The sequence below is a fragment of the Devosia honganensis genome (genome assembly GCF_042648785.1).
GTDB lineage: Bacteria > Pseudomonadota > Alphaproteobacteria > Rhizobiales > Devosiaceae > Devosia > Devosia honganensis.
Map to the genome: position 1 here is coordinate 1 of NZ_JBHRYD010000009.1, position 50454 is coordinate 50454.

Consider the following 50454-nt stretch of genomic DNA (forward strand, 5'->3'; position numbering starts at 1 on the left):
ACGAAGTAGAATCAATGTCATGCACGTAGTCCAGAAAATTTAACCGGACAGCAGTGGGTCAAGCCCGAGGGCAGCAAAGTGCTTGTGTGGGCAACAAATATCGATCCAGGAAGGTCCAAAGTAAACCCTTCCCCATTGCCGCCTCCGGCCGGCCGGCTCAATAACTTGATATTCTGAGTCATATTTTTGCCACAACGAGGCATTTTCCCGTCATATTTTAAACATGACTCTAATTATCAGGTTAACTCTTCGAGCTCGCTGATCCCAAGAAGGCGCGGCCCCGATCGCCCTTAATGCCTGCAAGGCCATAGTTTTTTGTAAGGATCATCCATGTCTCGTTCACCGTGGAGAAGCGGGTGCATGACCGCGCTCGCACTCGTTCTCGGGGTCACCACCACACAGGCGCAGACTTTCGAAATTCTGTCCGATGCCGAAGAGACCGTGCTTCAGACGCTCATCGTGCAGGCCGCGTCGCGGGAACTGAAACAGGCGCTGGGCGTGTCCACGATCACCTCGGAGGATCTGGAACGCGTCCCGGTGGGCCGGGACCTGGCGGAGATCATCCGGACCATGCCGGGCGTCAATTTGACCGGCAACACCTCCTCGGGACAATACGGCCAGCAGCGCCAGATCGACCTGCGCGGCATGGGGCCGGAAAACACGCTGATCCTAATCGACGGCAAGCCGGTCCTGTCGCGCAATTCGGCTCGCATGGGCCGGCATGGCGAGCGCGACACCCGCGGCGATTCCAACTGGGTCCCGCCCGACCTGATCGAGCGGATCGAGGTCATCCGCGGTCCGGCGGCGGCCCGCTACGGGTCGGGGGCCGCGGGCGGCGTAGTCAACATCATCACCAAGCGGCCGACGCGGCAGATGACGACGGTATCGACCTATATGTCGGTGCCGGAAAGCGACAAGGAAGGGGGCACGCAGCGCGCCAGCATCACCATTGGCGGGCCGATCAACGACATCTTCTCCTATCGCCTGGCGGGCAATGTCAGCATGACCCAGCCCGACGCCATCGACATCAATGAGCAGGCAGCCGCCGATGCCGGCGCGGCGAACATCGTCGCGGGCCGGGAAGGCGTCGTGCAATACGACCTCAGCGGCCAGTGGAGCGCCCAGCTCAACGCCGACCACCGGCTGGACCTCGATCTCGCCTGGAGCCGCCAGGGCAACCGGTTCGTGGGCGGGCAGCCCAGCGGCGTCGTCGATCCCGGCGGCGCCGGCGTCATCGACCAGCTCGCCCAGGCCAATGCCGAAACCAGTTCCCTGCAGCGTTCGACCGTTTCGCTCACCCACCAGGGCATCTACGATTTCGGCGAATCCAGCAGCTATGTGCAGTGGGAGCATACCCAGAACCGCCGTGTCCGCGAGAACACCGCCACGGGCGGTGGCGAGGCGCAGTTCAACCGGCTCGACGAATATCGCACCAGCTATCTGGACAATCTCGCCGCCAAGACGGAATGGGACTTCCCCATATTCGCCCTCTGGAACCAGACGGTGACTTTGGGCGCGGAATATCGCGGCGAATTCCTGCAGGCGCCGATCGCCAATGAATCGATGAACGACGACACGCTCGACAGCGTCAACGCGCATCTGCTGGGCCTGTTCCTCGAGGACAATATCCTCGTCACCGACCAGTTGACCGTGACCCCGGGGCTGCGGGCCGACTTCCACAGCAATTTCGGCGCCAATCTCAGCCCCAGCCTCAACGCCTCCTACGCCCTGACCGACGAGATCACCGTCAAGGCCGGTATCGCGCGGGCGTTCAAGGCGCCAAATCTGTTCCAGCTCAGCCCGGACTATTATTACAACACCATGGGCATGGGCTGCCCGGCCTGGAACCCCGGCGGCCCCTGCCGGGTGGTGGGCAATCCCGATCTCGACCCGGAAATCTCGGTGAACAAGGAAATCGGCATCGCCTACGCCAATGCCGACGGCCTCGCCGCCAGCCTGACCTACTACCATAACGACTACGAGAACAAGATCACCTCGGGCGACGTGCTGGTGCGCATGGAGAACGGAGCCAAGATCTTCGCCTGGGAAAACAGCGGCCCGGCCGTCATCTCCGGCCTCGAGGGGAGTCTCACCATTCCCCTGCACGAAACGGTGAGCTGGACGACCAATTTCACCAAGGTGCTCCATTCCGAACGCGAGGCGATGGCGCGGCTGGCCGACGGCACCGACGCCCTCGTCAAGGTCCCGGTCTCGCTGGTGCCCGACTACACGATCAACACCTCCTTGCGCTGGGAGCCGATGGAAAGCCTCGGGCTCACGCTGTCGGCCACCCATTACGGCGAGATCAAGCCGTCGAACCGCACGGTTCTGGGCGCCGAGATCGCCGAGAACGACCAGATCGCGAAGGACCCTTATACGACGGCCAGCTTCTCGCTCGACTATCAGGTCAACGAGAACGTCAAGCTGGCCGCGGGCGTCAACAACCTGCTGAATACCCGGCAGTTCGCCACCTCCGGCACGACGGGCAACGCCAATACCTATAACGAGCCGGGCCGGTCCTATTATCTGTCGCTGACCGGGTCGTTCTGATCCCGATCGATGACGCCGCCTGTCCCGCACCCGCGGGGCAGGCCTTTTTTCGGGCGGCGCCGCCCCGAAAGGATGACACATGGCCCGGGCTCACGCCGGCTACCTGACCGAAACGCCCTATATCGCCCAGTTCTGGCGCGAGCATGCCCCGCTTTGGCTGGGCGCCACGCTCGCGGCCCTCGGCCGGTCCGCGCCGGCCCGGTCGGGAACGCGCTGGTGCGAGTTGGGATGCGGACCGGGCGTCGGCCTGCTCATCCATGCGGCGAGCAATCCCTCCATCGACTTTCACGGCGTCGACATCAATCCCGACCATATCGACGAGGCCCGCGATCTCGCCAGGGCGGCGGGAATCGGCAATGCCCAGTTCCACCTCGCCGATTTCAGTGCGGCCGGCGCGCTTCCGGACTTCGACTACATCATTTCGCAGGGCGTCTATTCCTGGGTCTCCCCGGAGGTCCGGGCCGCCATCCGCGCCTTCATGGGTCGCAAATTGCGGCCCGGCGGCGTGGCGCTGCTGCATTACCTGTCGACGCCCGGCGCTTCCGACCTCGTCGCCCTGCACGGGCTGTTCCGGGCGCTGCATCGCCAGCCCGGGGCCACGCTGGAAGGGGCCGTGGAACAGGGCCGCGCCATCATCGAGACCCTGCTGGCGAACAAGGCGGGATATTTCACCGCCCATCCGGCCGCCGCCTACAAAGCGCGCCAGCTCGCAACCGACGCCCTCAACTACGCCATCCACGATTATCTCAACGATTTCTACGCGCCGCAGCCGAGCGCCCGGGTGATGCAGGAGATGGGCGAGGTGGGCCTGCATTTCGCCGGCAGCGCCGTGCCGGAAAACAATATCGACGATTTCAGCGTCCCGCAGGGCCTGCGCGCCCTGTTCGCCCGGCAGGCCAGTCCGGAACTGCGCGAAACCGTCCGCGACCTCGCCGGCAACCAGTTTTCCCGCATGGACCTTTATCTGCGCGATGGCGCGCCCCTGTCGGCGGACCGCCATTTCGCCGCCCTGCACCGGCTGCGGTTCCGGGCGCTTCCCGGCCTGCCGCCGGAGGGAAGGGTGACGTTTTCCAGCCTGATCGGGCCGATCGAGGGCCCGGCGGACGTGTTCGGCCCGGTGCTGTCCCGACTGGCGCGGCAGGAAGCCGTTTCCTATGCCCAGATCGAGGCCCTGCCGGCGCTGGCCGGCAGCCCGGCACTGGCCAACCAGATCCTGCACTCCCTGATGGGCGCCGGGGCCATCCATCCCGAGGCCGATCCGATGCCCGCGCCCGATGCGGCGCGGCGGCTCAACGCGGTTCTGCTCGAGCGGCACCGGCAGGGCGGGTTCGTGCCGGCGCTCGCCGCCCCGGCGCTGGGCTCGGGCCTTTCCCTCGACAAGGCGCTGCTGGACGATCTGGCTGCCGGAAAGCCGGTCCCGGCGGCGGTCGCGCGGCTCCTGCCTGACCCGGCATGACCGGGACCGCTGCAGGTCAGTCGGAGGTCAGGGCAAGCGCGCGCCCAAGGGCATTGGCGATGCCGGACAGCGATGCGGAAAGGGTGATCGTCTCGCCGCTATCGGCCAGCTTGCCGATGAAATTGATGGCGTTGCCCCGGCGCAAAAGCTCCATCTCGGCCTGGCTGAACACGAGGTTCACATGGCATCCGTGCTCATAGCAGACCTGGAAAGGCCGGGCTTCGCCGACAAAGGCGGCATCGGCCTGGATTTTTATGCCTTCGGTCAGCAGCAGGCCGAACGGCAGCAGCAGCGTGCCCGTCGCCGCCCCGGCGCCGGACGGCTCGAGCTCGACGGACAGCAGGCGCTGGCCGTTCTGCTCGTCCGCCAGCGTCTGCGTCACCAGGCAGGTCCTCGCCTGCGCGACGAGGCCGCACAGCAGTTCCCAATCGCCATGCGCCTCCGTGATCGAACGTGCGCCGCCGGGAAAGGCGGCCGGCGCCGGGGCAGCGTCCTGGGCGAGCGCCGCCGAGATAAAGAGGAAGGGCAGCGCGGCGAGGGCGGCAAGGCGGGTGGGGGAAAGCGGGGACACGGGGGAATCCAATCATCTCGGTTGGCGAAAACTATAGTTGACTCCGATTATCATGTTTATTACTCGACACAAGGGCCTAAAAATCCTGGGCTTTCTCCAAGGCCCGCTGCCGGCGCCAGGCGCCCTTGCTATCCAGACAGAAAGTTGTTCCGCTATGGTCACAGGCACGCGTAATCCGAACCGCACATTGCAGGCGCTGCTCGGAGGCCTCGCGGTTGCGCAGGCCCTGGCCCTGCCCGCGCTCGCCCAGCAGGCGCCGGACGAGATTTTCGCGCCCGCGGCCACCGAGGCGGCGCCGGGAACGGGTTTGGGGACGGCTCCGGCCGGAAGTGTCGAACTGCCGATGATCGAGACCGGTCTGGGCGGGCATGACCTGTCGCCCTACGGCATGTTCATGGCCGCCGACTACGTGGTCAAGGCGGTGATGCTGGGCCTGCTGGCCGCCGCCGCCATCACCTGGATCGTCTGGATCGCCAAGAGCCTGCAACTGGCCGGCGCGCGCCGGCGGGCGGCACGCGCCCTGCGCGACGTGGTGCGGGCCCAAAGCCTTGCCGATGTCACCACCGCCATGACCCGGCGCCGCGGCATGGGCGTGCTGATGGTCAGGGCCGCCGCCGAGGAACTGGAGGCGTCGGACGATCTGGTGGGCAAGGTGGCGCCCGAGGGCATCAAGGACCGCGTGGCCTCGCGCCTGTCGCGGATCGAGGTGGCGGCGGGGCGCAAGATGTCGCAGGGCCTCGGCGTTCTGGCCTCCGTGGGGTCGGTCGCGCCGTTCGTGGGCCTGTTCGGCACCGTGTGGGGAATCATGAATGCGTTCATCGGCATCGCCGAATCGCAGACGACCAATCTGGCGGTGGTGGCGCCCGGCATCGCCGAGGCCCTGCTGGCGACGGCCTTCGGGCTCGTGGCCGCTATTCCCGCCGTGGTGATCTACAACGGCTTCGCCCGCTCGGTGACCGGCTATCGGCAATTGCTGGCCGACGTGTCGGCGGGTATCGAGCGCCTGGTCAGCCGCGATCTCGACAGGGCTTGCCTGCCGGCGGCTCCCTCCATGGCCCTGGCGGCGGAATAGCGCCATGGCCGGACGCACGAAGGACCTCCCGGGCGACGAGCTCGACGTCAATCACGACATCAACGTGACCCCGTTCATCGACGTCATGCTGGTGCTGCTGATCATCTTCATGGTGGCCGCGCCGCTTGCCACGGTGGACATCAATATCGACCTGCCCGTCTCCAACGCCACCCCCGCCCCGCGGCCCGACGAGCCGCTCTATCTGACGCTCAAGCAGGACCTGACCCTGGCGCTGGGCAATGACGTGGTGGGGCGGGACGATATTGCGGGGGCGCTCGACCGGTTCACCGGCGCCGACCGCGAGGCCCGGGTGTTCCTGCGCGCCGACCAGGCGGTGGCCTATGGCGAATTGATGGAAGTGATGAACCTGCTGCGGTCCTCCGGCTATGTCCGGATTGCCTTGGTGGGACTGGAATCGGCCAATGGAGTGAGCCTGCCGGCGAGCGGGGCCGGCCCGTCAGGGCCATGACGGCGCGCGCCGAAACATTCGTCTCCGAGGACCTGCTGCGGACCCGGTGGGGCGAGGTGGCGCTCTGGGGCGCGGCCAGCGCGATCGTGCTCGGCCTGGCCGGAGCCGGCTGGTGGGCCTATCAGAACCGTCCTCCCGAAGAGGCGACAGGCGGCCTGTCCGTCGCCGTGATGGTGGATTTCGCCGAGTTCGAGATGTCCCCCATCACCGAGGAACTGGAGGTTCCCGAGGGCGAATTGTCGGCCCCCGCCGAGGAAACGCCGGTTCCGGAGGCGGAGCCCGAGGAGGAGGAGCCGGAGCCCGAGCCGGAGGACGTCACTGAACCGCCGCCGGAACCAGAACCCGAACCAGAGCCCGAGCCAGAACCAGAGCCGGAGCCTGAACCCGAGCCAATCGTGGAGGAAGAACCCGTGATGGAGGTTCCCGAGGTGGCGGTGCCGGAGCCCGCCGTGGCCATGCCGATGGCCATGCCGCGCGAGATCGCCGAATTGCGGGAGCGCACGCCGCCCACCGCGACCCGGCAGCGCCGGGCTCCCCCGCCGCGCCAGCAGGCGTCCTCGGCCTCGGCGCCCCGGCCGGCCCAGCAGCAGGCGCCGCAGGCCGCCGCGCCGCAGCAGGCCGCCATCGATCAGCCCAGCGCGGCGACGGTCGAGCGCTGGCAGTCGAGCGTCCTGCGCCATCTGGCGCAGCGGCGCCAATATCCGCCCGGCGCGCAACAGCGCGGCGAGCAGGGCGTGGCGCAAATCCGCTTCACCGTGGATGTCGCCGGCCGCGTGCTCAGCGTCGCCCTGGCGCGCTCGAGCGGCTTTGCCGAACTGGATCAGGCGGCGATCGGCGTCGTCCAGCGCAGCTCGCCCATTCCCCGGCCGCCGGACGGCCTGCCGCCCTCGCGCCTGACGTTGGTGGTGCCGGTGGAATATACCAGGCGCTGAACATCCGCTCCCCGGCACGGCGGCCTAGGCATTGCCGATCAGGATGCCGGCGGCGAAGACCAGCGAGCCGCCCAGCACCACCTGCAGCACTGCCCGCCAGAACGGGGTTTGCATATAGCGCTGCTGGATGACGGCGATGGCCCACAACTCGATCAGCACCACCACCGCCGCTACACTGGTGGCGAAGGTGAAATCGGCAATGAGATAGGGCAGCGCATGGCCCAGCCCGCCCACCGCCGTCATGATGCCGGCGGCGAGGCCGCGCTTGAGCGGGGAGCCGCGGCCCGTCAGCCTGCCGTCGTCGGAGGCGGCCTCGGTGAAGCCCATGGAAATGCCCGCCCCCACGGCGGCGGCGAGGCCGACGAGAAAGGTCTGGTGGGTGTCGCCGGTGGCGAAGGCGGCGGCGAAGACCGGCGCCAGCGTCGAAACCGACCCGTCCATCAGCCCGGCGAGGCCCGGCTGCACATAGGTCAGCACGAACTGGCGGTGGGCGATCGCGCTTTCCGCCGCCCGCCCCTCGGCCCCCAGCACCGTCTCCTCGATCTGGCCGGCGCGCCGGGCGTGGTGCTGCTCGGCGGCCGCCAGATCGCCCAGCAACCGGCGGATACCGGCATCGGTCGCCCTTTCGGCCGCCGCCAGATAGAAGCGCCAGGCGGCCTCCTCCATCTCCCAGACCTGCTGGCGGGCCTGCTCCAGGGTCAGCGTCCTTTGCAGCCAGACCGGCTTGCGGACGAGAAAGCCGCGCACATGTTCGCGCCGGATCGGGGCCAGCCGCGTGCCGAACCGCGCCAGGTAAAGATCGAGCAGGCGCCGCCTGTGCTCGTCCTCCTCGGTCGCCATGGCCTCGAACAGTGCGGCGCTGCCCGGATAGGTCCCGCCCAGGCGCATGGCGAACTCGGAATAGATGCGCCCGTCCTCCTCCTCGGAGGCAATGGCGAGGGAGAGGATTTCCCGCTCGGAAAGGCTGGAGAAATCGCGGCGGCTAGCGGACCATAGGGACATCATGGCGGACCATAGTTTAGAATGATTCCAGATATTGTTTAGAATCATTCCAATCTTTGGGCAAGCGCCGGCATCGGTCTGCGACAATCTGCTTGCGGCGCGGTCCCGCCATGCGCTTGAGCGCGGCGCCGGGCCGGGTTATCGAGAAGGGGAGGAGACGGTGATGCACCAAGGCTGGCGGATCCTGGCGCGCGAGACCGGCATCGCCCTGGCGGTGCTGGCGGCCTATGTGCTCACCCTGCTGCTGCCGCTGCACCAGGCCGCGGGCCTGCAGCGCCATTTCGACGCGCTGGGATTTGCGGCGCTCGATAGCTGGTCGGTCTGCACGACGCTGAACCTTGACGGCGACGGTGACCAGCGCGAGGCGGCGGCCCTCTCCTGCCCGGCCACCGGCGTCGCCAAGCAGCAATTCGCTGCCCTGCCGCCGCCCACGCCATCCATCGTCAAGCCGCCTGCCGCCGCCTCCTTGCCGGTCGCGCGCGCCGTCCAGCCGGCCATCTCGCTGCTGCCCGACCATGTCGGCCAGTCCCGTGCCCCTCCGGCCGCGGTCTGAACCCATAGACCGGCAGCGCGCTGCCACCAGACCCGATTTTCCGACCGGAGACACCATGATGTTCCGTATTGCCACCCGCGCCCTTCTGGCCGCTTTCGCCCTCTCCGCCCTCGCTCTGGCGCCCGCAACGGCGCAGGACGCCGACCATGGCGGGCACGCCGACCATGCCGCCACCGCCGATATCGTTCTGGGCGATATCGTCATTTCCCGCCCATTCACCCGCGCCACCCTGCCCAACGCCCCGGTGGCGGGCGGCTTTCTCACGCTCGCCAATACGGGCGGCGCGGCCGACCGGCTGGTCGCAGTCGAGACCCCGCTCGCCAGGGAATCCCAGATCCATGAAATGGCCATGGAAGGCGAGGTGATGAAGATGCGCCAGCTCCCCGACGGGTTGCCCATCGGCCCGGGCGAAACCGTCGCGCTCGAGCCCGGCGGCTACCATCTCATGTTCATGGGCCTCACCAGCCCGCTGGTGGAGGGCGAGACCCTGGAGGTGACGCTGACCTTCGAAAAGGCGGGCACCGTCACCATCGAGCTGCCCATCGCCGGCACCGCCGCCGGCGCGCCCGACGACCACTCGGCCCACCACGGCCACTAGCCGTCCGGACATGCCCCCGGCGCCTGCCCGGGGCATGTTCCGGCAATGTCAGCCCGCGCCTTCCTCCAGCGCCTCCAGTCTTGCGGCCAGCTCCTGCACCGCCGCGACCAGCGGGGCGATGAACTGGTCGTAGCGCAGCGCCTGCATACTGTCGGCGTCGCCGGGGTCGCACAGCACGTGGCCGCCGAAATCGCGGGCGCCGCAGCGCATCACCGCCTCGGCCACCTGCTGGGCGACGAGCCCGTAATGGGTGCGGCCGTCGTCCTCGTTCCAGCGGAAGCGCACCGGCTCGAGGGCGCGGATGAAGGCGAGGCCGAGATCGGCGGGGGCGATGCCGGTCTTGCTGCGGGCGTCGGATGTCTGGATGGTGCCGGAGGCGGCCCAGATTGCGGCCCAGCGCGCGCCGCTGGCGCCCAATGTCAGGGCGTTATCGGTCCGGGGGCGCAAAACCCCGCCAATGCTGACGGCGCCGGATGCCGCTTCGATGGCGACGGCATCGGTCCAGGCGGTGCCGTCCGGGCTGACCTTGATGCGCCAGTCGGCATCGCCCATCAGCCCCATTTCGGCGCGGCCGGACCAGTTGGACTGGAACAGCAGGCTGGCCGTATCGGCGGCGGCGGCCTTGTTGATCTTGAGCTGATGGCCCTCGCCCTCATGGGTGAAGAGGCTGGCCGGCGCCGCCACCGCCAGCCGGTTGACGGCGTCGGCGCTGGCATTGACGCCCAGTTGCGGCAGGCCGGCTCCGGGCGCGGCGATTGTGACCCAGTCCGTGCCGGAAAACAGTTTCAGCGCCTCCGCCTGCCGGTCGTAGACCTGCCAGCCCGGGGCCGGGTCGAAAAAGCGCCAGGCGCCGTCCTGCCAGGCGGCGATCTCCCGGCCATGGCCGGCCCAGGCGCCGCCGGCGCCGGCAGGCACCAGCCAGGCCTCCCCGGCCAGCGGCGAGGCCGGCGGAACCGCCAGCGTCGCCGCCTCCACCACGGGCTGGACCAGCGTATCGAGCCGGCCGAGCGCCTCGTTATGGGTGATGTGCTTGAGTGCCTGCCCGGAAACGATATGGGGCAGGGAAAGGCGGGGTGTATTGTCCATGAACGGGCTCCAGATATTTCCGGAGCCAGTGTGCCGCGTCGCGCCCCGCCGGGGATTAGCGGCACAGATAGGGCTCAGCCCGGCGCCACCCGCGCGCGCCGGGTGAACAGGAAGGCGAGGACGAAGGCGGCGCTCAGCAGCAGCACGATGGTGGGGGCGGAGGCGCTGTCGATGAAGAAGCTGAGATAGACCCCGGCCAGGCTGCAGGCGACCGAAACGCTCAGGGCCACCAGCAGCATGACCCCGAAGCGTCGCGTCACCAGAAAGGCGATGGCTCCCGGGGCGATGAGCAGCGAGATCACCAGCACGATGCCCACCGCCTGCAGGGCCCCCACGATGGTGAGCGAGATCAGCGCCAGAAGGCCATAATGCAGCAGGGGCACATTGAGGCCGATGGCGCCGGCCTGCTGCGGATCGAAGATGAACAGCATCAGGTCGCGCCATTTGGCGGCGACCAGGGCCGCGACGACGACGGCGATCGTTCCCGAAGTGGCCAGGTCCGCCGCGCTCACCCCCAGCATGTTGCCGAACAGGATATGGTCCAGATGCACATCGGTCTCGATGGCGGTGTAGAGCACGATGCCGAGCCCGAACAGGCCGGCAAAGACCACGCCCATCACCGTATCTTCCTTGATGCGGCTGTTCTGCTTGAGAAAGCCCACCGAAAGCGCGCAGACCATGCCGGCGGCGAAGGCGCCCAGCCCCAGCGGCAGGCCGGCCATATAGGCCAGCACCACGCCGGGCAGCACCGCATGGGAGATGGCATCGCCCATCAGCGACCAGCCCTTGAGCACGAGAAAGCACGAGAGCAGCGCCGTGGGCACCGCCACCAGCGCGGCGATGATCAGGGCCTCCACCATGAAGGGGAACTGGAAGGGCAGCAGCAGCGTCTCCAGCGGCCCCATCACGCGGTCTCCCGGGCGATGCGGCGGCGGGCGGCGAGCCAGCCATGCTTGGGGGCGAAGACGAAGGCGGCGAGGAACACCAGCGTTTGCAGCACCACGATGACCCCGCCGGTGGCGCCGTCGAGGAAATAGCTCAGATACGCCCCCGCCAGCGAGGACAGCACGCCCACGGCGATGGCGATGAGGATGAGGCGCGCGAAGCGGTCGGCCAGCAGATAGGCGGTGGCGCCCGGCGTGACCACCATGGCGATGACGAGGAAGGCGCCCACGGTCTGCATGGCGGCGACGGTGGCCGCGCTCAGCAGCGTGAAGAAGATGGCCTTGAGCCAGGTGGTGCGCAGGCCGATGGAGCGGGCATGGCTCTCGTCGAAAAAGGTGACCATGAGGTCCTTCCAGATCACCGCCATGACCAGCAGGGTCACGCCCGAGATGACCACCAGTTGCAGCGTGTCCCCGGGGGTGATGGCCAGGATATTGCCCAGCACGATGGTCTGGATGTCGATGGGGGTGGGCGAGAGCGACACCATGAACAGCCCCAGCCCGAAAAAGCCGGTGAAGATCAGCCCGATCACCGCGTCCTCGCGCAATCTGGTGCGCTGGGAGAGGAACAGCATGGCTCCCGCCGCCAGCCCGCCCGAGAGGAAGGCGCCGAGCGAAAAGGGCAGGCCCAGCATATAGGCGCCGGCCACGCCCGGCACGATGGAATGGGAGAGCGCATCGCCGATCAGCGACCAGCCCTTGAGCATGAGATAGGCCGACAGGAAGGCGCACACGCCCCCCACCAGCGCCGAAACCCACATGGCATTGACCATATAGTGGTAGGAAAAGGGCTCGAGCAGCAGGTCGATCATTTTTCCCCGCTCGATTGCTGATGGGCCTCGCGGCCCTTTTCCCCGTAAAGCACCAGCGGCCGCTCGTCGTCGGTCAGCACGGCAAGATGGCGCGTGTCGTCGTCCGCATGCAGGCCCGGGCCGGACAGCACGAAATGGCGCAGCACGCCCCCGAAGGTTTCCTCCAGCTTTTCGCGGGTGAAGACTTCTGCGGTCGGTCCATGGGCCAGCACCGTGCCCTTGACCAGCACGGTGCGGTCGCAGAATTCGGGCACCGAGCCCAGATTGTGGGTGGAGACCAGGATCACCTTGCCCTCGTCGCGCAGGTCCCGCAGCAGGGCGACTATGGCGTCCTCGGTCTTGACGTCGACGCCGGTGAAGGGTTCGTCGAGCAGGATCAGCTCGCCCTCCTGCGCCAGGGCGCGGGCGAGGAAGACGCGCTTTTTCTGCCCGCCGGAAAGCTCCCCGATCTGGCGGCGGGCAAAGCCGGTCATGCCGACGCGCGCCAGGGCGGCGGCGACCTTTTCATGGTCGACGGGCCGGGGGATGCGGAACAGGTTCATATGGCCGAACCGGCCCATCATCACCACGTCCTCGACCAGCACCGGGAAGTTCCAGTCCACCTCCTCGGATTGGGGCACATAGGCGACCTGGTTGCGCCGCTGCGCCCGGCGTCCCTCCTCCCCCAATATGGCGATGGAGCCGCCAGCCAGCGGCACGAAGCCCATGATCGCCTTGAAAATGGTGGATTTGCCCGCACCATTGACGCCCACCAGCGCCGTGATCGAGCCGCGCGGGCTCGAGAAGCTGGCATGGCGCAGCGCCGTCGTGCCGTTGCGATAGGCGACGGTGATGTCGTTGACGGCGATGCCCTGGTCGGATCGGTTCACTCTGTCAATCCTGCCACGATGGTGCTGGTGGTGACCTCGAGAAGGTCGAGATAGGTTGGCACGGGACCGTCCGCTTCGGAAAGCGAATCCACATAAAGCACCCCGCCATATTTGATGCCGGTCTCGCGCGCCACCTGTTCGGCCGGCCGCGAGGAGATGGTGGATTCGGAAAAGATCACCGGAATATGGTGCTCGCGCACCGCGTCGATCACCATGCGCACCTGGCGGGGCGTGCCCTGCTGGTCGGCATTGATGGGCCAGAGATAAAGTTCGTTGAGCCCGAAATCGCGCGCCAGATAGGAAAAGGCGCCCTCCGAGGTCACCAGCCAGCGCCGTTCTTCAGGGATTTCGGCCAGCGCCTGCCTCATGGGTTCGGCCGCCTCGGTGATCCGTGCCGCATAGGCGGCGGCATTGGCGGCGTAGATCTGGGCATTGGCCGGATCGACTGTGGCGAAGGCCTTGCGGATATTCTCGACATAGACCAGCGCATCTTTGGGCGACATCCAGGCATGGGGATTGGGCTTGCCCTCATAGGGGCCGGCGCCGATGCCGATGGGCTCGATGCCCTCGGTCAGGACGGCGCTGGGCACGTCGGGCAGATTGTCGAGGAAGCGGGCGAACCACTGCTCGAGATTAAGCCCGTTCCACAGGATCAGGTCGGCATCCTGCGCGCCCACCAGATCGCCCGGCGTGGGCTGATAATTATGAATCTCGGCGCCCGGCTTGGTGATGGAGATCACCTCGGCGGCATCCCCCGCCACATTACGCGCCATGTCGGCCAGGATGGTGAAACTGGTCACCGCCTTGATGCGCTCCTGCGCGGCGGCGGGCAGCGAAAGCGCGAGCGGGGCGGACAGCAGCAGGGCGGTAAAAAGGCGGCGGCGCATGCGAAAACTCCACGGAATGGCTATGCGAGAGATAGTGCAATTGAAAATCATTTGCAAGTAGGAAGTGAGGAACCCCTGCTCCCGGGGCTGTCTCGGAGTTGACGCCGCTGGCGTGCCATGGAAAAGCGAAGTCGAACGGCCCGCCGGGGCCCCGGCCCAGACGCGGAGAACCGCCCCATGGCGATGCATATTGCCCTGACCTTCGACGACAATTTCTGGGCCCCGGCCTATGCCACCATGCGCTCGGTGTGCCTGTTCACCCATCGGCGCCAGGACCTGGTCTTCCATCTCTGCCACCGCACCCTGTCCGATACGCACCGGGCCGATCTCGAACGGATCGGCGAGGAATTCCCGGTCGAATTGCGCTGGTACGATCTCGACCGCTCCGAGATGTTCCGCGACATCGCCGCGCGCATGCCCGAGAACAAGCGGCTCTCCAACATCGTCTATGCGCGGCTGATGATCGACCGCCTGGTCGGCCCGGAGGTCGAGCGCATCCTTTATCTCGACTGCGATATGCTGGTGCGCGACGATGTCGGTCACCTCTTCGATCTCGGTCTCGATGGCAATTCCATTGCCGCGGTGCGCGATACGATCGGCGCCTTCATCACCGGCGGGCGCGACCTTAAAAACAATCGCGACCTGTTCGACCCGGCCGACTATTATTTCAATGCCGGCCTGGTGCTGATCGACATCGCCGCATGGCGCGAGGCCGACATCATCGGGCGCATGGAAGCGGCCTATGCCAGCGGCGTCATGCAGCGCATCTATTACGACCAGGACCTGCTCAACCTGATCTTCAAGGACAAATGGCTGAAACTGCCCTGGCGCTGGAACGTCATCGACGCCCGCCACGCCCATGAGGGGCTCGATCCGGCCATCCTGCACTATACCGGCGAGAACAAGCCCTGGGGCATCTTCTCGGGCATGCTGCAATCGGTGGCCTATGCGCGGCTCTACCGCCACGTCATGACCAACGAGCTTTTCTACCGCTTCGCCCGCCACCGCTGGAAACGCTGGTGGAAGAGGAAACTCGGTTTGGGGCGCTGAACCCCCGGCGGCTCCCAAACCCACCCCTCCCCAACCCTCCCCTCAAGGGCAGGGCAATCGCATATGGAAAAATCTGTGAGGCCGGTCCCTTCGCCTCCCTCCCCCTTGAGGGCTTCGAACTGTCCCGTAGGGTCAATCGCTCCGGTGGAGCGATTGAAGGTGAGAAGGCCATGAGAGCTATGCTCGAATGGCTGGGCCAGGGCGGTTCGGGATTGTCCGGGAGTCCGATCAATTCATCGAGAAAATCGACGGCGCGGAACCCCCACCCTTAACCCCGCCCCTCAAGGGGGAGGGGGAACACGACAGCGGCCATTGCGCCGTCAGGCTCATATGCAATTCCCCTGCACCCCAAGGGGGAGCGGGGGCTGGTCGCCGCTTCCGTCAAAACCTGAAAGCCTCAATCCACCGAGGCGGGGTCCAGTCCCTCGGCCGCGCACAGGGCGGCGAGGGCGCTGCCGGGCTCGGGCAGGGGCATGGCGGCGCGGCCGCGATCGGTGAGCTGGCTGCGCCAGAGATGGATGGCGCGCGTTTCGGGGCGGATGGCACCTTTGAGGCTCGAGCCGGATCGCATCAAACCGGGAATGCCCTCATAGGGCACAGGGTAGAAGCTCGCCGCCGGCAGCACCCGGCCGGCCAGGCCCAGCCGCGTCACGTAATGGGTGAGCGCCATGGGGCCGGTGGCGCCATATTGCATGTGCTCGGCGCTGACCCGGTCGCCGAAAAGCCGGCGGATGGCCACTTCGTAGCGGCGCAGGGGCGGCAGGTGCGGCTCGAAAAGCGGCCGTCTCTGCTCGGTGAAAATGGCTAGTAGATGCTCGAGCAGCGGCGTTCCGGCGGGGATGTGCAGCACGGCGCCATTGACCGAGCCGGGCCGTTCCCAGGCCATGAGATAGTCCGGCGGGCCCTCTATGGGCCGCAGGCAATAGACGTCCAGATCGGCATAGACGCCCAGGCCCGCCGCCAGCGCCGCATAGCGGAAATGGTCGGAGAACACGCCCGGCGTGCCCTTGCCCTTGTAAAAGACCAGCTTCTCGCGCGGCAGCACCTGGCCGGCGTCGCGCCACTGCGCGCCCGCCGGCAGCGTGGCGATGGGCTCGTAGGAATAGACGGTGACCGGGTGGCCGCGGCGCCGGAAGGAGGTGATGGAAAGCCTTTCCAGCCAGCTCATCGGGCCATGCCAGAAGCTGACGATGGGGGGCAGGGTCATTGCGGCAGGAGCCTTTGCTGGAGCGTCGCGTCACGCTCTAGCATGGCGGCGGGTTCCGCCCAAGCCCGCAGCAGGCGGGCTCGGGCAGGGGCGGTCAGTTGGCCGGGGCGCGGCGGCGGTATTCGGCGGCCAGATAGAGGGCGAGGGCGGCGAAAACGGCGCCGATGCCGATCTGCGGCCAGTCGAATTTGTGCAGGAAATCGGTGATGAAGGCGGCGGCGTCGAATCGCTCCTGTCCCTCCCAGATGCGGTCGAGATAATCGAAGGAGAGGGGCAGTTTCGAGCGGTAGTCGAGATAGGCCCAGGTTTGCGTCTCGAAGGGATGGCGCCCGCCCAGCGTCACCCATTCCAGCGCCGAGACCACGATGGGCACGAGGAAGGCCAGCGGAATGGCCCAGCGGCCCACCGCCGTCGCCATGGCCCCCACCAGCGCCATATAGGGCAGATACCAGAGCAGCGCGCAGACCGCGACGACGAGCAACACCAGCGTCATCTGGGCGTAGATGGCGGCGATCCCGCCCAAAAGCGCCGCATTGCCCAGCCCGGCGATCATGATGGTGGCATAGGCGACGCCGAACATCAGCAATATGCTCAGCAGCGCCACCGCGACGATGGCGCCGGGCAGGATGGTCATCGCTGCCGCGAGCTTGCTCGAGAGCACTTTGAGATCGGAAACCGGCATGGATTTCCAGAACAGCATGGCATTGTCGCGCTTGTCGGCGGCAAAGCCGTCGGCGCAGTAGAAGAACAGCACGAAGCCCAGATAGGCCAGCCAGCCGGCGGCGAGGCCCGCAAAGCCGGCCTCGAACACCCAATTGGGCACCACGGTCAGCAATTGCCCGGAAAAGCGGGTATCGAGCCGGTCGGCGCTGAAGGCCAGCAGCGTCAGCGCGAGGACCACCGCCACCAGGATCAGCGGTGCGATGAGAAAGGCGCCGCGATGCTCGATGAACTCGCGGTGCATGAGCGCCAGGAATGCCTTCATCGCACGGTCTCCGGATTGGCGGTGGGCCGCTGCATCAGGGCGACGAACAGATCGGATATGGTGGGAGTGGAGACCCGGCCCAACGGTTCCAGCGCCGCCCGGTCGGCGCCCTCGAAGATCATCACGGTCTGGCCGAAGCGGGTCTCCTCATAGACGGGGCCGTATTGGCGGGCCGTCTCGCGGGCCGCTTCGTCCTCGGCCACGAGCTGGGTGAATTTCTCGCTCACCGTCTCCATCGGCATGTCCAGGATCATCTCGCCGTCGCGGATGAACATGATGTCGGAGAGCATGAACTCGATCTCGTCCACCTGATGGGTGGTGATGATCAGCGTACGTTCCCCGGTCATGTAGTCTTCCAGAAGGCGCCGGTAGAAGCGCTTGCGATAGGTGATGTCGAGCCCCAGCGTGGGCTCGTCCAGCACCAGCAGCCTGGCGTCGATGGCCATGACCACGGCCAGGTGCAATTGCGCCATCATGCCCTTGGACAGGGTGCGGATCTTCATCTCCGGCCTGATGTCGGTGCCTTCGAGGAAGGCCTGCGCCTTGCCGGGGCTGAAGCGGGGATGGATATCGGCCATGAGCGCGAACAGCTCGCGCACCCGCAGGAAGCGCGGCAGGCTGGCGACGTCGGAAATGAAAGCGACGTGCTCCATCAGCCGGGCGCGGTGGGCGAAGGGGTCCTCGCCCAGCACGCGGATCGTGCCTTCATAGCTGGTCAGGCCCAGCATGGCGTTGAGCGTCGTGGTCTTGCCCGCCCCGTTATGGCCCACCAGCCCGTAGATGCGGCCGGCGGGAATGTCGAAATCGAGCCCGTGCAGGATCTGCTTGCGGCCGAAGGATTTTTTAAGGCCGCGGGTCGAAACCACGGGCTCGGCGGTGTCGGATAGCTGGGTCATTCGCTCTCGCCTTCCGGCTGGTTGTGCGGCGGCAGGCGCCCCCGGTCCCTATTCGTCATAGGCCTGCGTTTCCACCGGGGTCACCGGCGTCGGCAGGGGCGGGGGGGACGGTTCGGCGCCCAGTTCCGAGAGCCGGTGCTGCAATTGCACCATCAGGGCGAGCTTGTCCGTATCGGGCAACTCGTGCAGGCGCCGGCTGAGGCGGATGGTGAAATCGGAAAAGGCGTTGTGCCAGTCCGAGGGCAGTTGCCGCAGATCGACGCGCCGTGCCGCCGGGGTCCGCGCCGCCTGGATGCCGGCAATGGTCAGCTCGAAATAGTCGTCGAGCTGGGGCATCACCACCTGGTCGCCGCCCAGCCTGCCGCTGGCCACCAGCGCCTGGCGCAGCGCCTCGCGCTCCTCGTCCTCGCCATGGGTGAGGAACAGCGCCCCATGGGCCGGCAGCCGCGCCCGGATCCAGTCCATCAGCTCGGAATGGTCGGCATGGGCGGAATAATTGCCCATGGAGCGCACCGCCGCCCGCACCGGCACCAGCGTGCCGTGGATGCGCACTTCCCTGGCGCCCGACAGGATGATCTGGCCCAGCGTGCCCGGGGCCTGATAGCCCACGAACAGCACGGTGGCATTGGCGCGGATGAGATTGTTGCGCAGATGGTGCTTGATGCGCCCGGCATCGGCCATGCCCGATGCCGACATGATGATGGCGCCGCCCTTGATGGCGTTGAGCGCCTTGGAATCCTCCACCGCCTCGATGATGCGGAAGCGCTCGTCGTTGAACAATTCGTCGGCGCTGAGTTCGGTGTCCTCGAACATCTTCGCATATTTGCGATAGACGCCGGTGACCTTGCTGGCCAGCGGCGAATCGAGCACCACCAGCCGCGGGTCGATTTCCCCGTCGCGGATCAGCACGCCGATATCGTGCAGCAATTCCTGGCTGCGCTCCACCGCGAAGGTGGGGATGATGAGATTGCCGCCCCGCTGCAGGGCGGTGTCGATCTCCTGCCGGAGCGCCTCGCGGCGCTGGACCAGCGTATAGTCGGCGCGCTCGCGTCCGCCATAGGTGGATTCGCACAATATGTAGTCGAATCCCGACGGCCCGTCCGGCTCGGCATAGAACACTTTTTCGTCCGGCCCGATATCGCCCGAGAACATCAGCCGCACCGGCTTGCCCTCGCCATTGGTCACCTCGACCTCGATGGAGGCCGAGCCGATGATGTGTCCGGCATTCCAGTAGCGGGCCCGCACGCCCGGACCCGGCTCGATCCACTCCCCGTAATGGCAGGTCCGGCGGTGCTTCAGCGCCTCCTCGGCATCCGCCATGGAATAGAGCGGCCTGGCGGGCTCGTCGCCGCGCCGCCCGCGCTTCCTGGTCTCGCGCTCGGCTTCGCTTTCCTGGATGCCGGCGCTGTCGGGCAGGAGATATTCGAGCAGGCCCGCCGTGGGTTCGGTCATCCACATCGGTCCGCGCCAGCCCTCCAGATAGAGCTTGGGCAACAGGCCCGCGTGATCGATATGGGCGTGGGTGAGCAGGAGGAAGTCGATGGCCTTCGGATCGAAGGGGGTCGGCTTGAGATTGAGGTCGCGGACCGACTTGTTGCCCTGGAACAGGCCGCAATCGACGAGGAACTGCCCGCCCGGATGCACCACCCGGTAGCACGAGCCGGTCACCGTGCCCGCCGCGCCGTGGAAATGGAGGGTGACGGTCATCGGCTGGCTCCTTCTGGCGTGTCTTGTCGGAGTTAGCCCTGTTCGCTCGTTTTTGTCGAGGCGGGCGAGGGTGATCCCTTCAGTTTGAACGCACGAGCCGGTTTACCCTCCCCCTTGCGGGAGAGGGGAATTGCATATGAGCCTGACGGCGCAATGGCCGCTGTCGTGTTCCCCTCCCCCTTGAGGGGGAGTGTTTACTTTGGACGCTTCTGGTTCGATCGTTATTGCCCACACCAACGCTGTGCTGCCCTCGGGCTCGACCCGAGGGCCGGCCTGGGAGCCCCGAAACCCGAGTTTCTTGCACGTGGACAGAGGCCCTCGGGTCAAGCCCGAGGGAAGCCCGGTGTGGGGGATAAATTGTGCCAGCAGTCCGAAATGAACACTTCCCCCTTGAGGGGAGGGGCTAGAGGCTTTCATGTTTTGACGGAATCGACGACCAGCGCTCCCTCCCCCTTGAGGGGAGGGTTGGGGAGGGGGTGGGTTTGGCGAAGCACCGAAGGACCCCCACCCCCGACCCCTCCCCTCAAGGGGGAGGGGAGCAAGAAAGCGCTGATCCGCTTGACAGTGAAAGGCTCTAGGGTGGGGGTTCCGCGCCGTCGATTTTCTCCATGGATCAGTCGGATTCCCGAACAATCCCGAACCCCCACCCTCATTCCCTCCCCCTTGCGGGAGAGGGGAACGCAAGGCGCATGATGCCGGACCGAAGACCCTAATTGCCGAAGATCAGGTCCATCAGCGTGCGTTGCGAGCGCTGCTGCTGATAGGCCGGCTGCTCCTGCTGCAGGGTCGCCGGCGGCGCGAAGGCACCGGGCTGCTCGACGCTCTGCTGGTTCTGTGCGGCCGGGGCGCTGGGCACCCACACTTGCTCGCCCGTGGCCGGATCGGTCACCAGCATCATCGGCATGCCGGTATCGGGGTCGATGGGGGCGGCGCCGAAGCCGCCATCCTGGAAGCCGCCATCCTGCCCCCCGGGCGCGAAGCCGCCCGGATCGGCGGGCTGGCCGAAGCCGTCATACTGGACGATCTGCCCGCCGTCCTGCCCCCATCCGTCCATGGACATGCCGGCATCGGCGCCGGTCTCGACCGGCAGTCCGGTGGCCGGATCGGTCATGGTGCCGGTCTGGATCGGCGGATGCGCCGGCGCCTGCCCGCCAATGGGCCGCAGGCCGGGCAGGGGCTGGCCCGTCGCCGGGTCGATGGCGGTGACCTGCCCGGTGGCCGGATCGGTCACGGTGTGCACCGGCTGGCCGCTGCCCCCGTCCACATATTGCACCATGGGCTGGCCGCTATTGGGGTCGATCACCGGCTGGCCGGTATTGGGGTCGATCAACTGCTGGGCGATGAGCTGGCCGGCATAGGAGCCGCCCGGAATGGGGGCGGGCGAGCGGCCGGCATGGGCTTTGGTCATGAATTCGGACCAGATGGCGGCGGGGACGTTGCCGCCCGAGAGCCGTGTGCCCTTGTTGTCGTCATTGCCCAGCCACACCCCGGTGACCATGGCCGAGGTGTAGCCCACGAACACCGCGTCGCGCGATTGCTGGGAGGTGCCGGTCTTGCCGCCGAAATCCCAGCCCCCGATATTGGCGCCGCGCCCGGTGCCCACTTCCACCGCGGTCTTGAGCATGTCGTTCATCTCGGCCAGCACCGTGGGGTCCACCACCCGGCCCGGCCCGGCGTCGGACGCCTCGTAGAGCAGCTTGCCCTCGACGTCGCTGATGCGGGTGATGACGTTGGGAATGACGCCGTAGCCGCCATTGCCGAAGGGCGCGAAGGCGCTGGTCAGCTCCAGCAGGTTCACTTCCTGCGTCCCCAGCGCGATCGAGGGCACCGGGGTGAGGTTGGAGGAGATGCCCATGCGCATGGCCACCTCGATCACCTTTTCGGGGGTGACGTCGATGGCCAGCCGCCCGGCCACGGTGTTGAGCGAATAGGCCAGGCCCTGCCGCAGGGTCACCGTGCCGGCATAATTGCCCGAGGCGTTGCGCGGGCTCCAGCCATTGTAGTCGAACTGGGCGTCCTCGGCCAAAGTGTCGGGCGTATAGCCCTTTTCCATGGCGGCCATGTAGACGAAGGGCTTGAAGGCCGAGCCGGGCTGGCGTTTGGCGGTGACGGCGCGATTGTACTGGCTGGCCTGGTAGTCGACGCCGCCCACCATGGCGCGCACCGTGCCGTCCACGTCCATGGCCACCAGCGCCCCCTGGGTGAAGCCGCGATTGGGGCCTTCCTGGGCCACCTTCTCCTTGACGATGAATTCGGCGTCGCGCTGCATCTTGTAGTCGATGGTGGTCTGCACCACGACATCGCTCTCGATTTCGCCGATATAGGCGGTCATCAGGCTCTCCACCCAGTCGGCGACATAGGATTCCGAGCCCGCCACCACGGTGCGGATGGTCTGGTTGGGGTCGATCCGGGCGGCATCCGCCTCCTCGCGGGTGATATAGCCCTCCTGGGCCATGAGGTTGAGCACCAGCCGCTGCCGCTCGCGCGCCACATCGGGATTGGCCTTGGGATTATAGGCCGAGGGCGCCGGCAATATGCCCACCAGCATGGCCGCCTGTCCCAGCGACAGATTGCGCGCCGAAACCCCGAAATAGGTCTGCGCCGCCGCCTCGATGCCGGTCGCGCCGGCGCCGAAATAGACGCGGTTCATATAGAGTTCGAGAATTTCCTCCTTGGTGAAATTCTGCTCCAGCCAGATGGCGAGAATGGCTTCCTGCACCTTGCGGCCCAGCGTCTGGTCGGGGGTGAGGAAGAGATTCTTGGCCACCTGCTGGGTGATGGTGGAGGCGCCGCGGGTGACGCCGCGCGCCTGCACCGATTCCACCGCCACCGACAACAGCCCGATGGGGTCGACGCCGAAATGGCTCATGAAGCGGCGGTCTTCCGAGGCGATGAACGCCGCCGGGACGTAGTGGGGCAGTTCGCGGAACGTCACCGCCTCGCCCCCGGTCTGGCCGCGATTGGAGATCAGGCTGCCATCGGCGGCGAGGATGCGGATATTGGGCGGGCGCTCGGGAATGGCCCAGCTATCGGCGGCGGGCAATTGGGCGCCGTAATAGACGATGATGCCGATGACGGCGAGCCCGCCCCAGAGGCAGGCGACGAACCCCCACCACAACAGGCCCATGAGGAAGCCGCCCGAGCGCTTCTTCTTGCGGGCGCGGGCCGGCTCGGCCCGGCCCCGGCGCGGCGGCTTGCCACGGCCCTTGGGGGGCTTGCCGCCGCCGTTGCCGCCGGCGCCGCCATTACCGCCGGGCCGGTCGCCCTCGACCGAAAACACCATGGACTGGCCCAGCGTGGGCTCGACGCGCTGGCCCTTGGCCCCGCGGGGCTGCGGCTTGTTCCGGCGGGCGGCGGGAGCGCCGACGCGGTCATCGGCCGAAATGCGGAAATCCATCAGCGGACCTGTCGAGAAAAGTAGGTTTCTGCCGCTTTTACCCTGTTCGCGGGCGTGAGGAAACCGAGGGCGTCTCCAAAACGCCCATGGCGCGGCCTTGCTCCGCCGCTTCTCTGCGGCAAATGTGGCCGGTTTATGTGAACCCCGCCGTTCCGGCGTTCACTGTTGCGCGCCCGTCACAGCGCGACGCCGGGCAGCGGACGGTTTGACCGGCCCGCCGGCCTCGCGCATAGAGGAGCGATGAACGCCGCCCTGCGCCTGCTTCGCGTCCTTTTCCTCGCCCTCGCCCTCGCCCCCGTCTCCGCCTTGGCGGAAGGGCCGGTGGATGCCGCCTTCCGGGACGCCATCGCCGCCTTCGCGGCGGCGCGCCCGCATCTGGGCGCCGTGGCCGACGGCGTCGACGTCGCCGCCTATGGCGACGCCCTCGGGGGCCGCCGCTTCGCCTCCGCTTATTGGGGCGGCGTCGTCGAGATGGCGGTGGAGGAGCGCCTCGAGGCCACCGGCTCGTGCAGCCGCTTCGCCGCCTTCGTGCGCATGCCGCCCGAAAACGGCGTGGTCGCGCTGGTCCTCTGCCCGGAATTTTCCACCCCCGGCGCCGATTCGCTGCGCCGGCTGACGATCCTGCACGAATTGGTGCACGTGGTGGCCGGGCCCGACGAATGCCGCGCCATGAGCTTCGCCGCCCGCATCGAGCGTCTCGCCTTCGGGCACGCCACCCCGGTCGAGCGCTACTGGCGGGCCAATGGCTGCGAGCGCTCGGGGCTCCGCGCGCCGTGAGAAGGGCCGTTCCTCAGCGCCAGCCCAGGGCCGGGGCGATGTGGGTGAGAATGCTTTCGATGACATGGGCGTTGTATTCGACCCCGAGCTGGTTGGGCACGGTGAGCAGCAGCGTGTCGGCCTCGGCGATGGCCTCGTCCCGGGCCAGCTCGCGGATCAGCGTGTTGGGCTCGCCGGTATAGCCGCGCCCGAAGACGGCGCGCACTTCCGGCTCGATATAGCCGAACTGGTCCTGTTCGGGCCGGCCGGTGCCGAAATAGGCCCGGTCCATGTCGTTGACGAGGGCGAAGATCGAGCGGCTGATCGAGACGCGCGGCGTGCGGGCATGGCCGGCCTGTTTCCAGGCCTGCTTGTAGGCGCGGATCTGCTCGGCCTGCTGGACGTGGAAGGGCTTGCCGCTTTCATCGAAAACCAGCGTCGAGGATTGCAGATTCATGCCCATCTTCGCCGCCCAGATGGCGGTGCCCGCGGTGGCCGAGCCCCACCAGATGCGGTCCCGCAGCCCCTCCGAATGCGGCTCGAGGCGCAGCAGGCCCGGCGGGTTGGGGAACATGGGCTGCGGATTGGGCTGGGCGAAGCCCTGTCCCTTGAGCGCTTCGAGCAGCACTTCGGCATTGGTGCGCGCCATGTCGGCATCGGTCTGCCCGTCCTGCGGCACATAGCCGAAATAGCGCCAGCCATCGATGACCTGCTCGGGCGAGCCCCGGCTGATGCCCAGTTGCAGCCTGCCGCCGGCGATGAGATCGGCGGCGCCGGCGTCCTCCACCATGTAAAGCGGGTTCTCGTAGCGCATGTCGATGACGGCGGTGCCGATTTCGATCCGGCTCGTGCGCGCCCCCACCGCCGCCAGCAGCGGAAAGGGCGAGGCGAGCTGCCGGGCGAAATGGTGGACGCGGAAATAGGCACCGTCGGCGCCCAGTTCCTCGGCCGCCACCGACAGCTCGATCGATTGCAGCAGCGCATCGCTGGCCGATCGCGTGCCCGATTGCGGCGACGGGTTCCAGTGGCCGAAGGACAGAAAGCCGATCTTTTTCATCTTTGCCTCGCTATGGGATGGACGCAGCCTATCCCTTCGGCACGGCGAGAAAAAGCCGGCCCGGCGGAACGGACCGGCTCCTTTGCATGAACGACGGCATCCTTTTTCCTCCCCTCCCCCTTAGGGGAGGCAGCGCTCGCCGCCGCTTCCGTCAAGCATTGAGACGGCCTAGACGTCCAGATTGCTCACATTGAGCGCATTGTCCTGGATGAAGTCGCGGCGTGGCTCGACGAGGTCGCCCATCAGGGCGGTGAAGATGCGGTCGGCTTCGCTGGTCTCGTCGATCTCGACGCGCAGCAGGGTGCGGGCATTGGGATCGAGGGTGGTTTCCCAGAGCTGTTCGGCATTCATCTCGCCCAGCCCCTTGTAGCGCTGCAGCGAGACGCCCTTGCGGCCCGCATCGGTCACCGTCCGGAACAGGGTCGAGGGCCCGTAGATATTGGTGGTCTCGCCCTTGCGGGTCAGGGTCGGCACCCCGCCGAACAGTTCGTCCAGCCGTCCGGCCAGCGCCCGCAGCTTGCGCGCATCGGCGCTTTGCAGCAGCGCCGCGTCGATCTGGTGGGTCTCGGTGACGCCGCGCACGGTGCGCGAAAAGGCCAGCGCGTCCTCGTCGGTCACTTCGCCGGTCCAGCCGCGCTCCCATTCGTCGGAGATGCGGTCGAGCCGGTTGGCGACGCGCTTCAGCGTCGCCGCCGATTTTTCCGGATTGGACATGCCGTCCGGGTCGAGCCCGCCCACGATCGCCGCCTGCTCCACCAGATTGCGGTTGTAGCGGGTGTTGAGATTGTCGATGGCGTTGACGATGTCGCGCGCCTGGTGGAGGATTCCGAGCAGGTCCGCGCCGGCATGCACGGCCCCGTCGCGGGTGCGGAACACCGCGTCTTCGAGCCCGCCTTCGAGCAGATAGTCCTCCAGCGCCCGCTCGTCCTTGAGATAGAGCTCGGAACGGCCGCGCGTGGCTTTGTAGAGCGGGGGCTGGGCGATGTAGATATGGCCGCGCTCGATCAATTCGCGCATCTGGCGGTAGAAGAAGGTCAGCAGCAGCGTGCGGATATGGGCGCCGTCCACGTCCGCGTCGGTCATGATGATGATCTTGTGGTAGCGCAGCTTGTCCGGGTTGAACTCCTCGCGCCCGATACCGGTGCCCAGCGCGGTGATCAGCGTGCCCACCTGGTCCGACGAGATCATGCGGTCGAAGCGCGCGCGCTCGACATTGAGGATCTTGCCCCGGAGGGGCAGCACGGCCTGGTTGGAGCGGTCGCGGCCCTGCTTGGCCGAGCCGCCGGCAGAATCGCCCTCGACGATGAAGATTTCCGACTTGGCCGGGTCGCGTTCCTGGCAGTCGGCCAGCTTGCCGGGCAGGGAGGAGATTTCCAGCGCCCCCTTGCGGCGGGTCAGCTCGCGCGCCTTGCGCGCCGCCTCGCGGGCCGCCGCCGCCTCCACCACCTTGGCCACGATGGTGCGCGCCTCGTTGGGATGCTCCTCGAACCACTGGCCGAGCTTTTCGTTGACGACGTTCTCCACCACCGGCCGCACTTCGGAGGAAACCAGCTTGTCCTTGGTCTGGGAGGAGAATTTGGGGTCGGGCACCTTGACCGAGAGCACGCAGGTCAGTCCCTCGCGGGTATCGTCGCCGCTCAGCTCCACCTTTTCCTTCTTGGCGATGCCCGAGCTCGTCGCATAGCCGGTCACCTGCCGGGTCAGCGCGCCGCGCAGCCCCGCCAGATGGGTGCCGCCGTCGCGCTGCGGGATGTTGTTGGTGAAGCACAGCACGTTTTCGTGGTAGCTGTCGTTCCATTGCAGCGCCACCTCGACGGTGATGCCGTCCTTTTCGGCGCGCATGGCGATGGGGCTGTCCAGCACCGGCTGCTTGCCCTTGTCGAGATAGTTGACGAAGGCCTCGAGCCCGCCTTCGTAGTGAAGCTCGACCTCGACCGGCTCGGGATGGCGGCGGTCGGCCAAAAGGATGCGGACGCCCGAATTGAGAAAGGCCAGCTCGCGCAGCCGGTGCTCGAGCGTCTTGAAGTCGAACTCCACCATGGTGAAGGTTTCGGGGCTGGGCAGGAAGGTCACCGCCGTGCCCGAGCGTCCCTCATATTCCCCCACCACCGCGAGCGGCGCATCGGCCACCCCATGGGTGAAGCTCATCTCGTGCACCTTGCCGTTCTGGCGGATGGAGAGCTTCAGAAAGACCGAGAGCGCATTGACCACCGAGACGCCCACGCCGTGCAGGCCGCCCGAGACCTTGTAGGCGTTCTGGTCGAATTTGCCCCCCGCATGCAGCTGGGTCATGATGACCTCGGCCGCCGAGACGCCTTCCTCCTTGTGGATGCCGGTGGGGATGCCGCGGCCATTGTCGGTCACGGTGCAGGAGCCGTCGGCATTGAGGGTGACGGTCACGAGGTCGGCGTGGCCCGCCAGCGCCTCGTCGATGGCGTTGTCCACCACTTCGGTGACCATGTGGTGCAGGCCCGAACCGTCGTCGGTATCCCCGATATACATGCCGGGGCGCTTGCGCACCGCGTCGAGGCCCTTGAGCACCTTGATGCTGTCGGCGCCGTAATCGATGGGGGTCGGGTTCTCGCTGTCGCTCATGGGATCCGAATCAGTCCTTTTCGCTTCCGTCCGGTTCTAGCGGAACGGGGGCCAAACCCCAAGGAAATTGGCCATTTCCGCCCCATTTCCCTGGTCTTTCCACCGGCCCGGGGTCACGCTCGCGCCAGTCGTCCGTCGCGCACCGAAACATGTTGGGCCCGCCCGCCCAGGGCCTCGAACAGCACCGGGTCGGTGCCGGTGAGGAAACACTGGGTCTCCAGCCCGTCCAGCGCCGCGAACAGCGCCCTGCGGCGGTCGGGATCGAGATGGGCGGCGATCTCGTCGAGCAGCAGGAACGGCACGATGCCGGTGCGCAGGCGCACCAGCCGGGCATGGGCCAGCACCAGCCCGATCAGCATGGCCTTCTGTTCGCCGGTCGAGCCCAGCGCCGCCTTCATGGCCTTCTGGGCGTGGACGACCTCGAGATCGACGCGGTGCGGTCCAGATGTGGTGCGTCCGGCGGCCCGGTCAAGGCCCCGCAAATCATGCCAGCGCTGCGCCAGCCGGGCCTCGAGCGCGGCCGAGGTGGCCGGTCCGGCCTCGTCCTCGAACAGCGCCGTCAGCGACAATTGCGCGGCGGGAAAGCCGGTATCGCCCAGGCTCTCGGCGATCAGCGCCTGCAGGTGGAAGAGGCTGTCGGTGCGGTTGAGGTGGATGGAGGCGCCCAGCGCCGCCATCTGCGCTTCCACCGCCGTCAGCCAGCGCGGATCGCCCCCTTCCTCGAGCAGCCGGTTGCGCTGGCGCATGGCCTTGTCGAAATCGGCCACGGCGGCCGAATGGTCCGGGATCAGCGTCGTCACCAGCCGGTCGAGAAAGCGCCGCCGCTCGCCGGCCGGGCCGGAAAACAGCCCGTCCATGGCCGGGGTCAGCCAGAGCAGGCGCAGATAGTCGCTCATCGCCTCGACCGAGCGGGCATTGGCGCCGTTGATGCGCACCCGCCTGCCGCCATCGGGCAGCGCGCCGGTGCCGATATCGGCCGGCCCGCCGGCGGTCTCGATGGTGGCGGCGACGGCCCAGCCGGTGTCCGATCCCTGGGCCTGGAGCAGGTCGAAACCCGCCCCGCGCAGCCCCCTTCCCGGCGAGAGCACCGAAATGGCCTCCAGCAGATTGGTCTTGCCCGAGCCATTGGGCCCGGTCAGCACCACATGGCGCGCATCCAGGTCCAGCGCCGCCGAGACGTAATTGCGAAAGGAGGTGAGGCGCAGGCGCGAAATATGGCGGATCATGTCGCCGTGTGCGGCCTCACACCCGCATCGGCATCAGCACGTAAAGCGCGTTGGCCTCGCCCTCTTCCCGCACCAGGGTGGGGGAGTTGGCGTCGTTGAACAGGAAGACGGCGTTTTCCGAGCGGATCTGGGTGATGATGTCGAGCAGATAGCGCGCGTTGAAGCCGATCTCGAAGCCGTCGGTGTCGAAATCCACCGCCACTTCCTCATTGGCCGTGCCGTGATCGGGATTGGTCACCGACAATTCCAGCAGGCCGTTCCGGGCGGAGAGCTTGACCGCCTTGCCGCCGCGGTCCGAGGCGATGGTGGAGACGCGGTCGACGGCGATGGCGAAGCCCTGCCGGTCCACCAGCATCTGCTTGTCGTTGTTCTTCGGGGTCACCCGCTCGTAATCGGGGAAAGTGCCCTCGATGAGCTTGGAGAGCAGCACCACCGGGCCGACGGTGAAGCGGATCTTGGTGTCGCTGACCTCGACATGCACCTCGCCCTCGACGCCGTCGAGCAGCTTCTGCACCTCGCCCACGGTCTTTTTGGGCACGATGATGCCGCTCATGCCCTCGGCGCCGGCGGGGGCCGCGATCTCGGCGCGGGCCATGCGGTGCCCGTCCGTGGCCACCGCCCGGAACAGCGCCCCGGCGGCGGAATTGTCCACGGCATGGAAATAGATGCCGTTAAGATAATAGCGCGTCTCCTCGTTGGAGATGGCGAACTGGGTGCGCTCGATCAGCTCGCGCAGCGCCGCCGCGTCGATATCGAAATCGTGCGCGAAGGCGCCCGATTTAAGATCGGGGAAACTCTCGGGGGACAGGCATGCCAGGTTGAAGCGCGACCGCCCCGAGACCAGCACCATGTTCTCGCCGCCATCGGTCTCGAGCCGCACCTCGGCCCCGTCCGCCAGCTTGCGCACGATTTCATAGAGCGTATGGGCCGGAACCGTGGTCGCGCCCGGCGTCGAGACCATGGCGGGCACGCTTTCGGTCACCTCGATGTCCAGATCGGTGGCGCGCAGCTCGATATGGTCGTTTTCGGCGCGCAGCAGCACGTTGGCCAGGATCGGATAGGTGTTGCGCCGCTCGACCACCCGATGCACATGGCTCAGCGATTTGAGCAGATGATTGCGTTCGAGCGTGACTTTCATGCGGCGACTTCCTGACGGTACGCGGACAGCAAAAACCCCAGCGAACCGGGGCTTGGACATTTGCAATTTGCGAGAGGTTTAGCAAGGGCGGGCAGCCGGTTTGCCCCGAAAATCCCCGCCCGGCCGGCCCCTCTCCCCTGGCGGGGGAGGTTGGCTCGGTCGCCGGCGGGGACGCCCCCTATTCCTCCAGCATGCGCTTGAGCAGTTCGATCTCCTGGCCCAGCTCCAGATCGTCCTTGATGAGCTGCTCCACCTTGCGCACCGAATGCAGCACCGTCGTGTGGTCCCTCCCGCCGAAGCGGCGGCCGATCTCGGGGAGCGAGCGCGAGGTCAGCGCCTTGGCCAGATACATGGCGATCTGGCGCGGGCGCACCACGTCGCGGCTGCGGCGGGCCGAGAGCAGCTCGTTGCGGGGCACCTTGAAATGGCGCGAGACGATCTTGAGGATGTCCTCGATGCGGATGCGCTTGGCGTCGCGGGTGCGGATGAGGTCGGCCAGCGTCTTTTCGGCCAGCGGCACGGTGATCAGTTCGCCGGTGAGCTGGTTGGCGGCCACCAGCCGGTTGACGGCGCCGTCCAGGTCGCGCCCATGGCTGATCACGGCGCGCGAGATATAGTCGATCACCGCCGCCGGGAACTGCATGCCGAAGCGGGCGTTCACCTGGTCGGCGCGGCGCTGCACGATGGCGCGGCGCAGCTCGATGTCGAAGGCGGTGATCGGCACCACCAGCCCGCCCGAAAGGCGCGAGCGCACCCGCTCGTCGAGCATTTCGAGGTCGCGCGGCGGCGCGTCGCCCGCCACCACCACCTGCTTGGCCCCGGTGAGCAGCGTGCCCAGCGTATGGCCGAACTCGGTGGCCGACTTGCCCTGCAGGAACTGCATGTCGTCGATCAGCAGCAGGTCGACCCGGCGCAGCCATTCCTTGAAGCCCAGCGCCGACTGGCGCTGCACCGCACTGATGAAATGGTACATGAAATGGTCGGCCGTCAGATAGACGATGTTCTTGGACGGATCGGCCTGGCTCACCGCATGGGCGATGGCGTTGAGCAGGTGGGATTTGCCCAGGCCGACCGTGGAATGCACATAGACCGGATTGAAGGTGACCGTGTCGTTGATGGCGGCATGGGCGATTTGCCTGGCCACCCCGAAGGCCATTTCATTGGCGGTGCCGGCCACGAAGTTCTCGAAGGTCATGCGCGGGTCGATGGCGCTGCCCGAAAGGGCATCCCCCTTCGAATTGTCGCGCACGAGGCGCGGCGCGGCGGGGGCCGGAGAGGGAGAGGGCGCGGCCGCCGGCTGGAGGGCGGGCGTCTCGGCCGCCGCCTCGGGGGCCGGGGCGAGGCGCGGGCGGGCCTGGCCGTTGACCCGCATGGTCACCTGCAGCCGCGCCGCCTCCGGCACGTCGTTGCGGAAGGCCTCCACGATGCGGTCGGCATAGTTCGATTGCACCCAGGAGCACAGGAAGCGCGTGGGGGCGGACAGATGCACCAGGTCCTCGACCAGCTCCTCCAGCTCGAGCCGCGCGAACCAGGAGGTGAAGACGTCCTCGCCCACCGCCGTTTTCAGCCGGGCCCGCACACGGGTCCAGAGCTCGCGCTGCGACTGGGTGGAGGTGTCGGAACCGGACATGACTGGAATACCGCCTTTGCTGGAAGTGGGAAGGGAGGGGGAAGTGGCCGGAGCCCCGTCGTCCCTTCCCGCGGTCGCCTGTCGCATCATCGTATCTAGCCCCATATCTCTGCTGCCGTCCGGTCCGCAAAAATCCGGAGGCACCGTAAACAATCCTGCTGCCGCGCCCGCCCTGCCGGGACATCCGGGCACGGCTTCGCCCCTGCGCCCGCCCTGCGGGCACGCCTGTTCGGTCCGGCGGACTGGTGCCGCCGTTTCCCTATCGACCTGTCACTTGAACCCGGCCTGACCTGGCCGGAGGTCTGTCGAACGCTGCCAACCTCGAATGAACCGGCCGCGCAATTGCGGCCAACACAATCTCTACTGGCTCCAACGCCCGGGCGTTTCCGCCGGGGGTTGCCCCATACACGTCTCCCTCGCGGGACCCGGCCGGTGAAGTCGGGAGCGTCGAGCGCTCCTCTTTTCCTCGCCGGCCCGGATACATTAGAGGCACGGGTTTGGACCCGCAACACGTGAATCGTTGAAATAGGGGCTTGACTCGGAGTTGGGATTTTCGCCACCGCCCGCCCGTCGAAAGTGCCTGCGGACAAGAGCCTGTGACTCAAGGCAGATTCCAACCCTTAGCCGGGTGCATATGGTGAAAAATTTATTCCGCCCACCCCGGTTTAAGGGGGCGGCGGGCGGTGGAATACCCGCGCGCCTGCTCTCGCAACCCATTGGACGAAAAGGGAGAACTGGGAAGTACGCCCTATGTTCCGCTGGCGGCCGGAGCGTCACCGGCCTGTCATGTGACAGGGGTGCGACGAAAAACTTGCCCGTCCGGGACCAAAGAAAATGGGCCCCTTCCGGAGCCCATTCGCCATGGCTTCGCGCGGGCCCCGAGCGGGCCGCGGCGAGTTCGCCTCAGACCGCCAGCGCCTTTACGCGGGCGTTGAGGCGGCTCACCTTGCGGGCCGCCACATTGGCGTGGACGATGCCCTTGCCGGCGGCGCGGCTGATCTCGGGCTCGGCAGCCTTGAGCGCGGTGGAGGCGGCGGCGTGGTCGCCCGAGGCGATCGCTTCCTCGACCTTGCGGATGAAGGTGCGCATGCGGCTGCGGCGCGACTTGTTGGTCGCGGTGCGGGCCGCGATCTTGCGGGTCGCCTTCTGGGCTGACGGCGTATTGGCCATTTCGGTCCTCTTGATCGTCCAGCCGGACAGACGGGCGCCTCGGGGCGCCGCAGCCTGCCGGGATGAAATGAAAGCGGCGGCCAGGGAGCCGCCAAGTCGGGCGGTCTATAGGGGAAAGGCGGGAAAACGTCAATACGATTCCCCGGCGGCGCGCGCGGGGCGGCGGCGCGGCCTTACGGCGCCTTCTGGCACACCGGGCAGAAGAAGGTCGAGCGGCCCGATTGCACGATCCTGTGCACCACGCCCGGACACAGCGGGGTGGGGCAGGGATCGCCCTCCCGGTCATAGACGGCGAAATTGTGCTGGAAATAGCCCGCGCCCTCGACGCTGCGGAAATCCCTGATGGTGGAGCCGCCCACCTCGATGGCGGCTATCAGCACTTCGCGCACGCCATTGGCGAGGTCCTCCAGCGCCTTTTTGGGCCGTCCGTCCGCCCGCACCAGCGTCCCGGCGGCGATGGTGGGCAGGATATGGGCGCGGTGCAGCGCCTCGGCGACATAGATATTGCCCAGCCCCGCCACCACGCGCTGGTCGAGCAGCGCCGCCTTGATCGGCGCCTTGCGTCCCCTGAAGGCCCGGGCCAGCGCCGCGGCGTTGAATTCGTTGCCCAGCGGCTCGGGGCCGAGCCCCTGCAAATAGGGGCTGGTGGACACGTCGTCGTAAAGATCGATGAAGCCGAAGCGGCGCGGATCGGCATAGATCAGGTGGCTCCTGCCGTGCCGGGGGTGGGACAGCTCCCAGATCATGTGGTCGTGCCGGGGCTCGGTGCCCGGCTCGTAATAGCGCGGCGGCTTGTCGATGGGATGTTCGGCAAAGCGCCAGGAGCCGGTCATGCCCAGATGGCTGAGCAGCGTCCGGCCGTCCGAAAGGTCCATCAGCAGATATTTGGCCCGCCGCCGCACCGCCGTCACCACCCGCCCCTCCAGCGCCGCCGCCAGTCCCTCGGGGAAGGGAAAGCGCAGATCGGGACGGTTGAGCCTTACCGAAAGGATCGTCGCGTCCTCGACCCAGGGGGCGAGCCCCCGGCGCACGGTTTCGACCTCGGGCAGTTCGGGCATGCGGTGCAACTCCTTCACCCTGCGCCGGTTTGGGCCATGGGCATTTGTGCAGGCCTTATATAAGGTGCGGCGCAGAAACGACGAGGCCTGTCGAGCAGATGCCATCCGATGCCATGACCCAGAAGCGTGAAACCACCCATTTCGGCGAGCGGACCGTCGCCCTCGAGGACAAGCAGGGCCTGGTCGACAAGGTGTTCCACGACGTGGCCGACCGCTACGACCTGATGAACGATCTGATGAGCGGGGGCGTGCACCGGCTCTGGAAGGACGCCCTGGTGGCCGACCTGGCCCCGCCCCGCAACGGCACCCGTCCCTATCGCGTGCTCGACATGGCCGGGGGCACGGGCGACATCGCCGAGCGCATCGTCAATGTTTCGCTCGGCTATGCGCAGGTGGTGGTTTCCGACATCAATCCGGACATGCTGCGGGTGGGCGCGGAGCGGGCGCGCCACTGGCGCTATCCCGATCAGGTCAGCTTCGTTGAAGCCAATGCCGAGGAACTGCCCTTCGAAAGCGGCAGCTTCGATGCCTATACGATCGCCTTCGGCATCCGCAACGTGCCGCGCATCCGCAAGGCGCTGGACGAGGCGCATCGGGTGCTGCGGCGCGGCGGGCGCATCCTGGTGCTCGAATTCTCCCGCGTCGACGTGCCCGGGCTCGAGGCGCTCTACCGGGGGTTTTCCGATCGGGTGATCCCGCCGCTGGGCCGCATCGTCACCGGCGATGCCCAGCCCTACCAGTATCTGGTGGAATCGATCCGCAAATTCCCCGAGCCGGCGCAGTTTTCGTCCATGCTGGCCGGGGCCGGCTTCAAGCGGGTGAAGCACACCGCCTATAGCGGCAATATCGCCACGCTGTTCTCGGGCTGGAAGCTCTGATCCATGGCGCTGGGCTCCTATTTCCGTCTCGCCCATGCCGGCTGGGTGCTGGCCCGGGAAGGCGCCTTTTCGGTGCTGCCCGTCCAGTCCCTGCCCCCGATGATGAAGGCGGGCATCGCCCTGGCGCGCCTGGTCGAGCGCCGCGCCGTGCGCCGCACCGGGCGCATCGAAAGGCTCAATGCGGCGCTGCACCGGCTCGGCCCCTCCTATGTGAAATTCGGCCAGACCCTGGCGACGCGGCCCGATATCGTGGGCGCCGAGGCCGCCGCCGACCTCTCCGGCCTGCAGGACCGCATGCCGCCCTTCGATCCCGCGCTGGTGCCGGGCATCCTCGAGGCGGCGCTGGGCTCCAAGGCCGCCCAGTTGCACGAGGTCAGCGAGCCCGTCGCCGCCGCCTCCATCGCCCAGGTGCATCGGGCGCGCCTGCGCGTTCCGGGGGAAGTGAACCGGGTCGTCGCCGTCAAGATGCTGCGGCCCGGCATCGCCGAGCGCTTCCACGCCGATACCCGCAGCCTTTATGCCGGGGCGCGCCTGGCCGAGGCCTTTTCACGCGCCAGCCGGCGGCTGCGGCCCACCGAGGTGGTGCGCACGCTCGACCATTCCATGCGGCTCGAGCTCGATTTGCGGCTCGAGGCCGCCGCCATTTCCGAGATGGCGCAGAATATCCGCGATGACGAGGGTTTCGTCATTCCCGAGGTGCAATGGGACCATGTGGCCGAGAACGTCCTGACCACCAGTTGGGTGGACGGCATCCCCATCCGCGACCATGCCGCCATCGACGCCGCCGGCATCGACCGCAAGGCGCTCGCCGCCAAGCTGCTCCAGGCCTTCCTGCGCCACGCCATTCGCGACGGCTTCTTCCATGCCGACATGCATCCGGGCAATCTGTTCGCCGATCCGCGCACCGGCGACGTCATCGCCGTCGATTTCGGCATTATGGGCCGCATCAACCGCCGCGAGCGCCGTTTCCTCGCCGATATCCTCTATGGCTTCATCACCCGCGACTATCGGCTGGTCGCGCAGCGCCATTTCGATATCGGCTATGTGCCCCAGCATCAGTCGGTGGACGATTTCGCCCTGGCCATCCGCTCCATCGGCGAGCCGCTGCACGGGCGCACCGCCGCCGACATCTCCATGGCCCGGGTGCTGGGCCAGTTGTTCGCCGTCACCGAATTGTTCGACATGCAGACCCGGCCGGAGCTGGTGCTGCTGCAAAAATCCATGGTGCTGGCGGAGGGGGTCTCCCGCACCCTCGATCCCGCCCTCGACATCTGGACCGTGGCCGAGCCAGTGGTGGGCCAGTGGCTGCGGCGCGAGGAGGGTCCCCTGGGGCGGATCGACGATCTCGTGGGCCATCTGACCCGCCTCGGGGAAGCGGCCGTGCGCGTGCCCGACCTGCTCGCCCAGGCCGAGCTGACCATGCAGGAGCATCGCGCCATGATGCGGCGGCCGCCCGATCGGCTGATGCGCGGCGCGGGGCTTGCCGTGCTCTCGGCCGTCTTCGTCCTTATCCTGGTGCTGATCTGGCGTCTGCTCGTTCAAAGCTGAGGGCGGCGCCAATCCTCCGCTTGCCGGGCAGGGCGCCAGCCCATAGATTGCCCCGCAATGGCGGATGACGCCGCGAAGGGAGACAATATGCGCCTCGATCTGTTCGGCAGGCTGGCCGGCACCGCCCTCATGGCCATGGGCCTTTCGGCCTGTATCGACGTCAGTATCGACGTCGACGTCACCAGCCCCACCACCGCCCGCGCCACCATGACCCAGGTGATGGGCGCCGATTTCTACGCCATGGTGAAGATGAGCGAGGAAAGCGGCGAGATGGACGAGGGCTCCTTCTGCGGGGACGAGGGGACGCTGACCGAGAACGCCGATGGCAGCGGCACCTGCACCATGGTGGAGGAAGGCCCCTTCGACAGCCTCGATCTGGGCCAGGAGGCTGGCGGCATCACCTTCGCCGCGGCCGGCCCGGGCCTGGTGCGCGTCGCCCTGCCCACTGACGAGATGATGGAGGGGATGGACGCCGAGGAGGACATGGACGAGGAAAGCCGCCAGATGATGGAGGCCTTCTTTGCCGGCCGCACCATCACCATCGGCATTTCGGGCGCCCAGGTCGTCGAGACCAACATGACCCTTTCGGGGGACGGAAGGCGCGCCGAACAGGTCATCCCGCTGCTCGATCTGGTCAACGGCACCGCCGACCTGCCCGACGAGCTCTTCGCGGTGGTGCGCGCGCCTTGAGCGTGTCGCCCGCCATCCGCCTCGCCCTGCTGCCGCATGGCGAGGGCCTGCCCCTGCCGGCGCCCCACAGCCCCTTGGCGGCCGGCGCCGATCTGCGCGCCGCCCTGCCCGAGGGGGAGCCGCTGGAGCTGCCGCCGGGCGGGCGGGCGGTGGTCCCCTGCGGCTTCCGCATGGCGCTGCCGGCCGGCTACGAGGCCCAGATCCGCCCGCGTTCCGGCCTTGCGGCCCGCCATGGGGTGACGGTGCTCAATGCCCCCGGCACCATCGACGCCGATTATCGCGGGGAGGTGATGGCGATCCTGGTCAATCTGGGTGAGGCCGCCTTCAGGATCGAACGGGGCGAGCGCATCGCCCAGATGGTGGTGGCGCCGGTGGTGCGGCCTTCATTCGAATTGGGAGAACTCGATGCGACCCAGCGCGACACGGGCGGCTTCGGCTCGACGGGACGGGGCTGAGCCGGCCCCGCGGCTCCATCCATGGGCGAAAGCCCTGGTCGCGGCGCTCGCTGCGCTCTTGCCCATCGCCACGCCTTCCCTGGCCGGCGACCGGGCGCTGATCGACTTTATCGGCTTTTCCCCCGATTTCCGCTATTTCGCCTTCGAGGAATTCGGCATCCAGGACGGCTCGGGCTTTGCCTATGCCAATCTCTATGTCGTGGACCTGAGCCGCGACGATTGGGTGGCCGGCACGCCGATCCGGGTGCGGGCGGACGATGAGCGGCGTCCGCTGGCCGCAATCCGCGCCGAGGCGGCGGCCGGCGCTGCCGGTCACCTTGCGGAACTGGGCATCGACGTGCCGGTGGAGGTCGCGGCGCTGATCGGCGACGGGGTGCCCGATATCGACGCGAAAAGCCTCGTCTTCGGCGCGCCCGGCTATCAGCCCGGCGCCGTGCTCGACCGCCACGCGCTCGCGCTGGCCACCTTCGAGACGGCTGCGGCCAGTCCCTGCGCCGACTGGTTCGGCACGGCGCCCCTGGGCTTCGCGCTCACCCTGTCGGGGGAGGGCACGGAAACCCTGCTGCATCGCGACGCGGCCCTGCCCCGCTCGCGCGGCTGTCCGCTCGATTACCGCCTCTATGGCGTGGTCATGCCCTTCACCGCGCCGGTGGCGGCCCATGCCGTGGCCATCATTTCGGTCTATCCCGGCGGGTTCGAGGGGCCCGACCGGCGTTTCCTGGCCGTTCCCCTTGGCCGGTGAAGTGCCCCTTTCGCCCGAGGAGACGCGGCGCTATGCGCGCCATCTGGTGCTCAAGGGCATGGGCGGGGCCGGCCAGCAAAGACTGAAATCGGCCCGCATCGCGGTGATCGGCGCCGGGGGGCTGGGCAGTCCCGCCATCGCCTATCTCGCCGCCGCCGGCGTGGGTCGGCTGGGCATCGTCGACGCCGACACCGTGTCGCTCTCCAATCTGCAGCGGCAGATCGTCCACGCCACCGCCGCCATCGGCCGCAACAAGGCGGACAATGCCGGCGCCTTCGCCGCCGCGCTCAATCCCCATGTGGCGCTGGACCTGCATCCCCGGGCCATCACCCGGGACAATGCCCGGGACCTGCTCGGTCCCTATCAGATGGTGCTGGACGGCACCGACAACCTCTCCACCCGCCGCCTCGTCGCTGCGGCGGCGGCGGCGCTGCGCCTGCCGCTGGTCTCGGGCGCCGTCTCGATGTTTTCGGGACAGGTGACGGTCTTCGCCCCGCATCTGGGCGGCCCCGGCCATGACGCCATCTTCCCGCCGGGGGCCAGCGACGCGGCGCTGCCCTCCTGCGAGGCCAACGGCATTCTGGGCCCGGTCACCGGCGTCATCGGCTCGCTCATGGCCATGGAGGCGGTCAAGCTCGCCACCGGCATCGGCACCCCGCTCATCGGCCGGCTGCTGGTCTATGACGGCCGCGAAAGCCGCTTTTCCGAACTGGACTATTGAGGCCCGTCCGGCGCCGCCTCACGCCTCCGGGTGCTTGAACACCAGCGCCGCATTGGTGCCGCCGAAGCCGAAGGAATTGGAGATCACGTGCCCCAGATCCGCCTCGTCGCGGCGCTGGCGCAGGATCGGCATGTCGGCGAAATCGGGGTCGAGCGTCTCGATATTGGCGCTTTCGGCGATGAAGCGGTGCTTCATCATCAGGATCGAATAGATCGCCTCGTGAACGCCCGTGGCCCCCTGGCTGTGGCCGGTCAGCGCCTTGGTGGCCGAGATCGGCGGGCATTTGTCCTCATTGCCGAAGACGGCGCGCAGCGCCTCGATTTCCTTGAGGTCCCCCACCGGGGTCGAGGTGGCGTGCGGGTTGATATAGTCGATCGGCGCCTTCACCCCGGCCAGCGCCATGCGCATGCAGCGCTCGGCGCCCTCGCCCGAGGGCGCCACCATGTCGACGCCGTCCGAGGTGGCGCCATAGCCCACCAGTTCGGCCCAGATGCGGGCGCCGCGCGCCTTGGCGTGCTCGAATTCCTCGAGCACCAGCACGCCCGCGCCCCCCGAGATGACGAAGCCGTCGCGGGCCGCGTCATAGGGGCGGGAGGCCTTTTCCGGCGTCGCGTTGAAATCCGAGCTGAGCGCCCCCATGGCGTCGAACAGATCCGTCAGCGTCCAGTCGAGGTCCTCGTGGCCGCCGGCGAAGACGATGTCCTGCCGGCCCATCATGATCTGCTCCATGGCATTGCCGATGCAGTGCTTGGAGGTGGCGCAGGCGGCGGTGATCGAATAGTTGATGCCCTTGATGCCGAAGGAGGTGGCCAGGGTGGCCGAGGCGGTCGAGCCCATGGCCTTGGGCACGGCCAGCGGCCCGATGCGCCGCGGGCTGGTGTTCTTGCGGGTGATGTCGGCGGCCTCGACGATGGTGCGGGTGGAAGCGCCGCCCGAGCCCATGACGATGCCGGTCATGGGGTTGGAGACGTCCCCGGGCTCGAGGCCGGCATCGGCGATGGCCTGCTGCATGGCCAGATAGTTCCAGGCCGCGCCCTTGCCCATGAAGCGGGTGACGCGGCGGTCCAGCACCTCGAAGGGGTCGAGGCGCGGGTCGCCCTTGACCTGGCTGCGAAAGCCCAGTTCGGCATAATCATCGGCAAAGACGGTGCCGGGCCGGGCCTGGCGCAAACTGTCGGTGACCTCGTCCAGCGAGTTGCCGATCGAGGAAATGATACCCATGCCGGTGACGACAACTCGTCTCATAATGTCCTCGTGCTAGTCTTCATGCGGGCGTCTTGGGGGACGTCTCTTCTATGTTGTACGAATTGGGATTATTTCACCCCCGAGGGATGTTTTTCTTTATTCAGGCGACGGGAATGAGGCCGACCCGGAGATTTTCGGCGATATAGATGGTCTCGCCATCCGCCTTGACGGTGCCCGTGGCGATGCCGAAGGGCAGGGGAGAGCGCATGTGCCGCTTGATGTCGATGCGGTATTCCAGCAGCTTCTTGTCGGTGGTCGCCTGGCCGGTGAACTTGATCTCGCCGCCCAGCGCCCGGCCGCGCCCGGGCGAGCCCGACCACCCCAGGAAGAACCCGGTCATCTGCCAGAGCGCGTCCAGTCCCAGGCAGCCGGGCATCACCGGGTCGCCGATGAAGTGGCACTGGAAGAACCACAGATCCGGGCGCAGGTCGAGCTCGGCCACCACATAGCCCTTGCCGTGGGCGCCGCCGGTTTCCTCGATATGGGTGATGCGGTCGAACATCAGCATGGGCGGCGCGGGCAGGCGCGCATCGCCCTGTCCGGGCAGTTCGCCGCGGCCATGGGCCAGCAATTCCTCATATCCGAATGCGTTCTGCCTGTCGGCCATGGAGATGTTCCCCGCTCCTGTTCAAGCCCCGTCTCGTATAGGGGCGCATGGTGAGGGTCAAGCCGGCCGAAAGCCCATGCCGGGAGCTGCGGCGGTCGGTCCGCTTGTCTCGGGCGGTCCGCGACAGTATAAGAACCCCAGTAATTCCGGACCCCTATGACGAGACCTTCAGGCCCCATGCCCGATCGCAGCCTTGCCACCCGGCCCCATCCATCCCGCAAGCCGTGCCTGACCGCCGTTCTGCGCATGGCCGGCCTGCGCCCGACCCGGCAGCGCGTGGCCCTGGCCGAGCTGCTGTTCGGCGGGCCGCACCGCCATGTCAGCGCCGAGCAATTGCACAGCGAGGCCGCCGCCGCCAAGGTCAATGTCTCGCTCGCCACCATCTACAACACGCTGCACCAGTTCCACGAGGCGGGGCTGCTGCGCGAAGTGGCGATCGACGCGGCGCGGTCCTATTTCGATACCGACACCTCGGACCACCACCATTTCTTCGTCGAGGACGAGCAGCGCATGATCGACATCCCCGCCGAGGCGGTGGAGTTCAAGGCCCTGCCCGAGGCGCCCCAGGGCATGGAAGTGGCCCATGTCGACGTGGTGATCCGCGTCCGCAAGACCCCGGCCTGAGCCCGGCCCGGGCCTGAGACGAATCGTCCGACCCCTCCATCCGCGCCCGTGACAAACCGGTTCGGCTTGCTCATAGTGTGCCCGGTTTCAACAGCGGCAAGGGTGGCCGATGCCCGAAAAGGTCAATCTGAAAGCCTATTTCGAGCGAATCGGCTTTGCCGGTTCCATCGCTCCCACACTGGCGACACTGGAATTGCTGCACGCGCTGCATCCCGCCGCCATTCCCTTCGAAAATCTCGATCCCCTGCTGGGTGAGGCGGTCCGGCTCGACCAGGCCAGCCTCGAGCGCAAGCTGCTCGCCGAGGGGCGCGGCGGCTATTGCTTCGAGCACAATATGCTGTTCATGCGCATCCTGCGCGATCTCGACTATACGGTGCGCCCGCTGCTGGCGCGGGTGGTCTGGACCGATCCGTCCGGCGCCGATCGGCCGCCCAGCCATCTGCTGCTGCTGGTCGAGATCAACGGCCAGGCCTATATCGCCGATGTGGGCTTTGGCGGCCTGACCCTGACCACGCCCCTGCGCCTGCGCGCCGGCGTCGAGCAGTCGACGCCCCATGAAAGCTTCCGCCTCACCGGCGGGGACCCGGACTGGACGCTGGAGGTCGGGAACGGCGAGGACTGGCGCGCGGTCTATCTGTTCACCCTCGATCCGGTCGAGGAAGCCGATATCGGCCCGCTCAACCAGCGCCTTTCGACCGATCCCTCCTCCCCCTTCACCCGCGAGATCAGGGTGGCGCTGGCGCCCACCGGCAAGCGGCTCAAGCTGCATGACGGCCGGTTCACCATCCAGCCGGTGGGGGGCGAAAGGCAGGAGCGCGTCATTACCGGCATCGAGCAATTGCGCTCGGTGCTGACCGAGGAGTTCGGCCTGGTCCTGCCCAATGACGAGCGGCTGGAGCCGGCGCTGGCCGCCTGCCTGTCCCGGGCCTGAGCGGAACAGGATGGAGGAGATACTGGCATGATCACCGTTTTCGGCTCCACCAATCTCGACCAGGTCGGCACCGTCACCCGCCTGCCGGCGCCCGGTGAAACGGTGGCGGGGGGCAGTTTTTCCATGGCGCCGGGGGGCAAGGGCGCCAACCAGGCGCTGGCCGCGCGCCGCGCCGGCGCCCGGGTGCTTCACGTCTCGGCGGTGGGGCAAGACGCCTTTGCCGACATGGCGCTGGCGCTGCTCGAGGCGGGCGGGGTGGATTTGTCGCAGATGCGCCGGGCCGATGCCGCGACCGGCATCGCCATGATCTTCGTCGACCGGCAGGGCGAGAACGTCATCGCCATCCTGCCCGGCGCCAACGGCACGATGAGCCCCGGGGACGCCGAGCGCGGCCTGGCCGCCCTCGCCGCCGGCGATACCCTGCTGGTGCAGCAGGAAGTGCCGCAGGCCGCCACGCGCCGCGCCCTCGAGATCGCCCGCGAGAAAGGCGCGCTGAGCCTGCTCAACACCGCGCCCTTCCTGCCCGACACGGCGGAGCTGGCGCGCCTCGCCGATATCGTCATCGCCAACGAAACCGAATTTTCCCTGCTTTCGGGCCGGCCCATCGCCGAGCTCGACGCGGCGATGGCCGACTGGGTGGCGGCGACCGGCCGCACCATCGTCGTCACCCTCGGGGCCGAGGGCGCCCGCGCCCGCACTCCGGACGGCGCCCTCTCGGTGCCCGCCCACCCCGTCGTGCCGGTGGACACGGTGGGCGCCGGCGACACGTTTTGCGGCTATCTCGCCGCGGCGCTCGACGCCGGCCTCGACCTCGGGCGCGCCCTTCACCGCGCCGCCGTCGCGGGGAGCCTCGCCTGCCTCAATCCCGGCGCCCAGCCGGCCATTCCCCTCAAGGCCGACGTCGACGCCATCGCCGGATAGCGCCTCCGCGTCGCCCTCATCCGCCTATGCTGCCCCCTCACCACCGCTGCCCGACCCATCGTCACCGCCCGGTTCATCCGGGCGGTCCATGCCATATAGCGGTGGACTGGATTGCCCGGATGAGCCGGGCAATGACGCAGGAGGGGCGCGCTCGGTTGGCGCTGCCCCTTGGTCTCAACGGCACCCCCCCAAAAAAACGCAAAAAGCGGGCCCTGCGACCCGCTTTCCACGAACCGGTCCGGCGCGGCGCCTATCGGGGCGCCAGCACCATCACCATCTGCCGGCCTTCCGAGCGGGGCTGGCTTTCCACCTTGGCGATCTCGTCCATCTGCTCGCGCACCTTCATCAGCAATTGCATGCCGATATCCTGGTGGGCCATTTCGCGGCCCCGGAAGCGCATGGTCACCTTGACCCGGTCGCCTTCGCCGATGAAGCGCTGCACCGCCTTCATCTTGGTGTTGTAGTCGTGGTCGTTGATGTTCGGCCGGAGCTGAACTTCCTTGACCTCGATCACCTTCTGCTTCTTGCGCGCCTCGGCCGCCTTTTTCTGCGCGGCGTATTTGTAGCGCCCGAGATCGAGCATCTTGGCCACGGGCGGGTTGGAGTTCGCGGCGATCAGGACCAGGTCGAGCCCGGCCTCCTGCGCTTCGGCCAGCGCTTCGCGGGTGCGGACGACGCCGCGGTTTTCACCGCTCGCATCGATGAGCTGAACGTCGGGGCTGGTGATATCCTCATTGGCGAGCGGCCCATCTTTCTGGGGCGCAATGGGTCTCATGGGACGACGAATGGCAAGCGTTCCTTATGCTGATGGAAGGAGGGTTGGAAATCGGCCCTAAAATCGTGTTAGCGGCGTCATAAGTCAACTGGCGCCGGTGCGGAATCTGTTTCCGTGTGCCCGGAACGCTCCGGCACGGCGCCCGAACCATCACCGGAGCCGCAATGAATTCTCCCAACGCCTTCCGTCTTGCCGTCGGCATTGGCGCCGACATGCGGGAAATCGCCGTGGAGCAGCGCCCCGGCGCCGCGCCCGGCCTTTTCTGGCTCAACGGCTTCCGCTCGGTGATGACCGGGCGAAAGGCCATGGCGCTCGAGGCTCTGGGCGCCGAGCGGGGGCTCGAGGTCACCCGCTTCGACTATTCGGGCCATGGCGCCTCGGGCGGCCGCCTCGGGCAGGGGACCATCAGCCGCTGGCTCGAGGAGGCCGAAGCGGTGCTGGCCCGAACCGCCGGGCCGCAGATCGTGGGCGGCTCCTCCATGGGCGGCTGGCTCGCCCTGCTGCTGGCCCGCCGCCAACTGGCCGCCGGACGGAAGCTGCGGGGCCTGGTGCTCGTCGCTCCGGCGGTCGACGCCACGCGCCTCATCGCCGCCCGCATGAGCCCGGAACAGCGGCGCGATCTCGACCGGCAGGGCTATTTCGAGCGCGACAGCCGCTATGGCGACGGCCTTTATCGCTACGGCCGGGACCTGCTCGAGGACGGCGAGCGCCATTGCCTCCTGGGCGCGGTGATCGAGACCGGCTGCCCGGTCCATATCCTGCAGGGCGGCCTGGACCCCGACGTGCCCGCCGCCCATGCGCGAAAACTGCTCACCCACATCCTGCACGATCCGGTCACCTTCACCCTGGTGCCCGATGGCGATCACCGCCTCAGCCGCGACACGGACCTGGCGCTGTTGCGGAACGCGGTGACCGGGATGGCGTGACGATCAGTCCCGGACGAGCCGCAGCAGCGGCTCGAAACGATAAAGTGCCGGCCGGCGCCCGGCAGCGCTCTCCACCGTTTCCAGCAGCCTGTTCTCGCTGAGGATCCGGATAAGCCGGTGCGCCGTGGGTGCCGGTATGCCGGAACGGCCAGTGAAAATATTGTTCCGGAAAATGGGACGGGCGAATACGAAATCGAGGGCGGTGATGCTCCACTGATTTCTGAGAAGCCGTCGGAATTCTTCCTTCATCTCCTCATAAAGCGATCTGATCCTTTCCGCCTGAATGAGATTTCTATTGGCCTGCTCCTCGATGGCCGCCAGGAAGAACAATATCCAGTCTGTCCATTCCCCGCGTGCGGACACGGCGCGCATCTTGTCTATATATTCGTCGCGCCGCTCCTCGAAATAACCGCTGATATAGAAATGCGGCGCCTCTATCGCGCCGTAATGCCACAACATCAGGGTGATCAGCATGCGCCCGACCCGGCCATTGCCGTCCTTGAACGGGTGCAGCGCCTCGAATTCGAGATGCGCCAAGGCCGTCCGGATCAGCAATTCCCATTCGTCATCATCGATGAAATCCGTCAGTTTCTCCATGCCCAGGCCGAGCGCTTGCGGGTTGATCGGGATGAACTGCACCTTCCTGCGCGACCGGTCCGCGAGATAATTCTGTTCGGTCTTGAATTCTCCCGGATTGAGGCTCGCTCCCCGTCCGAACCCCAGAAGCACGCGATGAGCCGAGCGTATGAGCCAGGGCGAGATCGATGCGCCATCCTTGATAGCCTGATGTGCCTGCGTCAGCGCGCGGCTATACAGATAGACCTCCACCGCTTCACTGCGATAGCGATGGGGATCGACCGCTCCGTCATCCTCCTGGTCGGCCTCATAGCGCAGCACTTCATCCAGCGTGCTCACGGTTCCTTCCATGCGGGACGAGACGACGGCCTCCTGATTGCGAAGGGGGGCAAGCAGGATTTCGCTATTGTGCATGCCCTTCAGCATCTGGTCGTATCGCGCCAAGGCCGCGGCGGCGGAAGACAAGGGCTTTATGAGACGCCTCATATCGAGGGTTTCAGGCGGAAACCGGTCATAATGGTAGTCCACCGCCTCACTCAGATCGAATTCCGCCATGGGACTGCCTGTCAGGATCGATGGTTTTTGCGATAAGAGGTATCTTATCTGTCTTATGCGATACACAAAGGATTTTGTCTATCAAAAATTCCTTTTAATGATAGACATTGGCGCTAGAGGTTCGCCAGAGCGACTCAAGGAGGTTTGATTCTCGAGAGGGGCTGAAATTGAAAATCAAACCCGCGTCGCCAGCCGCGTTTTCTGCCGGCCCGCTTCATCGAAATTGTCCGGGGCCAGCCAGCGCTGATACTCGCTGCGCAGGGCCGGCCATTCGCCGTCGATGATGGAGAACCAGGCGGTGTCGCGGTTCTCGCCCTTGGCGATGCGGTCCTGCCGGAACACCCCTTCGGGGCGGAAGCCGAAGCGCCGCGCCGCCGTCTTGGAGGCCTGGTTGCGGTCGTTGCATTTCCATTCGAAGCGCCGATAGCCCAGATCGTCGAAGGCATGGCGGGCGAAGAGGTAAAGCGCCTCGGTGGCGAGCCGGGTCCGCGCCATGGGCAGGCCCCAATGGATGCCGCCGATTTCGATGGAGCCGTGCTCGGGAAAGATGCGCATCCAGGCCTGCTGGCCCACCGCCCGGCCCGTTTGCCGGTCGATCACCGCCACATGGCGGTCCTGGCCGGCATTGGCGAGGTCGATGCGCGCCGCCATTTCCGCAAGGCTGAGCGGCGCGTCGTGGAACAGCCAGCGATAGCGCTCCGGCCCGCCCGGCAGCGTCGAGACCGCGAACAGGTCGGCGGCGTGACGCCGTTCGAGCGGTTCGAGCCGCACATAGCGCCCCTCGAGAACGATGCGCGCGGGCGCGGAAACGGCCGGGCTGATCGTCATGTTTCCGCCTCGAGAATGGAGGCCAGCCCGGCGCGATAGTCCGGATACAGCAGCTCGATCCCCAGCGCCGCCTTGATGGCGCGATTGCAGACGCGCTTGTTGTCGCGGTAGAAGCCGCGCTGCATCGGGGTCATCGCCGCCGTCGCGAACGCCTCCTCGGGCGGCGGCGCCATGCCGATCAGGGCGGCGGCATGGGCGGTGACCTCCTGGGGCGGGGCGGGCGCATCGTCGGCGAGGTTGAAGGTGCCGGCGAGGCGCCGCTGCGCCGCCAGCGCGGTCACCCGGGCGATATCGGCGCGATGGATGCGGTTGAACACCTGGCCGGGCTTGACGATGCGCCGCGCCGTGCCCGCGCGCAGCTTGTCGAAGGCGGAGCGGCCCGGCCCGTAGATGCCGGCCAGCCGCAGGACCAGCAGCTTGATGCCCCGCGCCGCCGCATAGGCGCGCCATTCGTCCTCGGCCAGCACCCGCCAGTCCGAGCGCATATTGCGCGGCACCAGCGGCGCGCGCTCGTCGATCCAGGCGCCGTCGAAATCCCCATAGACCCCGATAGTGGAATAATAGCACAGCCATTCCAGGTCCCGGGCGGCGTCGAGCTCGTCGCGGTGATGGCGCAGCACCGGATCGCCGTCCTCGTCCGGGGCGATCGACTGGATCACGTGCGAGACGCCCGTTGCGAGGGCCGGCCCCACTTCGGGCCCCTTCTGCCGGCCGTCGAAAATCATCGCCCCGAGCGAGCGCTCGGCGAGGGCGGCGGCTTTCTGCGCGGTCCTCACCGTTCCCGCCATGCCGGCGAAGGCGCCGGTTCCGCGCATGAAGTCGGCGCTGGCGCCGGCCGAATAGCCCAGTCCGAAAAAGAAGGCCCGCATCACACCGCTCCGTCCCATTCCGCCCGCACGCTCTCATCGCTCTCGGCGGCCAGCCTGTCCAGCCGCATCGTCGCGGCCCGGGCCGGATCGAGCCGCCGCAGCGCCCAGATCGCGGCGCCCCGCACCAGCGGCGAGGGATCGCCGAGCCGCGCCACGACCGCCGGCACCAGCGCCTGCTGGCCGGAATTGCCGATGCCGATCAGCACGTTGCGCAGGAACCGGGCATGGCCGATGCGCTTGACCGGCGAGCCGGAAAACAGCGTCCGGAACCCCGCATCGTCCAGCTTCACCAGTTCGGCCAGCGCCGGCCGCTCCAGTTCAGGCCGGCTGCGCAGCCGCGCCTCGCGGCTGACCGAGGCGAATTTGTTCCACGGGCAGACCGCCAGGCAGTCGTCGCAGCCATAGATGCGATTGCCCATGGGAATGCGGAATTCGCGCGGGATCTGCCCTTTGTGCTCGACGCTGTAATAGGCGAGGCATTTGCGCGCATCGAGCTGGAAGGGGGCGGGGAACGCCCCGGTGGGGCAGATGTCGAGGCAGCGCGTGCACGAGCCGCAGCTTTCCCGCTGCGGCGCGTCCGCCGGCAGCTCGGCGCTGGTCAGGATGGCGCCCAGGAACAGCCAGGAGCCGAATTCCCGGCTCACCAGCACCGAGTGCTTGCCCTGCCAGCCCAGCCCCGCCGCCTCGGCCAGCGGCTTTTCCATCAGGGGAGCGGTGTCGACGAATACCTTGACCTCCGCTCCGGAGCGCCGCGCCAGCAGCCCCGCCACCTCCTTGAGCCGCCCCTTGATGATGTCGTGATAGTCGCGGTTGCGGGCATAGGCGGAGATGATCCCCACCTGTTTTTCGCCCAGCAGGGCCATGGAATCGAGCTCGGGCCCGTAATTCACTCCGAGCAGGATCACCGATCGGGCGTCCGTCCAGAGCCTTTGCGGGGCGCCGCGTCGGTCCTCGGTCTGCTCCATCCATGCCATGTCGGCGTGCCAGCCCGCCGCCAAAGCGTGGCGCAGCTTTGCCGGCAGGTCCGGGCGGGCATCGGCGCGGGCGATGCCGAAGGCGTCGAAGCCCAGCGCCAGCGCCCGCTCCCGCAGCGCGGCGACGAGTTTTTCCCCGCCGGAAGGGGCCGGGGGGCCGGGGTCAGAAATCGAGGTCCGCATAGCCTTTCGAGGGCGGCATGGCCACCACGCGGTCGTTGAGCAGGGTGCGGAAGGCCGGGCGCGACTTGAGGCGCGAATACCAGTCGCGGGTTTCCGAGCCGGCCTTGGCCCAGTCGATGTCGCCCATATAGTCCAGCGTCGAGAAATGCGCCGCGAGGGCGAAGTCGGCCAGCGTCATCTCCTCGCCCGCCAGCCAGTTGCGGCTGGCCAGCAGCCAGTTGAAATAGAGCATGTGCTCGTTGAGATTGGCCTTGGCCGCGCGCAGCACCGAGGGCTCGGGGGTGGCGCCGCGCTGGTCGCGCTTGGCGATCTTTTCCTCGATGAGATAGCGGGTCACCTCGTCGTCGAACTTGACCAGCACCCATTCGGCCAGCCGCCACATCTCGGCGCGGTCCAGCGGGGCGGCGGGGAACAGCCCTCCCACCGCCTCGGGGGTATAGAAATCCTCCACCGCATGGATCGAGGCCAGCACGCCCACGATGGGCATCTCGGCATCGGTGAACAGGATGGGCAGGCTGGCGGCCGGATTGAGCTCCAGCAGCGCCTCCTCGCGCAGCCAGGGCTTCACCTCTTCCAGATCCAGCGGCACGCCATATTCGGCGCACATCAGCCGGATGAGGCGCGAGGCGGGATCGAGGGGATAGTGCACGAGGCTGGGCATCGGGACGCTCTGATTGCTGGCGGCCGCCCGCCCAAACCCCGCCTTGGCGCCCGTGGCGAACACGGCTAAGAGGTTTGGCCGCAACGGCCCTTCGAAACGAGTTAGGGGATCAGATGAACGCCGATCAAGGTCTTTTTGTGCCCCTGGTGCTGGGAATCCTCGAAGGGCTTACCGAATTCCTGCCGGTCAGCTCCACCGGACACCTGCTGCTGGCCGGTCATTTCTTCGGCCTCTCCCGGCCGGCCACCTTCGTCGTCCTCATCCAGCTCGGGGCGATCCTGGCCGTCATCACCATCTATTTTACCCGGCTGGGCCTGTTGATCCGCGATGCGCTGACCGGAAAGGCCTATGCCTGGCACTTCGCGCTGGCGGTCGTCCTGGCCAGCATTCCCGGCGCCCTGGCCGGGGTGCTGTTCCGCGATTACATCCAGCAGGTCATCTATGAGACGCCCCTGGTGATCTGCATCTCGCTGCTGGTGGGCGGGGTGGTGCTGCTGCTGGTCGACCGCATGCCGCGGCGCGAGAAATACGACGACATCTACACCTATCCCTGGCATCTGGCGCTGATCGTGGGCCTGTTCCAGATGATCGCGCTCATTCCCGGCGTGTCGCGTTCGGGCGCCACCGTGGTCGGGGCCATGCTGTTCGGCGCCACCAAGCGCTCGGCGGCCGAATTCACCTTCTTCATCGCCCTGCCGATCATGGCCGGTGCCTTCGGCTACGATCTCTACAAGAGCCGCGAGCTGATCGATCCGGGCCTGGGGCTCGATATCGCCATCGGCTTTGCCGCCGCCTTCGTGGTCGGCGCGCTGGTGGTGCGCTACCTGCTCGATTTCGTCTCCCGCCACGGCTTCGCGCCCTTCGCCTGGTGGCGGATCGTGGTTGGGGGTCTGGGGCTGGTCGCCATCCTCGCCTTCGGCCTCTGAGCCCCGGTTCCCCCTCTCCTCCTGTGGGGAGTGTTCATTTCGGGCTTTTGGCTCAATTTATCTCCCACACCGGGCTTCCCTCGGGCTTGTGTGGACGATTTTTGCTTTACTGCTTGCATCAGCCGGGATGCGCATCCCGGCTGATG

At 67.3% G+C, this 50454-nt stretch carries 47 protein-coding genes; 20 read left to right on the plus strand and 27 right to left on the minus strand.

The window, feature by feature from the left end:
• Positions 1–360 precede the first annotated feature (360 nt).
• Both ACFOOL_RS10780 and ACFOOL_RS10785 read left to right on the plus strand, forming a co-directional pair.
• The gene (locus ACFOOL_RS10780; RefSeq protein WP_380097009.1) at positions 361–2550 is read left to right on the plus strand and encodes a FepA family TonB-dependent siderophore receptor; all 2190 of its coding nucleotides are present in this window, start codon (positions 361–363) and stop codon (positions 2548–2550) included.
• 79 nt (positions 2551–2629) lie between these two features.
• A complete protein-coding gene (locus ACFOOL_RS10785) occupies positions 2630–4006 on the plus strand; it encodes a methyltransferase regulatory domain-containing protein (RefSeq protein WP_380097011.1) in 1377 nt (458 codons plus the stop codon).
• Between the two features lie 16 nt (positions 4007–4022).
• Here the strand turns inward: ACFOOL_RS10785 and ACFOOL_RS10790 are convergent, their stop codons facing one another.
• Positions 4023–4577, minus strand: a complete 555-nt coding sequence (locus ACFOOL_RS10790; RefSeq protein ID WP_380097013.1) for an invasion associated locus B family protein — start codon at positions 4575–4577, stop codon at positions 4023–4025.
• 154 nt (positions 4578–4731) lie between these two features.
• On the opposite strand from ACFOOL_RS10790, the gene exbB reads away from it, so the two are divergent.
• The 3 genes from exbB to ACFOOL_RS10805 are packed head-to-tail and all read left to right on the plus strand — an operon-like array spanning position 4732 to position 7050.
• Positions 4732–5649, plus strand: coding sequence for a tonB-system energizer ExbB (exbB, locus tag ACFOOL_RS10795; protein WP_380097014.1), 918 nt, complete (start codon positions 4732–4734; stop codon positions 5647–5649).
• 4 nt (positions 5650–5653) lie between these two features.
• Entirely contained in the window at positions 5654–6118 is a 465-nt protein-coding gene (exbD, locus tag ACFOOL_RS10800) for a TonB system transport protein ExbD (RefSeq protein WP_380097015.1), read from the plus strand.
• Complete coding sequence (locus ACFOOL_RS10805) at positions 6115–7050, plus strand: energy transducer TonB (RefSeq protein ID WP_380097016.1); 936 nt, start codon at positions 6115–6117, stop codon at positions 7048–7050. Before exbD ends, ACFOOL_RS10805 begins: the two co-directional genes overlap by 4 nt.
• A gap of 24 nt (positions 7051–7074) precedes the next feature.
• On the opposite strand, the gene mbfA is transcribed toward ACFOOL_RS10805, so the two are convergent.
• On the minus strand, positions 7075–8055 hold the full coding sequence (mbfA, locus tag ACFOOL_RS10810) for an iron exporter MbfA (protein ID WP_380097017.1): 981 nt from the start codon (positions 8053–8055) through the stop codon (positions 7075–7077).
• Between the two features lie 160 nt (positions 8056–8215).
• Here mbfA and ACFOOL_RS10815 point away from each other — a divergent pair, with 160 nt between their 5' ends.
• Complete coding sequence (locus tag ACFOOL_RS10815; protein WP_380097018.1) at positions 8216–8605, plus strand: hypothetical protein; 390 nt, start codon at positions 8216–8218, stop codon at positions 8603–8605.
• A gap of 55 nt (positions 8606–8660) precedes the next feature.
• Positions 8661–9203: a copper chaperone PCu(A)C gene (locus ACFOOL_RS10820; protein WP_380097019.1), complete on the plus strand. Its 543-nt coding sequence runs from the start codon at positions 8661–8663 to the stop codon at positions 9201–9203.
• A 48-nt stretch (positions 9204–9251) separates the two neighbouring features.
• Here the strand turns inward: ACFOOL_RS10820 and ACFOOL_RS10825 are convergent, their stop codons facing one another.
• The 5 genes from ACFOOL_RS10825 to ACFOOL_RS10845 form a co-directional block, all read right to left on the minus strand.
• The gene (locus ACFOOL_RS10825; protein WP_380097020.1) at positions 9252–10289 is read right to left on the minus strand and encodes a DUF2793 domain-containing protein; all 1038 of its coding nucleotides are present in this window, start codon (positions 10287–10289) and stop codon (positions 9252–9254) included.
• Positions 10290–10363: 74 nt separating this feature from the next.
• On the minus strand, positions 10364–11194 hold the full coding sequence (locus ACFOOL_RS10830; protein ID WP_380097064.1) for a metal ABC transporter permease: 831 nt from the start codon (positions 11192–11194) through the stop codon (positions 10364–10366).
• Positions 11194–12045: a metal ABC transporter permease gene (locus ACFOOL_RS10835; RefSeq protein WP_380097021.1), complete on the minus strand. Its 852-nt coding sequence runs from the start codon at positions 12043–12045 to the stop codon at positions 11194–11196. The genes ACFOOL_RS10830 and ACFOOL_RS10835 overlap by 1 nt, the downstream gene beginning before the upstream one ends.
• A complete protein-coding gene (locus tag ACFOOL_RS10840; RefSeq protein WP_380097022.1) occupies positions 12042–12914 on the minus strand; it encodes a manganese/iron ABC transporter ATP-binding protein in 873 nt (290 codons plus the stop codon). Before ACFOOL_RS10840 ends, ACFOOL_RS10835 begins: the two co-directional genes overlap by 4 nt.
• Complete coding sequence (locus ACFOOL_RS10845) at positions 12911–13801, minus strand: metal ABC transporter substrate-binding protein (RefSeq protein ID WP_380097023.1); 891 nt, start codon at positions 13799–13801, stop codon at positions 12911–12913. The genes ACFOOL_RS10840 and ACFOOL_RS10845 overlap by 4 nt, the downstream gene beginning before the upstream one ends.
• A gap of 177 nt (positions 13802–13978) precedes the next feature.
• Between ACFOOL_RS10845 and ACFOOL_RS10850 the strand changes: the two genes are divergently transcribed.
• Entirely contained in the window at positions 13979–14851 is an 873-nt protein-coding gene (locus tag ACFOOL_RS10850) for a glycosyltransferase family 8 protein (protein ID WP_380097024.1), read from the plus strand.
• 397 nt (positions 14852–15248) lie between these two features.
• Here ACFOOL_RS10850 and ACFOOL_RS10855 read toward each other — a convergent pair whose 3' ends face one another.
• The 5 genes from ACFOOL_RS10855 to ACFOOL_RS10875 form a co-directional block, all read right to left on the minus strand.
• Positions 15249–16058: a hypothetical protein gene (locus ACFOOL_RS10855; RefSeq protein ID WP_380097025.1), complete on the minus strand. Its 810-nt coding sequence runs from the start codon at positions 16056–16058 to the stop codon at positions 15249–15251.
• Between the two features lie 94 nt (positions 16059–16152).
• Positions 16153–17043, minus strand: a complete 891-nt coding sequence (locus ACFOOL_RS10860) for a hypothetical protein (protein ID WP_380097026.1) — start codon at positions 17041–17043, stop codon at positions 16153–16155.
• Positions 17040–17939, minus strand: a complete 900-nt coding sequence (locus ACFOOL_RS10865; protein ID WP_380097028.1) for an ABC transporter ATP-binding protein — start codon at positions 17937–17939, stop codon at positions 17040–17042. Before ACFOOL_RS10865 ends, ACFOOL_RS10860 begins: the two co-directional genes overlap by 4 nt.
• Positions 17940–17987: 48 nt before the next feature.
• A complete protein-coding gene (locus tag ACFOOL_RS10870) occupies positions 17988–19646 on the minus strand; it encodes an MBL fold metallo-hydrolase RNA specificity domain-containing protein (RefSeq protein WP_380097029.1) in 1659 nt (552 codons plus the stop codon).
• Between the two features lie 709 nt (positions 19647–20355).
• Positions 20356–23043 (minus strand): transglycosylase domain-containing protein, encoded by a 2688-nt coding sequence (locus ACFOOL_RS10875; protein WP_380097030.1) that lies wholly within the window; start codon positions 23041–23043, stop codon positions 20356–20358.
• Between the two features lie 240 nt (positions 23044–23283).
• On the opposite strand from ACFOOL_RS10875, the gene ACFOOL_RS10880 reads away from it, so the two are divergent.
• The gene (locus ACFOOL_RS10880; RefSeq protein ID WP_380097031.1) at positions 23284–23820 is read left to right on the plus strand and encodes a hypothetical protein; all 537 of its coding nucleotides are present in this window, start codon (positions 23284–23286) and stop codon (positions 23818–23820) included.
• Between the two features lie 13 nt (positions 23821–23833).
• Here the strand turns inward: ACFOOL_RS10880 and ACFOOL_RS10885 are convergent, their stop codons facing one another.
• The 7 genes from ACFOOL_RS10885 to mutM all read right to left on the minus strand — a co-directional run bounded on the left by ACFOOL_RS10885 (position 23834) and on the right by mutM (position 33673).
• Complete coding sequence (locus tag ACFOOL_RS10885; RefSeq protein ID WP_380097032.1) at positions 23834–24856, minus strand: LLM class flavin-dependent oxidoreductase; 1023 nt, start codon at positions 24854–24856, stop codon at positions 23834–23836.
• 168 nt (positions 24857–25024) lie between these two features.
• Positions 25025–27451: a DNA topoisomerase (ATP-hydrolyzing) subunit B gene (gene gyrB, locus ACFOOL_RS10890; RefSeq protein ID WP_380097034.1), complete on the minus strand. Its 2427-nt coding sequence runs from the start codon at positions 27449–27451 to the stop codon at positions 25025–25027.
• Positions 27452–27564: 113 nt separating this feature from the next.
• Positions 27565–28677, minus strand: coding sequence for a DNA replication/repair protein RecF (gene recF / locus ACFOOL_RS10895; protein WP_380097035.1), 1113 nt, complete (start codon positions 28675–28677; stop codon positions 27565–27567).
• 16 nt (positions 28678–28693) lie between these two features.
• On the minus strand, positions 28694–29815 hold the full coding sequence (gene dnaN / locus ACFOOL_RS10900; protein WP_380097037.1) for a DNA polymerase III subunit beta: 1122 nt from the start codon (positions 29813–29815) through the stop codon (positions 28694–28696).
• 178 nt (positions 29816–29993) lie between these two features.
• A complete protein-coding gene (dnaA, locus tag ACFOOL_RS10905) occupies positions 29994–31445 on the minus strand; it encodes a chromosomal replication initiator protein DnaA (RefSeq protein ID WP_380097038.1) in 1452 nt (483 codons plus the stop codon).
• 903 nt (positions 31446–32348) lie between these two features.
• Positions 32349–32615: a 30S ribosomal protein S20 gene (rpsT, locus tag ACFOOL_RS10910; RefSeq protein WP_380097039.1), complete on the minus strand. Its 267-nt coding sequence runs from the start codon at positions 32613–32615 to the stop codon at positions 32349–32351.
• A gap of 173 nt (positions 32616–32788) precedes the next feature.
• Positions 32789–33673 (minus strand): bifunctional DNA-formamidopyrimidine glycosylase/DNA-(apurinic or apyrimidinic site) lyase, encoded by an 885-nt coding sequence (gene mutM, locus ACFOOL_RS10915; protein ID WP_380097040.1) that lies wholly within the window; start codon positions 33671–33673, stop codon positions 32789–32791.
• A gap of 113 nt (positions 33674–33786) precedes the next feature.
• Here mutM and ubiE point away from each other — a divergent pair, with 113 nt between their 5' ends.
• From ubiE to moeB, 6 genes are read left to right on the plus strand one after another with little or no spacing between them, the layout of a single operon-like run.
• Positions 33787–34551, plus strand: a complete 765-nt coding sequence (gene ubiE, locus ACFOOL_RS10920; RefSeq protein ID WP_380097041.1) for a bifunctional demethylmenaquinone methyltransferase/2-methoxy-6-polyprenyl-1,4-benzoquinol methylase UbiE — start codon at positions 33787–33789, stop codon at positions 34549–34551.
• Positions 34552–34554: 3 nt separating this feature from the next.
• Entirely contained in the window at positions 34555–36099 is a 1545-nt protein-coding gene (gene ubiB / locus ACFOOL_RS10925; protein WP_380097042.1) for a 2-polyprenylphenol 6-hydroxylase, read from the plus strand.
• A gap of 57 nt (positions 36100–36156) precedes the next feature.
• Entirely contained in the window at positions 36157–36789 is a 633-nt protein-coding gene (locus ACFOOL_RS10930; RefSeq protein WP_380097044.1) for a hypothetical protein, read from the plus strand.
• Positions 36786–37244, plus strand: a complete 459-nt coding sequence (gene dut / locus ACFOOL_RS10935; protein ID WP_380097045.1) for a dUTP diphosphatase — start codon at positions 36786–36788, stop codon at positions 37242–37244. Before ACFOOL_RS10930 ends, dut begins: the two co-directional genes overlap by 4 nt.
• Positions 37195–37986 carry a DUF2259 domain-containing protein gene (locus ACFOOL_RS10940; protein ID WP_380097046.1) on the plus strand — a complete coding sequence of 264 codons (792 nt, stop codon included), beginning with the start codon at positions 37195–37197 and terminating at the stop codon, positions 37984–37986. The genes dut and ACFOOL_RS10940 overlap by 50 nt, the downstream gene beginning before the upstream one ends.
• Position 37987: 1 nt before the next feature.
• The gene (gene moeB, locus ACFOOL_RS10945; RefSeq protein ID WP_380097047.1) at positions 37988–38707 is read left to right on the plus strand and encodes a molybdopterin-synthase adenylyltransferase MoeB; all 720 of its coding nucleotides are present in this window, start codon (positions 37988–37990) and stop codon (positions 38705–38707) included.
• Positions 38708–38725: 18 nt separating this feature from the next.
• On the opposite strand, the gene fabB is transcribed toward moeB, so the two are convergent.
• Positions 38726–39952 (minus strand): beta-ketoacyl-ACP synthase I, encoded by a 1227-nt coding sequence (gene fabB / locus ACFOOL_RS10950; protein ID WP_380097048.1) that lies wholly within the window; start codon positions 39950–39952, stop codon positions 38726–38728.
• Positions 39953–40052: 100 nt separating this feature from the next.
• The gene (gene fabA / locus ACFOOL_RS10955) at positions 40053–40559 is read right to left on the minus strand and encodes a 3-hydroxyacyl-[acyl-carrier-protein] dehydratase FabA (protein ID WP_380097050.1); all 507 of its coding nucleotides are present in this window, start codon (positions 40557–40559) and stop codon (positions 40053–40055) included.
• Between the two features lie 177 nt (positions 40560–40736).
• Here fabA and irrA point away from each other — a divergent pair, with 177 nt between their 5' ends.
• From irrA to ACFOOL_RS10970, 3 genes are all read left to right on the plus strand, one after another.
• Positions 40737–41183, plus strand: a complete 447-nt coding sequence (irrA, locus tag ACFOOL_RS10960) for an iron response transcriptional regulator IrrA (RefSeq protein ID WP_380097051.1) — start codon at positions 40737–40739, stop codon at positions 41181–41183.
• A gap of 109 nt (positions 41184–41292) precedes the next feature.
• Positions 41293–42114: an arylamine N-acetyltransferase family protein gene (locus ACFOOL_RS10965; RefSeq protein ID WP_380097052.1), complete on the plus strand. Its 822-nt coding sequence runs from the start codon at positions 41293–41295 to the stop codon at positions 42112–42114.
• Positions 42115–42141: 27 nt separating this feature from the next.
• Positions 42142–43035 carry a ribokinase gene (locus ACFOOL_RS10970; protein ID WP_380097054.1) on the plus strand — a complete coding sequence of 298 codons (894 nt, stop codon included), beginning with the start codon at positions 42142–42144 and terminating at the stop codon, positions 43033–43035.
• A 250-nt stretch (positions 43036–43285) separates the two neighbouring features.
• Here the strand turns inward: ACFOOL_RS10970 and infC are convergent, their stop codons facing one another.
• Complete coding sequence (infC, locus tag ACFOOL_RS10975; RefSeq protein WP_380097065.1) at positions 43286–43822, minus strand: translation initiation factor IF-3; 537 nt, start codon at positions 43820–43822, stop codon at positions 43286–43288.
• A gap of 152 nt (positions 43823–43974) precedes the next feature.
• Here infC and ACFOOL_RS10980 point away from each other — a divergent pair, with 152 nt between their 5' ends.
• Positions 43975–44736, plus strand: coding sequence for an alpha/beta hydrolase (locus ACFOOL_RS10980; protein ID WP_380097055.1), 762 nt, complete (start codon positions 43975–43977; stop codon positions 44734–44736).
• 3 nt (positions 44737–44739) lie between these two features.
• On the opposite strand, the gene ACFOOL_RS10985 is transcribed toward ACFOOL_RS10980, so the two are convergent.
• From ACFOOL_RS10985 to ACFOOL_RS11005, 5 genes are all read right to left on the minus strand, one after another.
• Complete coding sequence (locus ACFOOL_RS10985; RefSeq protein ID WP_380097057.1) at positions 44740–45867, minus strand: Fic family protein; 1128 nt, start codon at positions 45865–45867, stop codon at positions 44740–44742.
• 174 nt (positions 45868–46041) lie between these two features.
• Positions 46042–46695: a GNAT family N-acetyltransferase gene (locus ACFOOL_RS10990; RefSeq protein WP_380097058.1), complete on the minus strand. Its 654-nt coding sequence runs from the start codon at positions 46693–46695 to the stop codon at positions 46042–46044.
• The gene (locus tag ACFOOL_RS10995; protein ID WP_380097060.1) at positions 46692–47564 is read right to left on the minus strand and encodes an NAD-dependent epimerase/dehydratase family protein; all 873 of its coding nucleotides are present in this window, start codon (positions 47562–47564) and stop codon (positions 46692–46694) included. Before ACFOOL_RS10995 ends, ACFOOL_RS10990 begins: the two co-directional genes overlap by 4 nt.
• The gene (queG, locus tag ACFOOL_RS11000) at positions 47564–48721 is read right to left on the minus strand and encodes a tRNA epoxyqueuosine(34) reductase QueG (RefSeq protein WP_380097061.1); all 1158 of its coding nucleotides are present in this window, start codon (positions 48719–48721) and stop codon (positions 47564–47566) included. Before queG ends, ACFOOL_RS10995 begins: the two co-directional genes overlap by 1 nt.
• Positions 48702–49382, minus strand: a complete 681-nt coding sequence (locus tag ACFOOL_RS11005; RefSeq protein WP_380097062.1) for a glutathione S-transferase family protein — start codon at positions 49380–49382, stop codon at positions 48702–48704. Before ACFOOL_RS11005 ends, queG begins: the two co-directional genes overlap by 20 nt.
• A 113-nt stretch (positions 49383–49495) precedes the next feature.
• Between ACFOOL_RS11005 and ACFOOL_RS11010 the strand changes: the two genes are divergently transcribed.
• Entirely contained in the window at positions 49496–50308 is an 813-nt protein-coding gene (locus ACFOOL_RS11010; protein ID WP_380097063.1) for an undecaprenyl-diphosphate phosphatase, read from the plus strand.
• Positions 50309–50454: the final 146 nt, after the last annotated feature.

Excerpts from the sequence above, each read along its gene's own strand:
- ACFOOL_RS10780 (WP_380097009.1), top strand. The coding sequence starts at position 361 with ATGACCGCGCTCGCACTCGTTCTCGGGGTCACCACCACACAGGCGCAG.
- ACFOOL_RS10785 (WP_380097011.1), top strand. The coding sequence starts at position 2,630 with ATGGCCCGGGCTCACGCCGGCTACCTGACCGAAACGCCCTATATCGCC.
- exbB (WP_380097014.1), top strand. The coding sequence starts at position 4,732 with ATGGTCACAGGCACGCGTAATCCGAACCGCACATTGCAGGCGCTGCTC.
- exbD (WP_380097015.1), top strand. The coding sequence starts at position 5,654 with ATGGCCGGACGCACGAAGGACCTCCCGGGCGACGAGCTCGACGTCAAT.
- ACFOOL_RS10805 (WP_380097016.1), top strand. The coding sequence starts at position 6,115 with ATGACGGCGCGCGCCGAAACATTCGTCTCCGAGGACCTGCTGCGGACC.
- mbfA (WP_380097017.1), bottom strand. The coding sequence starts at position 8,055 with ATGATGTCCCTATGGTCCGCTAGCCGCCGCGATTTCTCCAGCCTTTCC.
- ACFOOL_RS10815 (WP_380097018.1), top strand. The coding sequence starts at position 8,216 with ATGCACCAAGGCTGGCGGATCCTGGCGCGCGAGACCGGCATCGCCCTG.
- ACFOOL_RS10820 (WP_380097019.1), top strand. The coding sequence starts at position 8,661 with ATGATGTTCCGTATTGCCACCCGCGCCCTTCTGGCCGCTTTCGCCCTC.
- ACFOOL_RS10825 (WP_380097020.1), bottom strand. The coding sequence starts at position 10,289 with ATGGACAATACACCCCGCCTTTCCCTGCCCCATATCGTTTCCGGGCAG.
- ACFOOL_RS10830 (WP_380097064.1), bottom strand. The coding sequence starts at position 11,194 with ATGGGGCCGCTGGAGACGCTGCTGCTGCCCTTCCAGTTCCCCTTCATG.
- ACFOOL_RS10835 (WP_380097021.1), bottom strand. The coding sequence starts at position 12,045 with ATGATCGACCTGCTGCTCGAGCCCTTTTCCTACCACTATATGGTCAAT.
- ACFOOL_RS10845 (WP_380097023.1), bottom strand. The coding sequence starts at position 13,801 with ATGCGCCGCCGCCTTTTTACCGCCCTGCTGCTGTCCGCCCCGCTCGCG.
- ACFOOL_RS10850 (WP_380097024.1), top strand. The coding sequence starts at position 13,979 with ATGGCGATGCATATTGCCCTGACCTTCGACGACAATTTCTGGGCCCCG.
- ACFOOL_RS10855 (WP_380097025.1), bottom strand. The coding sequence starts at position 16,058 with ATGACCCTGCCCCCCATCGTCAGCTTCTGGCATGGCCCGATGAGCTGG.
- ACFOOL_RS10860 (WP_380097026.1), bottom strand. The coding sequence starts at position 17,043 with ATGAAGGCATTCCTGGCGCTCATGCACCGCGAGTTCATCGAGCATCGC.
- ACFOOL_RS10865 (WP_380097028.1), bottom strand. The coding sequence starts at position 17,939 with ATGACCCAGCTATCCGACACCGCCGAGCCCGTGGTTTCGACCCGCGGC.
- ACFOOL_RS10870 (WP_380097029.1), bottom strand. The coding sequence starts at position 19,646 with ATGACCGTCACCCTCCATTTCCACGGCGCGGCGGGCACGGTGACCGGC.
- ACFOOL_RS10875 (WP_380097030.1), bottom strand. The coding sequence starts at position 23,043 with ATGGATTTCCGCATTTCGGCCGATGACCGCGTCGGCGCTCCCGCCGCC.
- ACFOOL_RS10880 (WP_380097031.1), top strand. The coding sequence starts at position 23,284 with ATGAACGCCGCCCTGCGCCTGCTTCGCGTCCTTTTCCTCGCCCTCGCC.
- ACFOOL_RS10885 (WP_380097032.1), bottom strand. The coding sequence starts at position 24,856 with ATGAAAAAGATCGGCTTTCTGTCCTTCGGCCACTGGAACCCGTCGCCG.
- gyrB (WP_380097034.1), bottom strand. The coding sequence starts at position 27,451 with ATGAGCGACAGCGAGAACCCGACCCCCATCGATTACGGCGCCGACAGC.
- recF (WP_380097035.1), bottom strand. The coding sequence starts at position 28,677 with ATGATCCGCCATATTTCGCGCCTGCGCCTCACCTCCTTTCGCAATTAC.
- dnaN (WP_380097037.1), bottom strand. The coding sequence starts at position 29,815 with ATGAAAGTCACGCTCGAACGCAATCATCTGCTCAAATCGCTGAGCCAT.
- dnaA (WP_380097038.1), bottom strand. The coding sequence starts at position 31,445 with ATGTCCGGTTCCGACACCTCCACCCAGTCGCAGCGCGAGCTCTGGACC.
- rpsT (WP_380097039.1), bottom strand. The coding sequence starts at position 32,615 with ATGGCCAATACGCCGTCAGCCCAGAAGGCGACCCGCAAGATCGCGGCC.
- mutM (WP_380097040.1), bottom strand. The coding sequence starts at position 33,673 with ATGCCCGAACTGCCCGAGGTCGAAACCGTGCGCCGGGGGCTCGCCCCC.
- ubiE (WP_380097041.1), top strand. The coding sequence starts at position 33,787 with ATGACCCAGAAGCGTGAAACCACCCATTTCGGCGAGCGGACCGTCGCC.
- ubiB (WP_380097042.1), top strand. The coding sequence starts at position 34,555 with ATGGCGCTGGGCTCCTATTTCCGTCTCGCCCATGCCGGCTGGGTGCTG.
- ACFOOL_RS10930 (WP_380097044.1), top strand. The coding sequence starts at position 36,157 with ATGGCGGATGACGCCGCGAAGGGAGACAATATGCGCCTCGATCTGTTC.
- ACFOOL_RS10940 (WP_380097046.1), top strand. The coding sequence starts at position 37,195 with ATGCGACCCAGCGCGACACGGGCGGCTTCGGCTCGACGGGACGGGGCT.
- fabB (WP_380097048.1), bottom strand. The coding sequence starts at position 39,952 with ATGAGACGAGTTGTCGTCACCGGCATGGGTATCATTTCCTCGATCGGC.
- fabA (WP_380097050.1), bottom strand. The coding sequence starts at position 40,559 with ATGGCCGACAGGCAGAACGCATTCGGATATGAGGAATTGCTGGCCCAT.
- irrA (WP_380097051.1), top strand. The coding sequence starts at position 40,737 with ATGCCCGATCGCAGCCTTGCCACCCGGCCCCATCCATCCCGCAAGCCG.
- ACFOOL_RS10965 (WP_380097052.1), top strand. The coding sequence starts at position 41,293 with ATGCCCGAAAAGGTCAATCTGAAAGCCTATTTCGAGCGAATCGGCTTT.
- ACFOOL_RS10970 (WP_380097054.1), top strand. The coding sequence starts at position 42,142 with ATGATCACCGTTTTCGGCTCCACCAATCTCGACCAGGTCGGCACCGTC.
- ACFOOL_RS10980 (WP_380097055.1), top strand. The coding sequence starts at position 43,975 with ATGAATTCTCCCAACGCCTTCCGTCTTGCCGTCGGCATTGGCGCCGAC.
- ACFOOL_RS10985 (WP_380097057.1), bottom strand. The coding sequence starts at position 45,867 with ATGGCGGAATTCGATCTGAGTGAGGCGGTGGACTACCATTATGACCGG.
- ACFOOL_RS10990 (WP_380097058.1), bottom strand. The coding sequence starts at position 46,695 with ATGACGATCAGCCCGGCCGTTTCCGCGCCCGCGCGCATCGTTCTCGAG.
- ACFOOL_RS10995 (WP_380097060.1), bottom strand. The coding sequence starts at position 47,564 with ATGCGGGCCTTCTTTTTCGGACTGGGCTATTCGGCCGGCGCCAGCGCC.
- queG (WP_380097061.1), bottom strand. The coding sequence starts at position 48,721 with ATGCGGACCTCGATTTCTGACCCCGGCCCCCCGGCCCCTTCCGGCGGG.
- ACFOOL_RS11005 (WP_380097062.1), bottom strand. The coding sequence starts at position 49,382 with ATGCCCAGCCTCGTGCACTATCCCCTCGATCCCGCCTCGCGCCTCATC.
- ACFOOL_RS11010 (WP_380097063.1), top strand. The coding sequence starts at position 49,496 with ATGAACGCCGATCAAGGTCTTTTTGTGCCCCTGGTGCTGGGAATCCTC.